Origin of the sequence: Pseudomonas putida (assembly GCF_002025705.1) — a bacterium.
GTDB classification, from domain to species: Bacteria; Pseudomonadota; Gammaproteobacteria; order Pseudomonadales; family Pseudomonadaceae; genus Aquipseudomonas; species Aquipseudomonas putida_J.
Map to the genome: position 1 here is coordinate 4740543 of NZ_CP018846.1, position 57439 is coordinate 4797981.

At 63.0% G+C, this 57439-nt stretch carries 54 protein-coding genes (2 of these 54 only partly in view); 34 read left to right on the top strand and 20 right to left on the bottom strand.

The annotated features are described in order from the left end of the window. The 10 genes from BUQ73_RS21530 to BUQ73_RS21575 form a co-directional block, all read left to right on the top strand. Positions 1–784: the 3' portion of a KpsF/GutQ family sugar-phosphate isomerase gene (locus BUQ73_RS21530; RefSeq protein ID WP_079229600.1), read on the top strand. Its footprint begins 191 nt before the window's first position; the window shows 784 of its 975 coding nt (coding positions 192–975); its start codon lies beyond the left edge, outside the window; it ends in the stop codon at positions 782–784. Positions 785–798: 14 nt separating this feature from the next. Next, on the top strand, positions 799–1323 hold the full coding sequence (locus BUQ73_RS21535; RefSeq protein WP_079229601.1) for a KdsC family phosphatase: 525 nt from the start codon (positions 799–801) through the stop codon (positions 1321–1323). An 8-nt stretch (positions 1324–1331) separates the two neighbouring features. Next, positions 1332–1904: an LPS export ABC transporter periplasmic protein LptC gene (gene lptC / locus BUQ73_RS21540; protein ID WP_079229602.1), complete on the top strand. Its 573-nt coding sequence runs from the start codon at positions 1332–1334 to the stop codon at positions 1902–1904. Next, on the top strand, positions 1891–2415 hold the full coding sequence (lptA, locus tag BUQ73_RS21545; RefSeq protein ID WP_079229603.1) for a lipopolysaccharide transport periplasmic protein LptA: 525 nt from the start codon (positions 1891–1893) through the stop codon (positions 2413–2415). Before lptC ends, lptA begins: the two co-directional genes overlap by 14 nt. Beyond that, positions 2416–3141: an LPS export ABC transporter ATP-binding protein gene (gene lptB, locus BUQ73_RS21550; RefSeq protein ID WP_027920214.1), complete on the top strand. Its 726-nt coding sequence runs from the start codon at positions 2416–2418 to the stop codon at positions 3139–3141. It abuts the gene before it with no gap. A 175-nt stretch (positions 3142–3316) separates the two neighbouring features. Beyond that, a complete protein-coding gene (locus BUQ73_RS21555; protein ID WP_079229604.1) occupies positions 3317–4810 on the top strand; it encodes an RNA polymerase factor sigma-54 in 1494 nt (497 codons plus the stop codon). A 78-nt stretch (positions 4811–4888) separates the two neighbouring features. After that, positions 4889–5197, top strand: coding sequence for a ribosome hibernation-promoting factor, HPF/YfiA family (gene hpf, locus BUQ73_RS21560; RefSeq protein ID WP_003255135.1), 309 nt, complete (start codon positions 4889–4891; stop codon positions 5195–5197). Positions 5198–5209: 12 nt separating this feature from the next. Next, the gene (gene ptsN / locus BUQ73_RS21565; protein WP_027920216.1) at positions 5210–5677 is read left to right on the top strand and encodes a PTS IIA-like nitrogen regulatory protein PtsN; all 468 of its coding nucleotides are present in this window, start codon (positions 5210–5212) and stop codon (positions 5675–5677) included. 2 nt (positions 5678–5679) lie between these two features. Further along, complete coding sequence (gene rapZ, locus BUQ73_RS21570; protein ID WP_079229605.1) at positions 5680–6534, top strand: RNase adapter RapZ; 855 nt, start codon at positions 5680–5682, stop codon at positions 6532–6534. A gap of 20 nt (positions 6535–6554) precedes the next feature. Beyond that, positions 6555–6827 carry an HPr family phosphocarrier protein gene (locus BUQ73_RS21575; protein WP_079229606.1) on the top strand — a complete coding sequence of 91 codons (273 nt, stop codon included), beginning with the start codon at positions 6555–6557 and terminating at the stop codon, positions 6825–6827. Positions 6828–7106: 279 nt separating this feature from the next. Here the strand turns inward: BUQ73_RS21575 and BUQ73_RS21580 are convergent, their stop codons facing one another. The 6 genes from BUQ73_RS21580 to pmbA form a co-directional block, all read right to left on the bottom strand. Then, positions 7107–8000, bottom strand: coding sequence for a ZIP family metal transporter (locus tag BUQ73_RS21580; RefSeq protein WP_079229607.1), 894 nt, complete (start codon positions 7998–8000; stop codon positions 7107–7109). An 11-nt stretch (positions 8001–8011) separates the two neighbouring features. Then, on the bottom strand, positions 8012–8623 hold the full coding sequence (locus BUQ73_RS21585) for a superoxide dismutase (protein WP_079229608.1): 612 nt from the start codon (positions 8621–8623) through the stop codon (positions 8012–8014). A gap of 1 nt (position 8624) precedes the next feature. Next, entirely contained in the window at positions 8625–9086 is a 462-nt protein-coding gene (locus BUQ73_RS21590) for a hypothetical protein (protein WP_079229609.1), read from the bottom strand. Between the two features lie 30 nt (positions 9087–9116). Beyond that, positions 9117–10493, bottom strand: coding sequence for a class II fumarate hydratase (locus BUQ73_RS21595; RefSeq protein WP_079229610.1), 1377 nt, complete (start codon positions 10491–10493; stop codon positions 9117–9119). Next, a complete protein-coding gene (locus BUQ73_RS21600) occupies positions 10486–10887 on the bottom strand; it encodes a hypothetical protein (RefSeq protein WP_060484655.1) in 402 nt (133 codons plus the stop codon). The genes BUQ73_RS21595 and BUQ73_RS21600 overlap by 8 nt, the downstream gene beginning before the upstream one ends. A gap of 127 nt (positions 10888–11014) precedes the next feature. After that, entirely contained in the window at positions 11015–12361 is a 1347-nt protein-coding gene (gene pmbA, locus BUQ73_RS21605; protein WP_079229611.1) for a metalloprotease PmbA, read from the bottom strand. A 108-nt stretch (positions 12362–12469) separates the two neighbouring features. Between pmbA and yjgA the strand changes: the two genes are divergently transcribed. Beyond that, the gene (yjgA, locus tag BUQ73_RS21610) at positions 12470–12991 is read left to right on the top strand and encodes a ribosome biogenesis factor YjgA (protein WP_027920225.1); all 522 of its coding nucleotides are present in this window, start codon (positions 12470–12472) and stop codon (positions 12989–12991) included. A gap of 149 nt (positions 12992–13140) precedes the next feature. Here the strand turns inward: yjgA and tldD are convergent, their stop codons facing one another. The 8 genes from tldD to mreB form a co-directional block, all read right to left on the bottom strand. Next, a complete protein-coding gene (gene tldD / locus BUQ73_RS21615) occupies positions 13141–14580 on the bottom strand; it encodes a metalloprotease TldD (RefSeq protein WP_079229612.1) in 1440 nt (479 codons plus the stop codon). 2 nt (positions 14581–14582) lie between these two features. Further along, a complete protein-coding gene (locus BUQ73_RS21620; RefSeq protein WP_079229613.1) occupies positions 14583–15434 on the bottom strand; it encodes a carbon-nitrogen hydrolase family protein in 852 nt (283 codons plus the stop codon). Between the two features lie 14 nt (positions 15435–15448). Beyond that, positions 15449–19264, bottom strand: a complete 3816-nt coding sequence (locus BUQ73_RS21625; RefSeq protein WP_079229614.1) for a YhdP family protein — start codon at positions 19262–19264, stop codon at positions 15449–15451. An 82-nt stretch (positions 19265–19346) separates the two neighbouring features. Continuing rightward, a complete protein-coding gene (gene rng / locus BUQ73_RS21630) occupies positions 19347–20804 on the bottom strand; it encodes a ribonuclease G (protein WP_079229615.1) in 1458 nt (485 codons plus the stop codon). Between the two features lie 54 nt (positions 20805–20858). Continuing rightward, positions 20859–21470, bottom strand: coding sequence for a Maf family protein (locus tag BUQ73_RS21635; RefSeq protein ID WP_079229616.1), 612 nt, complete (start codon positions 21468–21470; stop codon positions 20859–20861). Between the two features lie 33 nt (positions 21471–21503). Then, positions 21504–21992, bottom strand: a complete 489-nt coding sequence (gene mreD / locus BUQ73_RS21640) for a rod shape-determining protein MreD (protein ID WP_027920231.1) — start codon at positions 21990–21992, stop codon at positions 21504–21506. Further along, complete coding sequence (mreC, locus tag BUQ73_RS21645) at positions 21992–23005, bottom strand: rod shape-determining protein MreC (protein WP_237772797.1); 1014 nt, start codon at positions 23003–23005, stop codon at positions 21992–21994. The genes mreD and mreC overlap by 1 nt, the downstream gene beginning before the upstream one ends. A gap of 192 nt (positions 23006–23197) precedes the next feature. Next, the gene (gene mreB, locus BUQ73_RS21650; RefSeq protein WP_003255163.1) at positions 23198–24235 is read right to left on the bottom strand and encodes a rod shape-determining protein MreB; all 1038 of its coding nucleotides are present in this window, start codon (positions 24233–24235) and stop codon (positions 23198–23200) included. Positions 24236–24439: 204 nt separating this feature from the next. On the opposite strand from mreB, the gene gatC reads away from it, so the two are divergent. From gatC to BUQ73_RS21680, 6 genes are all read left to right on the top strand, one after another. Further along, positions 24440–24727, top strand: a complete 288-nt coding sequence (gatC, locus tag BUQ73_RS21655; RefSeq protein ID WP_027920233.1) for an Asp-tRNA(Asn)/Glu-tRNA(Gln) amidotransferase subunit GatC — start codon at positions 24440–24442, stop codon at positions 24725–24727. 15 nt (positions 24728–24742) lie between these two features. Then, positions 24743–26194, top strand: a complete 1452-nt coding sequence (gene gatA / locus BUQ73_RS21660) for an Asp-tRNA(Asn)/Glu-tRNA(Gln) amidotransferase subunit GatA (protein ID WP_079229618.1) — start codon at positions 24743–24745, stop codon at positions 26192–26194. An 11-nt stretch (positions 26195–26205) separates the two neighbouring features. Beyond that, positions 26206–27651 carry an Asp-tRNA(Asn)/Glu-tRNA(Gln) amidotransferase subunit GatB gene (gene gatB, locus BUQ73_RS21665; protein WP_079229619.1) on the top strand — a complete coding sequence of 482 codons (1446 nt, stop codon included), beginning with the start codon at positions 26206–26208 and terminating at the stop codon, positions 27649–27651. Between the two features lie 138 nt (positions 27652–27789). Continuing rightward, positions 27790–28164, top strand: coding sequence for a septal ring lytic transglycosylase RlpA family protein (locus BUQ73_RS21670; RefSeq protein WP_027920236.1), 375 nt, complete (start codon positions 27790–27792; stop codon positions 28162–28164). Between the two features lie 73 nt (positions 28165–28237). Next, positions 28238–29281 (top strand): calcium/sodium antiporter, encoded by a 1044-nt coding sequence (locus BUQ73_RS21675; RefSeq protein ID WP_079229620.1) that lies wholly within the window; start codon positions 28238–28240, stop codon positions 29279–29281. A 10-nt stretch (positions 29282–29291) separates the two neighbouring features. Continuing rightward, on the top strand, positions 29292–29666 hold the full coding sequence (locus BUQ73_RS21680) for a carboxymuconolactone decarboxylase family protein (RefSeq protein WP_079229621.1): 375 nt from the start codon (positions 29292–29294) through the stop codon (positions 29664–29666). 107 nt (positions 29667–29773) lie between these two features. On the opposite strand, the gene BUQ73_RS21685 is transcribed toward BUQ73_RS21680, so the two are convergent. The 4 genes from BUQ73_RS21685 to BUQ73_RS21700 form a co-directional block, all read right to left on the bottom strand. Further along, positions 29774–31132, bottom strand: coding sequence for an amino acid permease (locus BUQ73_RS21685; protein WP_079229622.1), 1359 nt, complete (start codon positions 31130–31132; stop codon positions 29774–29776). Between the two features lie 57 nt (positions 31133–31189). Further along, entirely contained in the window at positions 31190–32131 is a 942-nt protein-coding gene (locus BUQ73_RS21690) for an AEC family transporter (protein ID WP_027920239.1), read from the bottom strand. Between the two features lie 209 nt (positions 32132–32340). Continuing rightward, complete coding sequence (locus BUQ73_RS21695) at positions 32341–32901, bottom strand: response regulator transcription factor (protein WP_079229623.1); 561 nt, start codon at positions 32899–32901, stop codon at positions 32341–32343. After that, on the bottom strand, positions 32901–34157 hold the full coding sequence (locus BUQ73_RS21700) for an ATP-binding protein (RefSeq protein WP_027920241.1): 1257 nt from the start codon (positions 34155–34157) through the stop codon (positions 32901–32903). The genes BUQ73_RS21695 and BUQ73_RS21700 overlap by 1 nt, the downstream gene beginning before the upstream one ends. Positions 34158–34359: 202 nt before the next feature. Between BUQ73_RS21700 and BUQ73_RS21705 the strand changes: the two genes are divergently transcribed. The 13 genes from BUQ73_RS21705 (at position 34360) to BUQ73_RS21765 (ending at position 50209) form a co-directional block, all read left to right on the top strand. Further along, positions 34360–35076, top strand: coding sequence for an SIMPL domain-containing protein (locus BUQ73_RS21705; protein WP_079229624.1), 717 nt, complete (start codon positions 34360–34362; stop codon positions 35074–35076). Between the two features lie 385 nt (positions 35077–35461). Next, a complete protein-coding gene (locus tag BUQ73_RS21710) occupies positions 35462–37087 on the top strand; it encodes an ABC transporter substrate-binding protein (RefSeq protein WP_079229625.1) in 1626 nt (541 codons plus the stop codon). A gap of 153 nt (positions 37088–37240) precedes the next feature. Further along, positions 37241–38833, top strand: a complete 1593-nt coding sequence (locus BUQ73_RS21715) for an ABC transporter substrate-binding protein (protein ID WP_079229626.1) — start codon at positions 37241–37243, stop codon at positions 38831–38833. Between the two features lie 198 nt (positions 38834–39031). Continuing rightward, positions 39032–40411, top strand: a complete 1380-nt coding sequence (locus tag BUQ73_RS21720; RefSeq protein ID WP_079229627.1) for an OprD family porin — start codon at positions 39032–39034, stop codon at positions 40409–40411. A gap of 73 nt (positions 40412–40484) precedes the next feature. After that, complete coding sequence (locus BUQ73_RS21725; protein WP_079229628.1) at positions 40485–42080, top strand: ABC transporter substrate-binding protein; 1596 nt, start codon at positions 40485–40487, stop codon at positions 42078–42080. A 75-nt stretch (positions 42081–42155) separates the two neighbouring features. Then, positions 42156–43166, top strand: a complete 1011-nt coding sequence (locus BUQ73_RS21730) for an ABC transporter permease subunit (RefSeq protein ID WP_027920247.1) — start codon at positions 42156–42158, stop codon at positions 43164–43166. A gap of 10 nt (positions 43167–43176) precedes the next feature. Next, complete coding sequence (locus tag BUQ73_RS21735; protein WP_079229629.1) at positions 43177–44103, top strand: ABC transporter permease subunit; 927 nt, start codon at positions 43177–43179, stop codon at positions 44101–44103. A gap of 10 nt (positions 44104–44113) precedes the next feature. Continuing rightward, positions 44114–45082, top strand: coding sequence for an ABC transporter ATP-binding protein (locus BUQ73_RS21740; RefSeq protein ID WP_079229630.1), 969 nt, complete (start codon positions 44114–44116; stop codon positions 45080–45082). Beyond that, positions 45082–46050, top strand: coding sequence for a peptide ABC transporter ATP-binding protein (locus tag BUQ73_RS21745; RefSeq protein WP_027920250.1), 969 nt, complete (start codon positions 45082–45084; stop codon positions 46048–46050). The genes BUQ73_RS21740 and BUQ73_RS21745 overlap by 1 nt, the downstream gene beginning before the upstream one ends. Positions 46051–46422: 372 nt before the next feature. Next, positions 46423–47232, top strand: a complete 810-nt coding sequence (locus BUQ73_RS21750; protein ID WP_079229631.1) for an AraC family transcriptional regulator — start codon at positions 46423–46425, stop codon at positions 47230–47232. A gap of 64 nt (positions 47233–47296) precedes the next feature. Further along, on the top strand, positions 47297–48703 hold the full coding sequence (locus tag BUQ73_RS21755) for an NAD(P)/FAD-dependent oxidoreductase (RefSeq protein WP_079229632.1): 1407 nt from the start codon (positions 47297–47299) through the stop codon (positions 48701–48703). A 32-nt stretch (positions 48704–48735) separates the two neighbouring features. Further along, positions 48736–49077, top strand: coding sequence for a cupin domain-containing protein (locus tag BUQ73_RS21760; RefSeq protein ID WP_079229633.1), 342 nt, complete (start codon positions 48736–48738; stop codon positions 49075–49077). 52 nt (positions 49078–49129) lie between these two features. Beyond that, complete coding sequence (locus tag BUQ73_RS21765; protein WP_079229634.1) at positions 49130–50209, top strand: polyamine ABC transporter substrate-binding protein; 1080 nt, start codon at positions 49130–49132, stop codon at positions 50207–50209. A gap of 160 nt (positions 50210–50369) precedes the next feature. Here the strand turns inward: BUQ73_RS21765 and BUQ73_RS21770 are convergent, their stop codons facing one another. Beyond that, positions 50370–51953 carry a peptide chain release factor 3 gene (locus BUQ73_RS21770; protein ID WP_079229635.1) on the bottom strand — a complete coding sequence of 528 codons (1584 nt, stop codon included), beginning with the start codon at positions 51951–51953 and terminating at the stop codon, positions 50370–50372. A gap of 557 nt (positions 51954–52510) precedes the next feature. Here BUQ73_RS21770 and BUQ73_RS21775 point away from each other — a divergent pair. From BUQ73_RS21775 to BUQ73_RS21790, 4 genes are read left to right on the top strand one after another with little or no spacing between them, the layout of a single operon-like run. Then, positions 52511–53224: an ABC transporter permease gene (locus BUQ73_RS21775; RefSeq protein ID WP_060485333.1), complete on the top strand. Its 714-nt coding sequence runs from the start codon at positions 52511–52513 to the stop codon at positions 53222–53224. Positions 53225–53237: 13 nt separating this feature from the next. Next, entirely contained in the window at positions 53238–54152 is a 915-nt protein-coding gene (locus BUQ73_RS21780) for a glycine betaine ABC transporter substrate-binding protein (RefSeq protein ID WP_079229636.1), read from the top strand. Then, positions 54149–54802, top strand: a complete 654-nt coding sequence (locus BUQ73_RS21785; protein WP_027920258.1) for an ABC transporter permease — start codon at positions 54149–54151, stop codon at positions 54800–54802. Before BUQ73_RS21780 ends, BUQ73_RS21785 begins: the two co-directional genes overlap by 4 nt. After that, the gene (locus BUQ73_RS21790; RefSeq protein WP_079229637.1) at positions 54799–55956 is read left to right on the top strand and encodes a betaine/proline/choline family ABC transporter ATP-binding protein; all 1158 of its coding nucleotides are present in this window, start codon (positions 54799–54801) and stop codon (positions 55954–55956) included. Before BUQ73_RS21785 ends, BUQ73_RS21790 begins: the two co-directional genes overlap by 4 nt. Before the next feature lie 121 nt (positions 55957–56077). Here the strand turns inward: BUQ73_RS21790 and BUQ73_RS21795 are convergent, their stop codons facing one another. Then, positions 56078–57439: the 3' portion of a TonB-dependent siderophore receptor gene (locus tag BUQ73_RS21795; protein WP_079229638.1), read on the bottom strand. The gene runs 1068 nt beyond the window's last position; the window shows 1362 of its 2430 coding nt (coding positions 1069–2430); its start codon lies off the right edge, out of view — the gene reads right to left on this strand; it ends in the stop codon at positions 56078–56080.

Sequence of the window (57439 nt, forward strand, 5' to 3'; positions counted from 1 at the left end):
CACCCTGGCCAGCACCGGCACGCCGGCATTTTTCGTGCACCCGGCCGAGGCCAGCCACGGCGACATGGGCATGATCACCCGGGATGATGTGATCCTGGCGCTGTCCAACTCTGGCAGCACGGCCGAAATCGTTACCCTGCTGCCATTGATCAAGCGACTTGGCATCCAGCTGATCAGCCTGACCGGCAACCCGGACTCGCCACTGGCCCAGGCCGCCGAGGTCAACCTCGACGCGCGCGTCGCCCAGGAAGCCTGCCCGCTCAATCTGGCTCCGACCTCCTCCACGACTGCCGCGCTGGTGCTGGGCGACGCGCTGGCCATCGCACTGCTCGAGGCGCGCGGTTTCACTGCAGAAGACTTCGCCTTCTCGCACCCCGGCGGTGCACTGGGCCGCCGCCTGTTGCTCAAGGTCGAGAACGTCATGCATGCCGGCGACGAGCTACCACAGGTTCAGCGCGGTACACTGCTCAAGGATGCACTGCTGGAAATGTCGCGCAAGGGCCTGGGCATGACCGTGGTCCTGGAGCAGGACGGCACCCTCGCCGGTATCTTCACCGATGGTGACTTGCGCCGTAGCCTGGACCGCAACATCGATGTTCACACCACCCTGATCGACCAGGTGATGACCGTACACGGCAGGACCGCTCGCGCCGAGATGCTCGCCGCTGAAGCGCTGAAAATCATGGAAGACCACAAGATCAGCGCCCTGGTGGTTGTGGACAAGGACGACCGGCCGACCGGCGCCCTGAACATGCACGACCTGCTGCGCGCTGGCGTGATGTAAAGGAGAACAAACAGATGACTCTAGATCTCATGCAACGCGGCAAGGCGATCAAGCTCGCCGTTTTCGACGTAGACGGCGTATTGACCGATGGCCGCCTGTACTTCCTCGAAGATGGCAGCGAATTCAAGACCTTCAACACCCTCGATGGCCAGGGCATCAAAATGCTCATGGCCTCGGGCGTGACCACGGCAATCATCAGTGGGCGCAAGACCCCAGTGGTAGAGCGCCGGGCGAAAAACCTCGGCATTCCTCACCTTTACCAGGGCCGCGAGGACAAATTGACAGTGCTCGACGGCCTGCTCGCCGAACTGGGCCTAAGCTATGAACAGGTCGCCTATCTGGGCGACGACCTGCCTGACCTGCCGGTGATCCGCCGGGTAGGCCTGGGCATTGCCGTAGCCAACGCCGCACCGTTCGTTCGTCAGCACGCCCACGGAGTAACCCAGGCTCGCGGCGGCGAAGGCGCTGCACGCGAATTCTGCGAACTGATCATGCAGGCCCAGGGTACCCTGGACGCTGCCAACGCCAACTACCTTTAAGGCTGCCCATGTTCAGCAAGAAAGCCCGCAATTTTGCGCTGCTGGCGGTGATCGCCGCCCTGCTGGTAGCAGTCGGCTACTGGAATGTCAGCCCCGAGAGCTTCCTCGATAAACCGGCAGCCCAAGTTGACGAAAGCGCCATCGACTATTACGCGATCAACGCGCACAGCCTGCAGTTCATGCCTGACGGCAAACTGCAATACGAAATGACTGCCGATAAGGTCGAGCACCTCAGGGCCAGCGAAGTCACCCTGCTGACCACGCCCGACCTGCACATGTACCGGGGCACCGAGTACCCTTGGCACGTGCAGAGCGAACGCGCCGAAGTCAACCCGGATGGCACCGAGGTCGAACTGATCGACAACGTCCGCGTGCAACGCATCGACGAAAAGCAGCGTGAACTCATCGTTACCAGCTCACGCATGACCGTATTCCCGCAGAAGCAATATGCGCAGACCGAGCAAGCCGTTAGAATCGACGGCGCCGGTGGCACAACTACGGGCAAAGGAATGAAAGCGTATTTGAAAGAAGGCAAGATTGACTTGCTCTCTAACGTAAGAGGACAGTATGAGGCTCGTTAAAACTCTCCCCCTTTTGCTCAGCCTGAGCGCAGCACTGGGAAGCGCGAGCGCCTTCGCACTGCCGACCGACCGTGACCAGCCTATTCGCATCCAGGCCGACAACGCGCACCTGGACGACAAGCAAGGCGTGGCCACCTACACCGGCGATGTGATCATCACCCAGGGCTCGATGATGATCAAAGGCAACACCGTGACCATGACCCGTGCCGCCAACGGCGACATCGACGTGGTGACTTCGGTGGGCAACCTGGCCTACTTCGAGCAGCAGCAGAGCACAGCCAAGCCTGACAAGATGAAGGGCTGGGCGGTGACCATCCAGTACCAGGCGCAGAAAGACACGGTGATCCTCACCGATCGCGCCAAGGTCGAGAACGAAGGCAATACCACCGAAGGCGAGAAGATCATCTACAACACCAAGACCCAGGTTGCGACCGCCGGTCGTGGTGGCAACGTGACTCAACCACGTCAGCGCATCGACATGGTGATCCAGCCGAAGAAGAAGGCCGAGTAAATGGCAACCCTCAAAGCCCAGCACCTAGCCAAGAGCTACAAGGGGCGGCAAGTCGTGCGCGATGTCAGCCTGTCGATCGACAGCGGGCAGATCGTCGGCCTGCTCGGCCCCAATGGCGCCGGCAAGACCACCTGCTTCTACATGATCGTCGGCCTGGTCCAGGCCGACCAGGGGCGCGTGCTGATCGACAATCTCGATGTCAGCCACCAGCCCATGCACGGCCGTGCCCGCGCCGGTATCGGCTACCTGCCGCAGGAAGCCTCGATCTTCCGCAAGCTGTCGGTGGCCGACAACATCATGGCCATTCTCGAGACCCGCAAGGACATCGACCGCGAAGGTCGTCGCAAAGAGCTGGAAAGCCTGCTGCAGGAGTTCCATATCAGCCACATCCGCGACAACCTCGGCATGAGCCTTTCCGGTGGTGAACGCCGCCGGGTCGAAATTGCCCGCGCCCTGGCCACCGCACCGAAATTCATCCTGCTGGACGAACCGTTTGCCGGTGTAGACCCGATCTCCGTGGGCGACATCAAGCAGATCATCCACCACCTCAAGGCCAAGGGCATCGGTGTTCTGATCACCGACCACAACGTCCGTGAAACCCTGGACATCTGCGAAACCGCCTACATCGTGAATGATGGTCAACTGATCGCCGAAGGTGACGCCGAGACCATCCTGGCCAATGACCTGGTCAAGGAAGTCTACCTGGGCCACGAGTTCCGACTCTGACCCCGGGACCTGCCTGGAACGCTGGCAATAACGGCCTGTCGGGGCTTAAGTTGTTACAGCGCTCTAGGCAAACGCTACAATTTGAGGCATAAAACTTGCTTGAATTTGGCGCTCCGGCGCCCTCGTGTAGTGGATGGCGCATGCGCGCCGGCGAACAAGGTATTAAGCCCCAGCCATGAAACCATCGCTCGTCCTAAAAATGGGCCAGCAACTGACGATGACTCCTCAGTTGCAACAGGCCATCCGCCTACTTCAGCTCTCTACCCTGGACCTCCAGCAGGAAATCCAGGAAGCGCTGGAGTCCAATCCGATGCTCGAACGTCAGGAAGACGGCGACGACTTCGACAACAGCGACCCGATGGCGGACAACGCCGAGAACAAGCCGGCCGCCGAAGTCCAGGACAACAGCTTCCAGGAAAGCACCAGCAGTGCTGAAACCCTGGAAGACGGAGAGTGGAACGAGCGAATCCCCAACGAGCTGCCAGTCGATACCGCCTGGGAAGACATCTACCAGACCAGCGCCAGCAGCCTGCCGAGCAACGATGACGACGAGTGGGACTTCACCACCCGCACATCGGCCGGTGAAAGCCTGCAGAGCCACCTGCTGTGGCAACTGAACCTGGCACCGATGTCCGATACCGACCGCCTGATCGCCGTCACCCTGATCGACAGCATCAACGGCCAGGGCTACCTGGAAGACACCCTCGAAGAAATCTGTGCAGGCTTCGACCCGGAGCTGGACATCGAGCTCGACGAGGTCGAAGCGGTGCTGCACCGTATCCAGCAGTTCGAGCCAGCCGGCGTCGGCGCCCGCACCCTGGGCGAGTGCCTGCTGCTGCAATTGCGCCAGCTGCCCGCCAGCACGCCGTGGATGAGCGAAGCCCAGCGCCTGGTCACCGACTTCATCGACCTGCTCGGCAGCCGCGACTACAGCCAGCTGATGCGCCGCATGAAGCTCAAGGAAGACGAGCTGCGCCAGGTGATCGAGCTGGTGCAAAGCCTCAACCCGCGGCCAGGTTCGCAGATCGAGTCGAGCGAGCCGGAATACGTGGTACCTGATGTGATCGTGCGCAAGGACAGCGACCGCTGGCTTGTCGAGCTGAATCAGGAAGCGATCCCGCGCCTGCGGGTCAACCCGCAGTACGCCGGCTTCGTCCGCCGCGCCGATACCAGCGCCGACAACACCTTCATGCGCAATCAGTTGCAAGAGGCACGCTGGTTCATCAAGAGCCTGCAAAGCCGCAATGAAACACTGATGAAGGTCGCCACGCAGATCGTCGAGCACCAGCGCGGCTTCCTCGACCACGGCGACGAAGCGATGAAGCCGCTGGTCTTGCATGACATCGCCGAAGCGGTGGGCATGCATGAGTCGACCATTTCGCGTGTAACCACGCAGAAATACATGCACACCCCGCGTGGCATCTACGAACTGAAATACTTTTTCTCCAGCCACGTCAGCACCGCCGAAGGCGGAGAATGCTCGTCTACGGCGATCCGCGCGATCATCAAGAAACTGGTTGCGGCGGAAAATCAGAAAAAGCCATTGAGTGACAGCAAGATCGCTGGTTTACTGGAGGCACAAGGCATCCAGGTAGCCCGTCGCACCGTCGCCAAGTATCGCGAGTCCCTCGGCATCGCACCGTCGAGCGAGCGCAAGCGACTGATGTAGCCCCCGGATGTGCCACAGCGTTTGTGGGGCAGGTGCAAGACCTGCCTCTTTATGCACGGGCAACAAAGGAGAAGCTGTATGCAAGTCAATATCAGTGGACAGCATGTAGAAGTCACCCAGCCACTGCGCGATTATGTGCTTGAAAAGCTCGCTCGCGTGGAAAGTCACTTCGACAAGATCACCAACGTGCAGGTCATCATGAAAGTCGAGAAGCTGCAGCAGAAGGTCGAGGCGACCCTGCAGATTCCAGGCGGTGAAGTGGTTGCCAACGCGGAACACGAAGACATGTATGCAGCGATCGACGCCTTGGCCGACAAGCTCGACCGCCAACTGAAAAAACACAAGGAAAAACAGCAAAGCTTGCTGCAAGGTGCAGCCGCCCGCTGATCCCTCTCATCCATGATCCGACTTGAAACCATCCTGACCCCCGGCCGTTCCCTGGTGAACGTGCCGGGCGTCAGCAGTAAAAAACGCGCGCTGGAAACGATCGCCACTGCGGTCCACCGCGAAGTCCCCGAGCTTGATGAGCAAGATCTCTTCGAGAAGCTTATCGCCCGCGAAAAACTGGGCTCCACTGGATTTGGCAATGGCATTGCAATCCCGCATTGCCGCCTCAAGGGTTGCGAGAGTCCGGTCAGCGCCCTGCTCCACCTCGCCGCCCCAATTGATTTCGACGCCATTGACGGCGCGCCAGTGGACTTGCTGTTCGTCCTGCTGGTGCCAGAAGCCGCCACCGATGCGCACCTTGAACTGCTCCGCCAGATCGCCAGCATGCTCGATCGCAAGGAGGTCCGTGATCGCCTGCGTGCTGCCAGCAGCAGCGAAGCGTTGTATCAAGTCGTCCTGGACGTACAGAACGGGAGCTGAACATGCGCCTGATCATCGTTAGCGGCCGGTCCGGCTCCGGCAAGAGCACCGCCCTCGATGTACTGGAAGACAACGGCTATTACGTCATAGACAACCTGCCGGCCGGGCTGTTGCCGCAGCTGGCGGAAAACGCGTTGATCAATACCGAGCTTTTGCAACCCAAGGTGGCAGTGAGCATCGATGCGCGCAACCTGCCTAGCCATCTGTCACGCTTCCCAGAACTGCTCGAAGAAGCCCGTGCACGCCACATCCAGTGTGACGTGCTGTACCTCGACGCCGACGAGGACACGCTGCTCAAGCGCTTCTCGGAAACGCGCCGACGGCACCCGTTGACCAACGCCGACCGCTCACTGGCCGAGGCCATACGCGTGGAAAGCGAACTGCTGGGGCCGATTGCTGATCTCGCCGACCTGAAGATCGACACCACCAGCCTCAACCTGTATCAGTTGCGCGATACGATCAAGTTGCGCCTGCTCAACCAGCCCGAGCCTGGCACCGCATTCCTGGTCGAGTCGTTCGGCTTCAAGCGCGGCATGCCCATCGACGCCGACCTGGTGTTCGATGTTCGCTGCCTGCCGAATCCCTACTGGAAGCCTGAGCTGCGGGAGCATTCCGGCCTCGAGCAACCGGTCATCGATTACCTGGCTGCACAGCCGGACGTCGAAGAAATGTTTAACGACATTTCCAGCTACTTGCTCAAATGGCTGCCACGCTTTGCTGCCAGCAACCGCGCCTATGTCACCATTGCCATTGGCTGCACGGGTGGGCACCACCGCTCGGTCTACATCACCGAACGCTTGGGCCAACTGCTGCAGCAATCCCTGAAAAACGTCCAGGTTCGCCATCGCGACCTCTAGCCCACAGGATCCACCGCACGATGCCCGCCCGCGAAATCACCATCATCAACAAGCTGGGCCTGCATGCCCGGGCGGCAGCCAAGTTCGTCGGCGTGGCCGGCAAGTACCCTTGCCAGGTCCGCGTAGGTCGTGCGCCCGACAAGCTTGTGGACGGCAAGAGCATCATGGCCGTGATGATGTTGGCTGCGGGCAAAGGCACCCAGGTGCACTTGCTGACCGAAGGTGAGCAGGATAGCGACGCCCTGGAAGCCCTGGTAGCACTGATCAACAACTACTTCGACGAAGGCGAGTAAGCCACCTGGTGCTTACTGCGGTACTTTCAGTGCCTGTGAGATCGAGCGCCGCCCGCGCGGCGCATCGCGGATAAATCCGCTCCTACATTTGTTGCAACGTGGCCATGCCTGACAGGCCATGGTTGTCAGCCGGTTTGCGAGGCTCAAGTCATGCGCAAGGGCTGGCAACTATGGCGCAACAGGTTCGGCACGTTGCAACAAGTGTAGGAGCGGATTTATCCGCGATGCGCCGCGCGCGCGGCGCTCGATCTCACAGGCGCAAAAATATCCCGGTGAAACTCAAGACATTGCCGTATCCATCACCATCATCAGGCAGAAGCCGATGCACAGCCCCAGGCTGGCCAAGCGGTGATGCCCATTGCTGCGCGACTCGGGAATGATCTCCTGGGTCACCACCAGCAGCATCGCCCCGGCCGCACAGGCCAGGCCCACCGGCAACAGCAACTCCGCCATGTTCACCAGCCAGGCACAGATTACTGCAGCCAGCGGCTCGACCAGGCCAGAGGCGGCGCCAATCAGAAACGCCTTGAAGCGCGGCATCCCCGCCCCTGCCAGCACCAGTGCTATCACCAACCCCTCAGGTACATCCTGCAAGGCAATACCCATCGCCAGGCTGTCGGCATCGGCCATGCCGCCTCCGGCAGACACCCCGATGGCCATGCCCTCGGGTATGTTATGGGCGATGATGGCGATCACGAACAACCAGATACGCGCGGCGATCACTGGTTGATTCTCGGTGCCAACCAACGCCTCCGGCGAAGCACCGGAAACCTTGAGATCGACCAGAAACAGGCACAGAGCACCGAGCATCAGGCCGAAGCTGATCAGGCCTCCGGCGCCCCAAGGGCTAAAGCCAATGCCCTGGGCAGCCTCCAGACCGGGGATGATCAGCGAGAACGCCGTGGCTGCCAGCATCACCCCAGCTCCGAAGCCCAGCAAGGTATCGGCCAAAGCCACCGGCATGTTGCGAATCACCAGCACCGGTACAGCGCCCAATGCCGTACCCAGCGCGCACAGTGCGCCACCTTCCAGGGCACGCAGCATGCGCGGCTCCAGGTCCAGCCAGGCAATGCCACGGGCCAGCAGCAACGCGGTGCCGGCCAGTAACAGCAAGGTTCCCAGCGCCAGCCGAAACAGGCGCACACTGCTGACAGACATCACCTCGGAGCGCATACCGGGCCGACTCACTTCAAGGCTTCGTGATAGCGGCGATCCACTTCCGCCCAGTCAATCACATTGTAAAAAGCGCCAATGTACTCCGGGCGACGGTTCTGGTACTTCAGGTAATAGGCGTGCTCCCACACGTCCAGGCCGAGGATCGGCGTGTTGCCGTGCATCAGCGGGCTGTCCTGGTTGCCGCTGCTTTCCACCGCCAGTTGCTTTTGCGGGGTAACACTGAGCCAGGCCCAGCCGCTGCCGAAGCGAGTCAGTGCGGCCTTGGTGAAGGCGTCCTTGAACGCCTCGAAACCACCCAGCTCGGCGTCGATGGCCTTGGCCAGCTGGCCGCGTGGCAGGTCACCACCCTGGGGTGACATGACTGTCCAGAACAGGCTGTGGTTGGCATGGCCGCCACCGTGATTGGTGACCGCACCGCGCAGGTTCTCGGGCAGTTGCTTGACCGCCCCGACCAGCTTCTCGACTGGCCATTCGGCCCACTCGGTGCCCTCGATGGCCGCGTTCAGGCCATTGACGTAGGTCTGGTGGTGCTTGGTGTGGTGGATTTCCATGGTTTGCGCATCGATGTGCGGTTCCAGTGCATCGTAGGCGTAAGTCAGTGCAGGCAAGGTATGCGGCATATCAATGGATTCCGTAGGCATGTGTACTGGGCGCCACGTCCGGCTGGGCAGCGAGTTCGCTGGCCTCGGCGCCGTGGCGGTTGAGCAGGCGCTCGGTACGCGGGTACTGGCCGTACTCGGCGATGAAACTCAGCAGTTCGGTGTAGGTGCGCCCGCTGTGGCGTAGCGCTGCGTCACGCAGCGTCTGCGGCAAACGCGCGTCCTGGCTGGCCTGGAGCAAGCGCTGATGAGCGGCACACAGGTAGTCAGCACTCTCATGCGGCTGGTTCAGGCGCAGGTGCAGGTCAGCCAGGTTGTGATGGGCGATGACCAGCGCGGCCACCGCTTCGTCGACGTCATGCCAGCGCTCGAACAGCACCTGGGCCAAGGCCAGGGCTTGCAGATAGTGTTCCCGGGCATCGACCAGCTCGCCCTGCTCGAACAGGCGGTTGGCCGTCTCGGTTGTGCGTTTCCAGTGCTGCATGACGTTGCTTCCTCTGCGCGCTGCGGCTTGTCAGATGCCGCCAGCAGTGAGTTTTTCCGGATCCAGCAGCGCCTCGAGCTGATCACGTGACAGGTCGGTGTGCTCCAGCGCCACATCGATGATCGGGCGGCCCTGCTGGTAAGCGGTCTTGGCGATTTCAGCGGCCTTGAGGTAGCCGATGATTGGGTTCAGCGCGGTGACCAGGATCGGGTTGCGGGCCAAGGCTTCCTTGAGCTTGCCTTCGTTGACCTTGAAGCTGGCAATGGCCTTGTCGGCCAGCAGGCGGCTGACATTGGCCATCAGCTCGATGCTCTCCAGCAGGTTGCGGGCGATCACCGGCAGCATCACGTTCAGTTCGAAGTTGCCCGACTGGCCGGCCACCGCGATGGTGGCGTCGTTGCCGATCACCTGGGCGGCGACCATGGCGGTGGCTTCCGGAATCACCGGGTTGACCTTACCGGGCATGATCGACGAACCCGGTTGCAGGCCCTGCAGTTCGATTTCGCCCAGGCCGGCCAAGGGGCCCGAGTTCATCCAGCGCAGGTCGTTGGCAATCTTCATCAGCGCCACGGCGGTGGTCTTGAGCTGACCAGACAGTGCCACGGCGGTGTCCTGGGAGCCGATCAGGGCGAACAGGTTATGGCCGGGGGTAAACTCGACCTTGGTGAGGCCGCTCAACTGGCGCGCGAAAGCCGCAGCGAACTGAGGGTGGGCGTTGATCCCGGTACCTACGGCGGTTCCACCCTGGACCAGCGCCTGCAGGCTCGGCAGGGTTGCCTGGATATGCGCCTTGGCGCCGTTGATCTGCGCGGCCCAGCCATCGAGCACCTGGCTCATGCGTACCGGCATGGCATCCATCAGGTGGGTGCGGCCGGTTTTCACATGTTGATGCACCTGCGCCGACTTGGCCTCGATCACCTGCACCAGATGGCTCAGCGCCGGCAACAGTTGCTCATGCAGGGCCAGAGCGGCACTCACGTGAATGGTGGTCGGGATGATGTCGTTGCTGCTCTGGCCACAGTTGACGTGGTCGTTGGCATTGACCGGCTCGCCAAGGATGCGGCTGGCCAGGGTGGCGATCACTTCGTTGGCGTTCATGTTCGAACTGGTGCCAGAACCGGTCTGGAACACATCCACCGGGAAATGCTCGATGAAATCTTCGGCCAACAGTTGCTCGACTGCCTTGACGATGGCCTGGCCCTGCCCTGCCGACAGTTGCTCCAGTTCGATGTTGGACTTGGCAGCAGCGGCCTTGGCCAGCAACAGGGCGCGGATGAACTGGGCCGGCATGCGCTGACCGCTGATCGGGAAGTTGTCGACTGCGCGCTGGGTCTGGGCGCCGTACAGGGCCTTGGCCGGCACCTGCAGCTCGCCCATGCTGTCACGCTCGATACGGGTATCACTCATCTTCAAATCCTTGCATCAGTTCATCAGGAGAAATCGAAGGCAGCAGCCGGCAGTTGGCCAGCTGCAAGGCATAAGGCTGCCAGCGCTGGTTCTGCTCGCGACGATCGAGGTTGCGCAGGTCGAGCAGTGGGCGCCAGGCCTGATCCAGGCACAGGCAGCGCCAGTGCCACGGCAACATGCGGTCGCAGGCGGTATCCAGCAGCAGGCGGAATGAGGTCAGCGCCACAGTCCATGGCGAGGTTTCAGTGCAGCACACCAGGTAACGGCCTTCGGCCAGGTAGTGCTCGATCAGGCGCGGCTCGTCGGGCTCGAGGGCGCAGCGAATGCGCCGGCTGAGCCAGCGCCAGTTTTCCAGGTAGGGCAGTTCGCGGAGGACGGGTTTCATGAACATCATCGCCGGGTTACTGGATAATGATATTCATTATTAAGTGATAAACAGAATCACTTCAAGTGGTGAACGATGAAAGAAAAACCCGGCGCGATGGCCGGGTTTCATTATCACGGAGCAATTCTGGCGGCGATCAACTGCCAGCGACAGTCATCCGCTCGATCAGCACCGAGCCCGTATGGATATTGCTGCGGGTCTCAAGATCACTGCCAATCGCGACAATTTGCTGGAACATATCCTTCATGTTGCCAGCAATGGTCACTTCCTGCACTGCATGCTGGATCTCGCCATTCTCGACCCAGAAGCCCGCCGCACCGCGCGAGTAATCGCCAGTCACCATGTTCAGGCCATGGCCCATCAGCTCGGTTACCAGCAGACCACGGCCCATGCGCCGGATAAGCGCCGCCTGGTCCTCGACGCCATGGGTGACATACAAGTTGTGCACACCGCCAGCGTTGGCTGTGCTCGGCAGGCCCAGCTTGCGCCCGGAATAGGTACCCAGCAGGTATGACACCAGCTCGCCTTTGTCGACGAACGGCTTGGCGTAGGTCGCCAGGCCATCACCGTCGAATGCGGCGCTGCCCAGTGCTCGCGGAATGTGCGGGCGCTCGTCGAGGGTCAACCAGGACGGGAACAGACGCTGGCCGATGGCACCGTCGAGGAACGACGATTTGCGGTACAGGTTGCCCCCCGAGATAGCCGACAGGAAGCTGCCGAACAGGCCACCGGCCAGCTCGGCGGAGAACAGTACTGGCACTTCGCAGGTCGGAACCGGCCGCGCACCCAGACGGCTGGCCGCACGCTGGGCGGCGCGCACGCCAATGCTGCGCGGGTCGGCCAGCAGGTTGCCCTGGCGATTCACGTCATACCAGTAGTCACGCTGCATCTGGCCTTCGCCTTCGGCGATCATCACGCAGCTCAGGCTATGCCGGGTCGAGGCGTAGCCACCGATGAAGCCGTGGCTGTTACCGTACACGCGGCAACCTTGGTGAGTATTCAGGGTAGTGCCATCGGCATTGAGGATGCGCTTGTCGGCGTCGAATGCAGCCGCCTCACAGGCCAGCGCCATCTCGATGGCTTTCTCCGGCTCGATGTCCCAGTCGTGATAGAGGTCGAGGTCGGGGATCTCACGGGCCATCAGCGCGGCGTCAGCCAGGCCCGAGCATTCGTCCTCGGACGTGTGCTTGGCAATCGCCAAAGCGGCGGCCACGGTTTCGCGGATAGCCTCAGGGCCACTGGCCGAGGTACTGGCCGAACCCTTGCGCTGGCCGACATAGAGGGTGATGCCAAAGCCTTGGTCGCGGTTGAACTCGACCGTCTCGACCTCGCGCTGACGCACCGTGGTGGACAGGCCCTGCTCCAGCGATACCGCCACTTCGCAGGCACTGGCGCCTTGCTTGCGGGCTTCTGCAATGATCGCTTCAACCTGCTCCTGCAACGCTGGCAGGTCCTTGGGGCCTACGCTCTGGACTGCACTCATGGTTTTCTCCACTCAAATTCTGCGTACGGCGAGGGTCATTCTACGACCGGGCCGGACAAGCGGCCCCCGACTGGTTATCATGGCGGCGATTTCTAGCGGACTGCCACCATGGTTGATTCATACGACGACGCCTTCGACGGCGAAAAAAGCAAAACCCAGATCAAGCGCGAGCTGCATGCGCTGGTCGAACTCGGCGAGCGCCTGACCACGGTCAAGGCCGACACCCTGGCGCGCCTGCCGCTCACCGACGAGCTGCGCAAGGCCCTGGCCGACGCCAGCAAGCACACCGCCCATGGCGCACGCAAACGCCACATGTCGTTCGTCGGCAAGCTGATGCGCGACCAGGACCTGGACGCCATCCACGCCGTGCTCGAGCAGATCGACAGCTCCAGCCGCCAGTACAACGAGCGCTTCCACAACCTGGAGCGCTGGCGCGACCGCCTGATCGACGGTAACGACGAAGACCTCGAGCGTTTCGTCAACGAATACCCCGAGACCGATCGCCAGCAACTGCGCTCGCTGATCCGTCATGCCCAGCACGAAAAGGCGCGGAACAAACCGCCTGCCGCTGCGCGCAAGGTGTTCAAGTACATCCGCGACCTCGACGAGATGCAGCGCGGCCTGCGCTGAAGGCTGGCGCGGTGCTCTTGTAGGAGCGGCCTTGCGTCGCGATTGGGCTGCGTAGCAGCCCCAGCTATTTCTGCAGTATCGCTGAAACCCTGGGGCCGCTTTGCGGCCCTTTCGCGACAAGAAGCCGCTTCTACAGGCAGCGCGCATCATCAAGCGCCAGTACCGCCCACGGTAATCGCGTCCAGCTTCAAGGTCGGCTGCCCGACGCCTACCGGCACCGATTGCCCATCCTTGCCGCACGTTCCCACACCACTGTCCAGCGCCAGGTCGTTACCGACCATCGACACCCGGCTCATGGCCTCAGGCCCGTTGCCGATCAGGGTCGCGCCTTTGACGGGGGCCGTGATCTTGCCGTCTTCGATCAAGTAGGCTTCGCTGGTCGAGAACACGAACTTGCCACTGGTGATATCGACCTGGCCACCGCCGAGGTTGGCGCAATAGATGCCTTTCTTCACCGAGGCGATGATTTCTTGTGGGTCGCTTTCGCCGGCAAGCATGTAGGTGTTGGTCATGCGCGGCATCGGCAAGTGCGCATAAGACTCGCGACGACCATTGCCGGTAACCGCCATGCCCATCAGGCGCGCATTGAGCTTGTCCTGCATGTAGCCCTTGAGGATGCCGTTCTCGATCAGCGTGGTGCATTCGGTCGGCGTACCTTCGTCATCGACACTCAACGAGCCCCGTCGCCCTTCAAGGGTACCGTCATCGACGATGGTGCACAGGCTGGAGGCAACCTTCTGGCCGATCCGGCCACTGAACGCCGAGCTGCCCTTGCGGTTGAAGTCGCCTTCCAGGCCATGGCCCACCGCTTCGTGCAGCAGCACACCCGACCAGCCGGAACCCAGCACCACCGGCAAAGTGCCAGCCGGAGCGGGGATAGCTTCGAGGTTGACCAGCGCCTGGCGCAACGCTTCGCGGGCATAGCCCATGACGCGTTCTTCAGTGAAGAAGCGGTAATCAGTACGCCCGCCACCGCCCTGCCCGCCGCGCTCGCGACGGCCATTCTGTTCGACAATTACGCTGACGTTGAAACGCACCAGCGGGCGCACATCGGCGGCCAGGCTACCGTCGGCGGCGGCAATCAGGATGCGCTCCCAGACCCCGGCCATGCTCACGCTGACCTGCTGGATACGTGGGTCGAGGGCACGGGTGGCAGCATCGACACGCTTGAGTAGCTCTACCTTCTCGGCACGGCTGAGCACGTCCAGCGGGTTGTCCGGCGCGTAAAGCGCCGTCACGTCCTGGCTGCGGAAGGCCTGCACCGTGCCGTTCTGGCCGGCGCGGGAAATCGAGCGGGCCGCACGGGCCGCCGAGGTCAGCGCCTCGAGGTTGATCGCATTGCTGTAGGCGAAGCCCGTCTTCTCGCCGGACTGGGCACGCACACCCACGCCCTGGTCAAGGTTGAAGCTGCCCTCTTTGACGATGCCGTCCTCCAGCGCCCAGGTTTCCGAAATCTGGCCCTGGAAATACAGGTCGGCGGCGTCGATGCCAGGGCCGGCCAGTTCGCCCAGCACGCTCTGCAGGCTGTCGAGGGTGAGTCCGCCCGGGGCCAGGAGCTGCTCGCTGACGGTGGATAACATCTGGCTCATAGTCACTCCGAGGTGTGCGCAGGCCGCAAGGCGTCCTGCGAGAAAAAGCGCCGGTGCGTGGTGACCGGCATGCGCGCCCGGATGGACGCCTGTTCATCAATGTCGCGCTCGGCGAGCAATACTGCTTCGCCTTGCGCCTGTTCAGCGACGATCCGCCCCCAGGGGTCGATGATCGCCGTATGCCCGTGGGTTTCCCGCGGGCCTGGATGTGTTCCGCCCTGAGCCGCTGCCAGTACGTAGCACTGGGTCTCGATGGCCCGGGCACGGATCAGCACTTCCCAATGCGCTGCTCCTGTGACCGCAGTAAAGGCGGCCGGTGCCGTGACCAGTTCAGCGCCTGCGCTGCGCAAGGCGCTGTACAGCTCGGGGAAGCGCAGGTCGTAACACACGCTGAGCCCCAGGCGCCCCACGGGCGTATCGGCCACCACCACCTGGGCACCATGGGCATAGTCATCGGACTCGCGGTAGCGGCCACGGTTGTCGGCCACATCCACGTCGAACAGATGCAGCTTGTCGTAGCGCGCTACCACTTCGCCGTGTTCGTCGACGAGCAGCGAACAGGCATGCGCCTTGGCTTCAGGCTGGCCTTGCGGTGGCAACGGCAAGGTACCGGCAACAATCCATAATCTGAGGTCGCGTGCAGTACGTTTCAACCATGGCAGGATCGGGCCTTCGCCCAGGGCTTCGGCGCGGCCGATGGCGGCGGCATCCTTGCGCCCCATTGCCGCGAAGTTCTCCGGTAGCACCGCCAGCCGCGCACCGCCCAAGGCCGCCTGTTCGAGCAAGGCCCCGGCACGTTGCAAGTTGGCCAGCACATCGTCCTGGCTGACCATCTGGATGACCGCTGCCTTCATGGGCACTCCCGAAGTTATTTATCGAACGGTTTCACAAAGGTGATTTTAGGCTCTTTCACCGGGCCCTCGACGCGATAGTGCACGCTGGCGAAACGCGACACCCGGTCACCGATCAACCGGTCGACCAGGAACAGCGCACCACCGACCGCTGGCGCACCGACGATCAGCGCAGCCAGTGGCAGATTGTTGGTGACCGGCAGGGTCACCTGGAGGTTGGCAGCGACCCGATCGCGCACCAGGTCCAGGGTGCCGTCGAGTTCGAAGTTGCTCGACGGCCCGGTCACGGTGATCGGCTCGCGGGTCACGTATACGCCATTGCTGGCCACCAGCAGGCCCTTGACCCGGTCGTAGGCCAGGCCCTTGTCGAACAGGTCGGAGAAGTCCAGGCGCAGGCGCCGGCCAATCGAGTTGAAATTGAGCAGGCCGAACACTCGCAAGGCCTGGGCGCCACCTTCCACTTCGACGAACTGGCCGCTGCGCAAGGCAGCATCCATGCTGCCAGAGAAGCGCTTGAGACCGACCCAGGCCGGCGAACCAGGCCAACGGCCGTCGACATCCAAGCGGAAATCGCGACTGGTCACGGTCGGGGCGAAGCCCCAGGCCTTGAGCACATCGGCGAGGTTCTTGCCATCGAGCCGGCCTTTGTACCAGCTGCTGGTAGCCCCGGTTTCGCCTTCCCAACCGCCACTGCCATCGACATGCAGGCCTTTGAAATCGAGGTCGATGTCCTGTGCTGCCACACCCCGAGCAGTCGGGCGCAGTTTCAGCGCGGCACTGCCGAACAGGTCGTCGCCGCGGTACAGCTTGTCGATGCTCAGGTCCAGGGCCGGCACCTTGCGCGGGTCGAACGAGGCCAGCGGGTCGGGGCCCTCTCCCGACTGTGCTTCAGCCGGGTCGGCAGGTGGCAGGCGCAAGGTCTGCAGGCGCACCGTCATCGGCGCAGTCTTGGCATCTGGAACACGCGCGTTGCCGATGACTTCCTTGCTGTCCAGGCGCAGATCCCAGGCCGAGCCACCACGAACCAGGCGCACCACAGCCTGGTTCAGGGCCATGCCGAAGGCTTTCAGCTGGCCGATGCTCAGGTCGACACTCTGCAGGTTCTGCCGGGCATTGCCACCGGGGTCGTCACCGGCAAAACGTGCGGCCTGCTCCTGCCAAGGGGCCAGGTCCAGGCTTTCCAGCCGCCCTTTCACCCGCAGCCCCTGGCCCGCTGGCAATTGCGCCTGGCCAGGGCCGAGCAGCAATTCGCCGCGGCCCTGGCCCAGCTTGTCAGCCGGTGCGGCGTAGGCGAAGCGGGCCAAATCAGCGTAAGACGCATCAAAACGCCGCTCAGGCCCTTGCAGGTTCATGCTGAAACGGCTGTCACGGGTTTCCCCTGTCGCCTTGCCGAATGGCGCCGGCAGGTCGATAGACAGCCCCTTGAGCGTAGAGCTGACATTCAAGCTGTTGTCACGGCTGCCCAGATTGACCTGCAACTGGTACGGGATATCGCCGGCGGCGGGCAAGGTCTGCTTGAACTGCAGCCAGTCGGTAAGGGACTTCAGCGAAGCCTGGCCGCTGGCATTGATGCGCGTCTGCATCTGCCCCGGCTGGCCCTCGGCGCTGATCTGCGCAGTGGCCGGTTTGCCGAATACCTGCAGGCTGATGTTCTTGCCGCTCAGCCCCTTGTCGAGGTCGAAGCTGAAGTCGCCCTTCAGGCGCGTCAGGTCCAGGCTAGGCGGAGCTACCTTCAGGCGTGCATCGGCAGTGGCGAAGTCCACCAGCACCTTTGGCCGCTCGCCGTGGGCCAGGGGAACGTCGAGCTTGATCTTGCCCTTGAGGGGCCCCTCGCCGTCCCAGCCAGCGAAGATCTCGCCAGTGCCAATCGGTGCTTCCTTGAGGATCTTCAGACCATCGCCAAGGCTGCCGTCGAAATCACCGTCCAGGTACAGGTGACTGTGCTGGCCGTTGTCGACATGGGGAATGTTCACACTGACGTCGCTGACCTTGGTGTCGAGCAGCAGGCCCTTGCGGGCCTTGATGCGCACGCCGCTGTCCTCGATCAGTACATCGCCATCCACCTGCTGCACCTGCGGCCAGCCCGGCTGGAAGTCCAGCGCGGCATCGTGAACCTTGAAGAACAGGCTGATGCTGCGAGCTTCCGGCGTGGCGCCATGGTTCAACGAACCCTGGTACTGGAAATAGCCCTGGTCAACGTTGCCTTTGACGATAGCGCTGCGCAGCCATTCGTCGAGTGCCGGGCTCAGCACTTCGGGCAGGTACTTGGCGGTGTAGCGGCCATCGCCTTCGGTCAGGCCGACGCGAAGGTCCATGTAGCTTTCTGCGCCTTCGTCGAACAGCAGGCGAATCAGGAAATCGCCAGCAATCTTGCCTTCTTCGCCCAGCACCTTCAGGTAGGGTGCGATGAGGGTGAAGCCGTGTTGGTCGAGCGCCCAGGTCAGCCGCGCATTGGCCTTCTGGTAATGCCAGGGTTTGGCGAAGATCGGATACAGATGCAGCATGAACGCGTCGGTATCCAGGCGCAATTCGCCATGCCCAAGGTCGCCGCTGATACTGCCGCTGACATTACCGGCTGCCGGTGCGCCGTGATAGGCATCGAAACCGACTTTCTCCAGGTTGGCGGCGAACTGCAGTCGCTGGTCGCCCTCGGCTTTAGGCCGTGCTTCCACACGAACGTTGCGCAGTGCCCCGGTGACCTTCAGCGCATCGACCACGGTCATGAGCTTGTCCGGCAAGGGGGCCAATGCGTTGATCAATGGGGTCAAGGGGGTGAGGTCAAGGCGGTCGGCCTGCACTTGCCAGGTTTCGCCCGCCGGGTCATCACCCAGGCGCTGCTTCACTTGCAGGTGCGATTCCCAGCGAGTCTTGCCGATGCTCGCGGCGAGTGAATCCACCACCACATCGAAGCCCTCGTCACGGCGCTGGAACCAGGCAGCCAGGGCGAGATTGTCCAATGCCACAGCCTTGCGCTCAGCGTAGGCACCTCGCAATTGTGGGGCATTGAGGCGGACTACCGCCTGCTGCAACTGGCCCTTGCGCCAGTCGACCCAGAATTCACCACCGGCCTTCAGCGCTTCAGCGCGCCACTGGCCCAGAACACGAGGCGGCAACCACCGCGCCCAGTCGCTTTGTGGCAGGCTCAGATAGGCCTCGACTTCACCGTCGCGCCACTCCTTGGCGGTTGCCCGGCTGCGCAGGTTGACCGCCAGCGGCTGGCCGTCGGGCAAGGTCGCATGCAGGTCCAGGGCCTGACGCGATGCGCCCGCCTGCAAACCGACGCTGACATAGGTGAGGGTCAGCGGGTCACGCTGCCAAGGCTGCAGGGTAACCTGACTGTCGAGCACATCAATGCGGCCCAATTGGCGCAGACGCTGCAACACTTCGGCGGGGTCCAGCGGCGCGTCGTCCTTTTTCGGCAGCCCTTCGAGGGCCCAGCCACCCTGCTCGTCTTCCCGCAAAATCAGCTGCAGGCCGCCGAGTTCGATGCGCGCCAGGCGCACTTCACGGGCGGTCAGGCTGGCCCAGAGGTCGGGCACCACCTTGACCTCATCCAGGCGCAAGGCCGATGCACCTTCACCCAGTTGCAGGTCGCGTACGCGCAATACCGGCGCCAGGCCACTCCAACGTCCTTCCAGGGCCCCCACATGCACGGGCAGGCCCAATGCCTGTTCAGCTTTGCTTTCGACGTCGGCACGGTATTCGGCCACCAGCGGCACCAGCTCGCGGCCAAGGCTGACATACAACGCCACCAGCACAGCGAGCAAGGCGCAGATGCCCAGCCCCCAGCGGGTCAAGGCAACAAGAACGCGGTTCAGACGTCCCATGGCCATGGCCCTCCAGGTCGTTTATCCATGATGGCCCGACGTGCCGAATTTGCCAGCCAGTACCTTCCTGGGCGGGTATCAGAATGCCTCAGAGCAGCACCACATCATATTGTTCCTGCGAATACATCGACTCGACCTGGAAGCGAATGGTTCGTCCAATGAAGGTCTCCAGTTCGGCAACGTTGCCAGACTCCTCGTCCAGCAGGCGGTCGACCACTTTCTGGTTGGCCAGCACACGGTAACCTTCAGCCTGGTAGGCGCGGGCCTCGCGGAGGATTTCGCGGAAGATCTCGTAACAGATGGTTTCCGGGGTTTTCAGCTTGCCGCGGCCCTGGCAGGCGACGCAGGGCTCGCACAGCACCTGCTCAAGGCTTTCGCGGGTGCGTTTGCGAGTCATCTGCACCAGGCCCAGCTCGGTGATGCCGATGATGTTGGTCTTGGCGTGATCGCGTTCCAGCTGTTTTTCCAGGGTCCGCAGCACCTGGCGCTGGTGTTCTTCGTCTTCCATGTCGATGAAGTCGATGATGATGATCCCGCCGATATTGCGCAGGCGCAGCTGCCGGGCGATTGCCGTGGCGGCTTCGAGGTTGGTCTTGAAGATGGTTTCTTCGAGGTTGCGGTGGCCGACAAATGCCCCCGTGTTGACGTCGATGGTGGTCATCGCCTCGGCCGGGTCGACCACCAGGTAGCCACCGGACTTGAGCGGTACCTTGCGCTCCAGGGCGCGCTGGATCTCGTCCTCGACCCCATACAGATCGAAAATTGGCCTCTCCCCAGGGTAGTGCTCCAGGCGATCGGCGATTTCGGGCATCAGTTCGGCGACGAACTGCGTGGTTTTCTGGAAGGTTTCCCGCGAGTCGATGCGAATCTTCTCGATCTTCGGGTTGACCAGGTCGCGCAGCGTGCGCAGGGCCAGGCCGAGGTCTTCATAAATCACCGTCGGCGCGCCGCAGGTCTTGATCTGGCTGCCGATCTGTTCCCACAGGCGGCGCAGGTAGCGGATGTCCTGGAGGATTTCCTCGGCCCGCGCGCCCTCGGCAGCTGTGCGCAGGATGAAGCCGCCGGCGTCCTTGATGTTCTCGCTGTCCATGCAGTCGCTGACCACCTGCTTGAGGCGTTCGCGTTCGGCTTCGTCTTCGATCTTCAGCGAGATGCCGACATGGCTGCTGCGTGGCATGTACACCAGGTAACGGGAGGGTATCGACAGCTGCGTGGTCAGGCGTGCGCCCTTGGTACCGATCGGGTCCTTGGTCACCTGCACCACCAAGGCCTGGCCCTCATGCACCAGTGCGGTGATGTTCTCCACCGCCGAGCCTTCGCGCTGGGAGATTTCCGACGCATGGATGAACGCCGCGCGCTCCAGGCCGATGTCGACGAACGCCGCTTGCATGCCCGGCAGCACTCGCACCACCTTGCCCTTGTAGATATTGCCGACGATGCCGCGACGCTGGGTGCGCTCGACATGCACTTCCTGCAGCACCCCGTTTTCCACCACCGCCACACGCGATTCCATCGGCGTGATGTTGATCAGGATCTCTTCACTCATGGCAGGCTCTCGTCAAAGGTCTTCGGTAATGATGGATCGCGCGTGTCAGGCTGGCTACCGCTGGTTTGTTACCTCAGGCAAAAGTGCCGGTACCTGCCAGCAGGCGATACCGAACCGGGCGAGCAATTCGGCCGTTTCGCACAACGGCAGGCCGACCACCGCCGAATAACTGCCTTCGAGCCCGGTGACGAACACCGCACCCAGGCCCTGAATGGCGTAGCCGCCCGCCTTGTCCACCGGTTCGCCACTGGCCCAATAGCGCTCGGCTTCTGCGGCATCGACAGGACGAAAACACACAGTGCTGCTGACGCACAGGCTTTCGCAACGCTGGCCATCGCTCAAAGCCACGGCCGTCAGCACCTGGTGCGCGCGGCCGGCCAGGTCAGCCAGCATGGCCAGTGCATGTTCACGGTTTTCTGGCTTGCCGAGAATACGACCATCGAGCACCACCGCCGTATCGGCGCCAAGCGCCACGGCAGGGCCTTGAAGCGTGGCCAGGCCGGCTTCGGCCTTGGCCCGGGCCAGGCGCTCGACGTAGGCTTCGGCGCTTTCGCCCACTAGCGGGGTTTCATCGATGGGCGCACTGACAACCGTGAACGGCACGCCGATCTGGGCGAGCAGTTCACGCCGGCGTGGCGAGCCGGAGGCGAGGTAGAGGGGTTTCATTCAGACATCTCCCTGTCAGTGATGGCAGCGCCGTCAGTTGATATGCAAACGTCGGCGCAGGTCGCGCAGGGCGAAACTGATCCATGGCCAGAGCAAGGCACTGATCACGGCTGACCAGACCAGCGCCAGGGTTGGCAGGCGATTGCCGGTGAGCGCGCTGAGCCACAGCTGGATCAGCTGGGCGATACCGAAGATCACCAGGATCACCAGACTCTGCTGCCACAACGGGAACATGCGCAGGCGCTGCTGTAGCGACAGCACAAGGAACGTGATCAGGGTCAGGATGAATGCGTTCTGCCCCAGCAAGGTGCCGTACAGCACATCCTCGGCCAGCCCCAGGACGAAGGCGGTGGTCATGCCCACCTTGCTCGGCACGTTCAAGGTCCAGAACGACACCAGCATTGCCAGCCACATGGGCCGGAACACTTCGAGGAACTGCGGCATAGGCGAAACGCTGAGCAGCAGGCCGATGGCGAACGTCAGCCAGATGACCCAACCGTGATTACGGCGCGACTTGGCCATCATTGCCTCCGTGAATGGGCGGGTGCCGCAGGCGCGGCGGCCGGGCTGGCAGGCGTTGCAGCCGGGGCCGCAGGTGCCTGACCCGCAGCTGCCGGAGCAGCCGGCTGCGCCGGAGTCGGGGCAACTGCCGGGTGCTCGGCATTGGCGGCGGGTTGGCCAGTACCTTTGCGATCGGCTTCTTCCTGGGCAATCGCTGCGTCGGTGGCGCGCTGTTCCGGAGTACGGCGGTCACTGAACACCAGCAGCATGTAGCGGCTGCGGTTGAGCGCAGCAGTAGGAATGGCGCGGACGATAGCGAACGGCTGGCCAGAATCGTGGATCACTTCATTGACCGTGGCCACCGGGTAACCGGCAGGGAAGCGTTGGCCCATTCCGGAACTCACCAGCAGGTCGCCTTCCTTGATGTCGGCGGTGTCGGCGACGTGGCGCAGCTCAAGGCGCTCCGGGTTGCCGGTGCCGCTGGCGATGGCGCGCAGGCCATTGCGGTTGACCTGCACCGGAATGCTGTGGGTCGTGTCGGTCAGCAGCAGAACGCGCGAGGTATACGGCATCAGCTCGACCACCTGGCCCATCAGGCCGCGGGCATCGAGCACCGGCTGGCCGAGGAACACGCCATCACGCTCGCCCTTGTTGATCAGGATGCGATGGGTGAAAGGGTTGGGGTCAACACCGATCAGTTCCGCTACCTCGACCTTTTCGTTGACCAGCGCCGAGGAATTGAGCAGCTCGCGCAGACGCACGTTCTGCTCGGTCAGGGCCGCCAGCTTCTGCAGGCGCCCCTGCAACAGCAAGGCTTCGGTCTTGAGTTTTTCGTTTTCGGCGATCAGCTCGGTGCGGCTGCCGAACTGGCCGGCCACGCCTTGCCACATGCGCTGCGGCAGGTCGGTGATCCAGTACGATTCCATGAGCACCAGGCCCATCTGGCTGCGCACCGGCTTGAGCACGTCGAAACGCGCGTCGACAACCATCAACGCGACCGACAGCACCACCAATACCAGCAGGCGAACGCCCAGCGAAGGGCCCTTGGAGAAAAGCGGTTTAATGGGCCGTTCCTCGTGGACGACTCAGGAGGTCATTGGACATGAAACAACGCACCAGCCTGGTTGCGGGTTGACGGAAACGACGCCCGAATGGACGCCAGCCCAGCACATACAGGTAGCACTGCGCGTGCTACCTGTAAACCGGGCGCTCTATCGCTGCGGGGATCACTCGCTGGAGAGCAGGTCCATCGCGTGCTTGTCCATCATCTCCAGGGCGCGACCGCCGCCACGGGCGACGCAGGTCAGTGGGTCTTCGGCGACGATCACCGGCAGGCCGGTTTCCTGGGCCAGCAACTTGTCGAGGTCACGCAGCAATGCGCCACCACCGGTCAGCACGAGGCCGCGCTCGGCGATGTCGGAGGCCAGCTCCGGCGGCGACTGTTCCAGGGCGCTCTTGACCGCCTGGACGATGGTGGCCAGGGATTCCTGCAGGGCTTCCAGGACTTCGTTGGAGTTCAGGGTGAAGGCGCGTGGCACGCCCTCGGCCAGGTTACGGCCGCGCACGTCGACTTCACGTACTTCGCCACCCGGGTAGGCGGTGCCGATTTCCTGTTTGATACGCTCGGCGGTGGATTCGCCGATCAGGCTGCCGTAGTTGCGGCGCACGTAGGTGACGATGGCTTCGTCGAAGCGGTCGCCGCCAACACGGACGGACTCGGCATACACCACACCGTTCAGCGAGATCAGTGCGATTTCGGTGGTACCACCACCGATATCGACAACCATCGAGCCACGGGCTTCTTCGACCGGCAGGCCGGCGCCGATGGCAGCGGCCATTGGCTCTTCGATCAGGAACACTTCGCGTGCACCAGCGCCCAGGGCCGACTCGCGAATGGCGCGGCGCTCTACCTGGGTCGACTTGCACGGCACGCAGATCAGCACGCGAGGGCTGGGCTGCAGGAAGCTGTTTTCGTGAACCTTGTTGATGAAGTACTGCAACATTTTTTCACAAACGCTGAAGTCGGCGATGACGCCGTCCTTCATCGGACGAATGGCAGCAATGTTACCTGGCGTACGGCCCAGCATGCGCTTGGCTTCGGTACCGACGGCGACGACGCTTTTCTGGTTGCCGTGGGTACGGATGGCAACAACCGAGGGCTCATTCAGGACGATACCGCGCTCACGCACGTAAATAAGGGTGTTGGCAGTCCCCAGGTCGATGGAAAGATCGCTGGAAAACATGCCACGCAGTTTCTTGAACATGGGAAAGTGACCCTGGGGAAAGCGTGGGTAAAAAAGTGCGGCAAACTCTAACAATGGCAGGGATTTTGGGCAAGGAGCCAATATGTTAAATTGGCTGTTTTTCCGAGCACGCCAGCAGATGATCGCGGCCGTTAGACCGCCAAAATGCTGACATGTTCCTCACCGCGGACCCTATTCCGTTCTTTGTTTCCCCTGGAGATCACCATGGCGCTTGAACGCAGCGACGTGGAAAAGATCGCCCATCTGGCCCGCCTGGGCCTGAATGACGGCGAACTGCCACGCATTACTGACGCCCTGAACAGCATTCTCGGCCTGGTCGACCAGATGCAAGCGGTCGATACCAATGGCATCGAGCCCTTGGCCCACCCCCTGGAGGCCAGCCAGCGCCTGCGTCCCGACCAGGTCACCGAAAGCAACCAGCGCGAGGCCTACCAGGCCATCGCACCATCGACCGAAAGCGGTCTGTACCTGGTTCCGAAAGTCATCGAGTAAGGGATAGAGCCTGCCATGCATGAATTGACCCTGGCCGAGATCGCCCGCGGACTCGCCGACAAGTCGTTTTCCTCCGAAGAGCTGACCGGCGCCCTGCTGGCGCGCGTCAAGCAGATCGACCCACAGATCAACAGCTTCATCAGCGTCACCGAAGAGCTGGCCCTGGGCCAGGCGCGTGCCGCCGACGCCCGTCGCGCCGCTGGCGAGACCGGTGCACTGCTGGGTGCTCCGATCGCCCACAAGGACCTGTTCTGCACCCTCGGCGTACGCACCAGCTGCGGCTCGAAGATGCTCGACAACTTCAAGGCGCCATATGACGCCACCGTGGTCGCCAAGCTGGCCGAAGCCGGCATGGTCACCCTGGGCAAGACCAACATGGACGAATTCGCCATGGGTTCGGCCAACGAATCCAGCCACTACGGCGCGGTGAAGAACCCGTGGAACCTCGAGCACGTGCCAGGCGGCTCGTCTGGTGGTTCGGCTGCGGCTGTGGCCGCGCGCCTGCTGCCAGCCACCACCGGCACCGACACTGGCGGCTCGATCCGCCAGCCGGCGGCACTGACCAACCTCACCGGCCTCAAGCCGACGTACGGTCGTGTGTCGCGCTGGGGCATGATCGCCTACGCCTCCAGCCTCGACCAGGGTGGCCCGCTGGCGCGTACCGCCGAAGACTGTGCCCTGCTGCTGCAAGGCATGGCCGGCTTCGACGCCAAGGACTCCACCAGCATCGATGAGCCGGTTCCGGACTACAGCGCCGGCCTCAATGGCTCGCTGCAGGGCCTGCGCATCGGCCTGCCGAAGGAGTACTTCGGTGCCGGCCTCGACCCGCGCATCGCCGAACTGGTCCAGGCCAGCGTCAAGGAACTGGAAAAGCTCGGCGCGGTGATCAAGGAAATCAGCCTGCCGAACATGCAGCACGCCATTCCGGCGTACTACGTGATCGCCCCGGCCGAAGCCTCCTCCAACCTGTCGCGTTTCGACGGCGTGCGCTTCGGCTACCGCTGCGAAGAACCGAAAGACCTGACCGACCTGTACAAGCGCTCCCGTGGCGAAGGCTTCGGCGCAGAAGTGCAGCGCCGCATCATGGTCGGCACCTACGCCCTGTCGGCCGGCTACTATGACGCCTACTACGTCAAGGCGCAGCAGATCCGCCGCCTGATCAAGAACGACTTCATGGCCGCCTTCAACGATGTCGACCTGATTCTCGGCCCGACCACGCCGAACCCGGCCTGGAAGCTTGGCGCCAAGAGCAGCGACCCGGTCGCCGCCTACCTGGAAGACGTCTACACCATCACCGCCAACCTGGCGGGCCTGCCGGGCCTGTCGATGCCAGCCGGCTTCGTCGATGGCCTGCCGGTCGGCGTGCAGCTGCTGGCCCCGTACTTCCAGGAAGGCCGCCTGCTCAACGTCGCGCACCGCTACCAGCAAGTCACCGACTGGCACACCCGCGCCCCTAACGGCTTCTGAGGAATTCACACATGCAATGGGAAGTTGTGATCGGGCTGGAGATTCATACCCAGCTGGCCACCCAGTCGAAGATCTTCTCCGGCAGCGCCACCACCTTCGGCTCCGAGCCGAACACCCAGGCCAGCCTGGTTGACCTGGGGATGCCCGGCGTATTGCCGGTGCTGAACCAGGAAGCCGTGCGCATGGCCTGCATGTTCGGCCTGGCAATCGATGCCGAGATCGGCAAGCGCAACGTGTTCGCGCGCAAGAACTACTTCTACCCCGACCTGCCCAAGGGTTACCAGATCAGCCAGATGGACCTGCCGATCGTCGGCAAGGGCCACCTGGACATCGCCCTCGAAGACGGCACCATCAAGCGCATTGGCGTCACCCGCGCGCACCTGGAAGAAGATGCCGGTAAAAGCCTGCATGAAGACTTCAGCGGCTCCACCGGCATCGACCTGAACCGTGCCGGCACGCCACTGCTGGAAATCGTCTCCGAGCCTGACATGCGCAGCGCCAAGGAAGCCGTGGCTTACGTCAAGGCGATCCACGCACTGGTGCGCTACCTGGGCATCTGTGACGGCAACATGGCCGAAGGTTCGCTGCGCTGCGACTGCAACGTGTCGATCCGCCCGAAAGGCCAGGCCGAGTTCGGCACTCGCTGCGAGATCAAGAACGTCAACTCGTTCCGCTTCATCGAGCGCGCGATCAACAGCGAGATCCAGCGCCAGATCGACCTGATCGAAGACGGCGGCAAAGTGGTGCAGGAAACTCGCCTGTACGACCCGAACAAGGACGAAACCCGCTCCATGCGCAGCAAGGAGGAGGCCAACGACTACCGTTACTTCCCCGACCCGGACCTGCTGCCGGTGGTGATCGAGGACAGCTTCCTCGAAACCGTCCGCGCCGGCCTGCCGGAGCTGCCGCCGCAGAAAGTCGAGCGCTTCCAGAGCCAGTACGGCCTGTCGGCCTACGACGCCAACGTGCTGGCTTCCAGCCGTGAGCAGGCGGACTACTTCGAAGAAGTGGTGAAGATCGGTGGCGACGCCAAACTGGCGGCCAACTGGGTAATGGTCGAGCTGGGCAGCCTGCTCAACAAGCTGGGCATCGAGATCGACCAGGCGCCGGTCAGCGCCGCGCACCTGGGCGGCATGCTGCTGCGCATTCGCGACAACACCATCAGCGGCAAGATCGCCAAGACCGTGTTCGAGGCCATGGCCGCCGGTGAAGGCGATGCCGACAGCATCATCGAAAGCAAAGGCCTCAAGCAGGTCACCGACACCGGTGCGATCGACAAGATGCTCGACGAGATGCTCGCCGCCAATGCCGAGCAGGTCGAACAGTACCGCGCCGCCGACGAGGCCAAGCGAGGCAAGATGTTCGGCTTCTTCGTCGGCCAGGCGATGAAGGCCTCCAAAGGCAAGGCCAACCCGGGGCAGGTGAACCAATTGCTCAAGGCCAAGCTCGAAGGGTGAGCTGAAAAAAGCGGCGAGGGCTTTGCCCTCGATCGCGGATGGATCCGCCCCTACAAGGCATCGCGACACGCCTGTAGGAGCGGATTCATCCGCGATGGGCCGCACAGCGGCCCCAATAGCAGCACCGGAGCATCCGAATTGCTAAAACGATCCCTGACCACCCTCGCCCTCTTCTCTGCCCTGGCCGGCTGCGCCAGCCATGACATCGACCCCCGCGGTTACAACGAAACCGGAACCGCGTCCTACTACGGCTCACGCCACCACGGCAAACGCACCGCCAGCGGCGAACCGTTCAACCAGCACGGCCTTACCGCCGCCCACCGCAGCCTGCCTTTTGGCAGCCGGGTGCTGGTCACCAACCTGGCCAACGACCGCAGCGTGGTAGTCCGCATCAACGACCGAGGCCCGCATACACGCGGCCGACTGATCGACCTGTCACGTGCCGCAGCAGAAAAAATCGGCATGCTCCGTAGCGGAACGGCGCGCGTCCGGGTACAAGGTCTGAGCGACTGAGCTGACACCCGCCCTGACTGGAGCCCCTACCATTTTCGACCTGGCCACCCTTCCAACCTTCAGCCTGCTGCAAATGGGCGTCGCCCTGCTGCTGCTGATTGCCGGCGCCGAACTGCTGGTGCGCGCGGCACTGCGCCTGGCCGGGCGCCTGCGCGTGCGGCCATTGGTCATCGGCCTGAGCCTGGTGGCCTTCGGCAGTACTGCACCGCAGCTGACCGTGAGCCTGCAGGCCGCATACCAGGGTGCGCCCGACGTGGCCGTGGGCAGCGTATTCGGTAGCAACATCTTCAATGTGCTGGTCATTCTCGGCCTGGCGGCACTGATCATCCCGTTGCGGGTTTCACGCCAGCTGGTGCGCCTGGACATTCCGCTGATGATTGCCGCCAGCGGCCTGGTCTATGCGCTCTGTGCCAACGGCCATCTGGGCCGGGCCGAAGGGTTGCTGCTGCTGCTTGCCCTGGCGGGCTACCTGGCCATGTTGTGGCATCAGTCGCGCAACTATGCCCGCACCTATCCGGCGCCAGATGCCGGGGCGGCCAGTGCCGGGCGCTTCTGGTCAGGGACGCTGCTACAGGTGCTGTTCGGCCTCGGCCTGCTGAGCCTGGCTGGCCACCTGCTGCTGGAAGCAGCCATCGAAGTGGCGACCGACCTGGGCCTGTCCGAACGGGTCATTGGCCTGACCGTGGTCGCGGTGTGTACATCTCTGCCTGAGCTTGCCGCCGCGCTGATCGCCGCCATTCGAGGTGAGCGGGAGATTGCAGTCGGCACAGTGATCGGCAGCAACCTGTTCAACCTGCTGGCAGTACTCGGCCTGACCGCGCTGATTACCCCCGAGCCACTGACCATCTCACCCAATGCACTGGCCTTCGACCTGCCAGTGATGCTTGGCGTCGCCGCGCTGAGCTTGCCAGTGTTCTACTCCGGTTATCGCATCACCCGCGCCGAGGGGCTGATGTTCCTCTGCCTGTACTTGGTCTACGGCCTGCATGTGGCGGCCTTTACCATGGGCATGCCGCTGGCCGGCCGCCTGGAGCGGTTGATGCTGTTCTACGTTCTGCCGGTGCTCGTCGTGGTGCTGCTGGTTACCACCCTGCGTGCCTGGCGCCGCCAACAGTAAGGAAAACAACATGGCTGAGAGCAACAAGACCGGCGAACAGATTCGCCGCCAGGTGATGGGTGATGCCTTCGTCGACCGCGCCCTGGGCAATGCCACCGACTTTACCCAGCCGCTGCAGGACTTCGTCAACGAGCATGCCTGGGGCAGTGTCTGGGCGCGTGAAGGGCTGCCGCTGAAAACCCGCAGCCTTATTACCCTGGCCACGCTGACAGCACTCAAATGCCCACAGGAGCTGAAAGGGCATGTGCGTGGGGCATTGAACAATGGCTGTACGGTGGAGGAGATTCGCGAGGCGCTACTGCATTGCGCAGTCTATGCGGGAGTACCGGCGGCAATCGATGCTTTCAGGGCCGCACAGGAAGTGATCGACAGCTATCAGGCCTGATTCTGCCTTTACAGGCCCGGCCTCTTCGCGGGTAAACCCGCTCCCACAGGTACAGTGCAGAACCTGTGGGAGAGGGTTTACCCGCGAAGAGGCCGGGCCTGTCTTACTTATCGGGCCTGGCGAGCCTTCTTCAGCTTGAAGGCCACCCAAAGCACCGCAATCCACCCCGGAATCAGCATCACCGAGATGCGAATCGGCGGGGTCAGGTACATCACCACCAGAATCAGCACGATGAACGCCAGGCACAGGTAGTTGGTCAGCGGGTGCCCCCAGCTCTGGTAGAACGGGGTAATGCCCGCTGCCAGTTTGGCCTTGCGGAACTTCAGGTGGGTAATGCTGATGCTCGCCCAGTTGATCACCAGCGCCGACACCGCCAGCGCCATCAGCAGGCCGAACGCTTCACCGGGCATCAAGTAGTTGATCAGCACACACATACCGGTCGCAAATGCCGAAACCCCCAGCGCCGTCAGTGGCACGCCGCTGCGGCTGACCTTGAGCAGCTGACGCGGTGCATCACCTTGGCTGGCCAGGCCGAACAGCATGCGGCTGTTGGCATAAACGCAGCTGTTGTACACCGACAGCGCAGCGGTCAGCACCACGATATTGAGGATGGTCGCCACCAGGTCACTGTCCAGTTCGTGGAAGATCATCACGAACGGGCTACCGCCCTGCACTACTTTCTGCCAGGGGTACAGCGACAGCAGCACGGCCAGGGCGCCGATGTAGAAGATCAGGATGCGGTAGACCACCTGGTTGGTCGCCTTGGGGATGCTCTGGCGTGGGTTGTCGGCCTCGGCGGCGGTGATACCGACCAGCTCCAGGCCACCGAACGAGAACATGATCACCGCCAGCGCCATCACCAGCCCGGTCACGCCATTGGGGAAGAATCCGCCGTATTGCCACAGGTTGGCCACGCTGGCGTCCGGGCCACCGTGGCCGCTGGCCAGCAGCCAGGCACCGAAGCCGATCATGCTGACGATGGCCACCACCTTGACCAGGGCGAACCAGAACTCCATCTCGCCGTAGACCCTCACCTGGGTCAGGTTGATCAGGTTGATCGCCACGAAGAAGATCGCCGCGGTGGCCCAGGTCGGAAACTCTGGCCACCAGTACTGCACGTAGATACCCACGGCGGTGAGCTCGGCCATGCCGACCAGCACGTACACCACCCAGTAGTTCCAGCCGGAGACGAACCCGGCGAACTCGCTCCAGTATTGGTGGGCGAAGTGGCTGAAGCTGCCGGCGACCGGCTCCTCGACCACCATCTCACCCAATTGGCGCATGATGAAGAAGGCCATCAGGCCGGCGATGGCGTAGCCCAGCAAAACGGAGGGGCCGGCCAGCTGGATGGTCTGGGCGATGCCCAGAAACAGCCCGGTGCCAACAGCACCACCCAGCGCGATCAGCTGGATATGGCGATTCTTCAGCCCGCGCTTCAACTGCTCGGGCGTGCTCTGGTCTTGCATGAAGTGTCCTTTGGCTCAGTGAGGCAGTGTTGTTGCTGTTGTTTTGCAGTCAAGGATCTAGATCCATCCGCCCCACTGCAAGATGAAAATACCAATATTGGTGGTGATCGCAGCCATTAGCGTGGTGATCACGATGATCGACGCCGCCAATTCATGGTTGCCGTTGGCTGCACGAGCCATGACATAACTGGCTGCCGCCGTCGGGCTGCCGATGTACAGGAACAGGATGCCCAGTTCGGCACCACGGAAGCCGCACAGCCAGGCACCCAGCGTACCGATCAGCGGCAGCCAGACCATCTTCACCAGGCTGGCATCGACGGCCAGCTTGCCACTGTCGCGCAGCGCCGCCAGTGACAGGGTGCCACCAATGCAGATCAGCGCCAGCGGCAGGGTCATCTGCGCCAGGTAGTCGCCCGAGGTCAGCAGCCAGTTGGGCAGCGGTACCTGGCCGTAGGCCATCGGCGTGGCCACCAGCACACTGATGATCAGTGGGTTGCTGAAGATGCTCTTGCAGATGCTCCAAGGGTCGGACTTCAGGTCTGGGCTGTACACCGCCAGCACCACCGACGACAGCGAGTTGTACATGAGGATCACAAGGCCCGCGAGCACCGCCCCCAGGGAGATGCCGTAATCGCCATAGAGGCTGGCGGCCAGGGCCAGGCCAATCACGCCGTTGTTGCCGCGAAACGCACCCTGGGTGTAGATGCCGCGGTCGGCAAGCGGGCTGCGCCAGATGGCCATGCCCCAGGAGACCGCGAAACCGACCAGGGTGGCGGCGACGAAGTAGAGGATGACCTTGGGCTGCACCGCTGTGGCCAGGTCGGCATGGTAGATGCCGAGGAACAGCAACGCGGGCATGCAGACGTTGAACACCAGCTGCGAGGCGACGCGGTTGAAGTTGTCGTCGATCAGGTGGATGCGTTTGAGCAGCACGCCCATGAACAGCATGGCGAAGACGGGCGCCGTGATGTTCAGCGTCTGGATGAGAAGGGCGAGCATGCGCAAGCGGTCCTGATGGGAGTTGCCGTTAGGCGGCTAATGATACGCCAACGCGTCAGGAAATGCGGGGATCGAGCAGGACTTTAAACAAGTTTCTGCCTGCGCCGGCCCTTTCGCGGGCAAGCCCGCTCCCACAGGAATCTGCGATGGCCCGAGGGCAGTGCATAACCTGTGGGAGCGGGCTTGCCCGCGAAGAAGCAGCCGCCGGGTCAGCGGCGGACGGGACGCTTCTGCAATTTGCGTTGCAAGGTCCGGCGGTGCATGCCCAGCGCCCGCGCGGTGGCGGAGATGTTGCCCTCGTGCTCGTTCAGCACACGCTGGATGTGTTCCCACTGCAGGCGGTCCACCGACATCGGGTTTTCCGGCACCAGGGAATCCAGGTCGGCATGCTCCGAGAGCAGCGCCGCCAGCACGTCGTCGGCGTCAGCCGGCTTGCACAGGTAGTTGCAGGCGCCACGCTTGACCGCCTCGACGGCGGTCGCGATGCTCGAGTAACCGGTCAGGATCACCACGCGCATCTCTGGGTCCAGCTCCAGCAGCTTGGGCAGCAGCACCAGGCCCGAGTCACCTTCCATCTTCAGGTCCAGCGTGGCGTAGTCCGGCAGGTCCTGCTGGGCCAGGATCAGGCCTTCTTCGGCGGAGCCGGCAGTGCTCACGCGGAAACCACGGCGGCTCATGGCACGGGCCATGACCCGGGTAAAGGTGGCGTCATCGTCCACCAGCAGCAGGTGCGGCAGCTCTTCGCCTTCGACCTGGTTTTCTTCGCTCATCATTCATCTCCTCGCTTGCCATGGGGCAGGCGCAATTCGGTCAGGGTGCCACCCTGTTCATGACTATAGAGTTTCACCGAACCGCCCGCACGGGTCACGCTGGCTTTGCTCAAGAACAGGCCCAGGCCGAAGCCTTTGCCTTTGGTAGTAATGAAGGGTTTGCCGATCGCTTCGGCGATGGCCGGCGGCACCCCGGGGCCATGGTCGCGGATACTGATCAGAATATCCTGGGCGTCCCAGTCAAGGGTCACCTGCAGGTCATCGGGGCAGGCATCGGCTGCATTGTTCAGCAGGTTCAGCAGCGCCTGGGTCAGGTCCGGTGGCGGCGTCAGGCGCGGCACCTGGCCATCGCGCAGGCGCTGGAAGCGGTAGCTGGCCTCCGGGCGCATCAGGTGCCAGCGGTTCAGCGCCTCGTCGAGCCAGGCGGTGACGTCCTGTTCGACCACTGCCAGGCGGCGGTTGGCCTCGGCGGCGCGCACCAGCTGCTGCAGGGTTTCCTTGCACAGCTTGACCTGGTCCTGAAGGATCTGCAGGTCTTCCTGCAGCAGCGGGTCGGTGTGGTCCTGGCGCATTTCGTTGAGCAGCACGCTCATGGTCGCCAAGGGTGTGCCCAGTTCGTGAGCCGCGCCAGCGGCCTGGGTGGCCACGGCCAGCAGTTGCTCATCACGCAGGCTTTCTTCGCGGCGCTCGGAGCGCAGCTGCTCCTGGCGACGTAGCTCTTCGGCCATGCGTGCGGCGAAGAAGGTGATCACTGCGGCAGCCAGGGCGATACTCAGCCACATGCCGTAGACCTGCATCTTGTCCCGCGCCATCGGCAGCCCTTCGAGCGGGTAGAACTGCACCAGCAGCAAGCTGTAGGCGGTCAGGGCGATACCCGAGAGGATCAGCGAATACAACCACGGCAAGGTCACTGCGGCGATTGCCAGCGGCACCAGGTAATAGGAAACGAACGGGTTGGTCGAGCCACCTGAGTAGTACAGCAAGGCGCTGTGAATCAGCAGGTCGCAAGCCAGCTGCAAGGCATATTCGGTCTCGGTGACCGGCAGCGACAGGCGCAGGCGCAGGGCAGTGAACGCGCAAAGTAGCGACGATAAAGCCAGGGTCGCGGCCAGTGACAACCAAGGCAGCGGCAGCAGGTCAGTCCAGTAGGCGACGCCCACGGAGCCTGCCTGGGCGGCCAGGACCAGAACGCGAATGACGGTCAGGCGCCAGAGGTTCTGGCGTGTTGCGGACAACGGTTGTGCGGCGGCGAGCATGCGCTCTCCCGATGAGTGCTCCAGAAAAATCGGCTGGAGTATACCGAAGCCAGGCCCCCCGCTGCAGCGATGCGGCAAAGCGCCACACTTTGTCACAAGTTCATAGTGGCACTTTTGAACCCACTACACTGCTCCGGGTCTGATGGGCCATGCGTGGAATGGATGGCCAGACCCCACGCCCACTATTGCCAAGGAGTAACACATGCACATCCCACGTCGCGGCGCGGCCCTGATCCTGTCCTGCGGCCTGCTCGCCAGCCTGCCGGCGCTGGCAGCCGACGAGCCGCGCTACAACCAGGTATCGCTGCGCGCCGAAGTCAGCAAGGAAGTGGCACGCGACCTGATGGTCGTGACCCTCTACAGCGAAGCGCAGAATACCGACCCGGGCAAGCTCGCCAAGCAGATCACCGAAACCATGAACAAGGCCGTGCAGCAGGCACGCCAGGTCAAGGACGTGAAGATCAGCCAGGGCAGCCGCAACAGCTACCCGGTGTATGACAGCAAGGGCCAGAAGATCACCGGCTGGCGCGAGCGCGCCGAGCTGCGCCTGGAAGGTGCCGACTTCCCGGCCCTGTCCCAGCTCACCGCCGACCTGCTGCAGGACCTGAAAATGGGCGGCATGGACTTCTCCATTGCCCCGGCCACGCGCAAGGCCAGCGAGGATGAGCTGCTCAAGGATGCGGTAAATGCATTCAAGGCCCGTGCGCAGCTGGCCACCGAGGCGTTGGGGGGCAAGGGCTATAAAGTGGTCAGCCTGAACCTGAACAGCTCCGGGTACCCGCGCCCTTACCTGCGCAGCGCGCCAATGGCGATGAAAGCCATGGCGGCCGATGAGGCGGCACCGGCGCCGGATATCGAGGCGGGTACCAGTGAAGTCAGCATGAATGCTGATGGCCTGATCGAAGTGCAGATGCCCTAAAGATCGCTGGGGGCGCTTTTCGCCCCTTTCGCGACACAAGGCCGCTCCTACAGGAATACGCGGTCCCTTGTAGGAGCGGCCTTGTGTCGCGAAAGGGCTGCAAAGCAGCCCCTATTTACCAAAATCAGATATTTCCTACGCACTATAGAGGTGCATCCCACACACTCTCCTGCCCCGAAACATCCAGCAAAAAGCCATCATTTCGCCAACGCAAACGTTCAACTTCGCCGAAAGTTATACGAATGCGACATCCATGTACGCTCGTACTACTTTTCTGACGCCAACTATCCTTGTGCCTGTTGCATTGGGAATACCCCCTGCATAAGTATCCGCAGGTCGGCTCACGAGGCCACCTCAAACCAAAAATGACAACAATGAGGCCACCATGCTCAAACACGCAGTCATTCCGTTCCTGCTAGGTGCAGGTTTGCTCGCTGGCGCTCCGCTGGCCCACGCCGCGTCCAATCTGGTGTTCTGCTCCGAGGGCAGCCCGGCTGGCTTCGACCCGGGGCAATACACCACCGGAACCGACTTCGACGCCTCGGCCGAGACCGTGTTCAACCGCCTGACCCAGTTCGAACGCGGCGGTACCGCGGTCATCCCGGGCCTTGCGACCAAATGGGAAGTGACCGACGACGGCAAGACCTACACCTTCCACCTGCGCGAAGGGGTCAAGTTCCACACCACCGACTACTTCAAGCCGACCCGCGAATTCAACGCCGACGACGTGCTGTTCACCTTCGACCGCATGCTCGACAAGGACCACCCCTTCCGCAAGGCCTACCCCACCGAGTTCCCGTACTTCACCGACATGGGCATGGACAAGAACATTGCCAAGGTGGAGAAGCTTGACGAGCACACGGTGAAATTCACCCTGAATGAAGTGGACGCCGCCTTCATCCAGAACCTGGCCATGAGCTTCGCCTCTATCCAGTCCGCCGAATATGCCGACCAGTTGCTCAAGGACGGCAAGGCCGCCGATATCAACCAGAAGCCGATCGGTACCGGCCCGTTCGTGTTCAGCAAGTACCAGAAAGACGCGCAGATCCGCTTCAAGGGCAACAAGGACTACTGGAAGCCCGAGGACGTGAAGATCGACAACCTGATCTTCGCCATCACCACCGATGCCTCGGTGCGCATGCAGAAGCTGAAGAAGAACGAGTGCCAGGTCACCCTGTTCCCGCGCCCGGCCGACATCGAGCCGCTGAAGGCCGACAAGAACCTGCAGATGCCGCAGCAGGCCGGCTTCAACCTCGGCTACATCGCCTATAACGTGATGGACAAGATCAAGGGCAGCAACGAGCCCAACCCGATGGCCAAGCTTGAAGTGCGCCAGGCACTGGACATGGCCGTCGACAAGAAGAAGATCATCGAATCGGTCTACCAGGGCGCAGGGCAACTCGCCGTCAACGGCATGCCGCCGACCCAGTGGTCCTACGACACCAGCATCAAGGACGCGCCGTACGACCCGGAAAAAGCCAAGCAGCTGCTCAAGCAAGCCGGCATCAAGGAAGGCACCGAGATCACCCTGTGGGCCATGCCCGTGCAGCGCCCGTACAACCCCAACGCCAAGCTGATGGCCGAGATGCTGCAATCGGACTGGGCGAAGATCGGCATCAAGGCCAAGATCGTCAGTTACGAATGGGGCGAGTACATCAAGCGCTCCAAGGGCGGCGAACAAGGCGCCATGCTGATCGGCTGGAGCGGCGACAACGGTGACCCGGACAACTGGCTGGGCACCCTCTACGGCTGCGATGCCGTCGACGGCAACAACTTCTCCAAGTGGTGCTACAAGCCTTACGACGACCTGATCAAGCAGGCCAAGGCCACCTCCGACCAGGCCAAACGCACCGAGCTGTACCAGAAGGCCCAGCACATCCTCAAGGAGCAGGTGCCGATCACCCCGATCGCCCACTCCACGGTGTACCAGCCGATGAGTGCCAAAGTGAAGGACTTCAAGATCAGCCCGTTTGCGTTGAACGCGTTCTACGGCGTCAGCGTGGACAAATAGGCCAGGTCCCGGCACCCGCCAATCGGCGGCGGGTGCCACCTCACCACCTCCAAGCATCTCGAGCCCACTCCGACGCTACCCGCGACGGAGTCGGCAAACTGTTGACGCCATTCGTACCCCGAGGCGGCGTAAACAGCCGAAAAAGGAACCACCATGCGCCACGTCACCGCCCTTTCGACCCTGCTCGCCCTCGGCCTGCTGAGCCAGGCCCCTGCCCTTCAGGCCAAGAACCTGGTGTTCTGTTCCGAAGGCAGCCCGGCCGGTTTCGACACCGCCCAGTACACCAGCGCCACCGACAACGACGCCGCCGAGCCGATCTACAACCGCCTGGTGGAGTTCGAACGTGGCGGCACGGCAGTACACCCGGCGCTGGCGACAAAATGGGAAGTCTCCGACGATGGCCTGCGTTACACCTTCCACCTGCGCGAAGGCGTGAAGTTCCACGCCAACAAGGCCTTCACACCCAGCCGTGATTTCAACGCCGACGACGTGCTGTTCACCTTCAACCGCATGCTCGACAAGGACCAGCCCTTCCGTAAGGCCTATCCCACCGAATTCCCCTATTTCGTCAGCATGGGGCTGGACAAGAACATCGCCCAGGTCGAAAAGACCGGGCCGCTGACCGTGGTCTTCACCCTGAACAAGGTGGATGCCGCCTTCATCCAGAACCTGGCAATGAGCTTCGCCGCGATCCTGTCAGCCGAGTACGCCGAGCAGCTGCTGGCCAACGGGCGCCCCAGCGACATCAACCAGCAGCCGATCGGCACCGGGCCGTTCGTGTTCCAGCGCTACCAGAAGGATTCGCAGATCCGCTTCAAGGGCAACAAGGCGTACTGGGCACCGGAAGAAGTGAAGATCGACAATCTGGTGTTCTCGATCAACACCGACCCGTCGGTGCGCATCCAGAAGCTGCGCCGCAACGAATGCCAGGTCACCTTGCACCCGCGCCCGGCCGACCTGCCGGCGCTCAAGGCCGACGGCAAACTGCAGGTCATGCAACAGCCGGGCTTCAACCTTGGCTATATCGCCTACAACACCCAGCACCCACCGTTTGATCGCCTGGAAGTGCGCCAGGCCATGGACATGGCCGTGAACAAGCAGGCAATCCTCCAGGCGGTGTTCCAGGACTCCGGCCAGCTGGCGGTCAACGCCATGCCGCCGACCCAGTGGTCTTATGACAACAGCCTCAAGGACGCGCCCTTCGACCCGGAAAAGGCCAGGCAACTGCTGCAGCAGGCCGGGGTCAAGCCAGGCACCGAGATCACCCTGTGGGCCATGCCCGTGCAGCGCCCGTACAACCCCAATGCCAAGCTGATGGCCGAGATGCTGCAGGCCGACTGGAACAAGCTCGGCTTCAAGGTGCGCATCGTCAGCTACGAATGGGGCGAGTACCTCAAACGCATGAAGAGCGGCGAGCACGACATTGCCCTGATCGGCTGGACTGGCGACAACGGCGACCCGGACAACTGGCTCGGCACCCTCTACAGCTGCGACGCCATCGGCAGCAACAACTACTCGCTGTGGTGCGACCCGCAGTACGACAGCCTGGTCAAGCAGGCCAAGCAGGTCACTGATCGCGAGCAGCGCACGGCCTTGTACCAGCAAGCCCAGCAGCGCCTGAAACAGCAGGTGCCGATCACCCCGGTGGCGCACTCCACCGTCAACCAGCCGCTGAGCATCAAGGTGGCCGATTTCAAGGTAAGCCCGTTCGGGCGCAATGACTTTTCCGGTGTGAGTGTTGATTAGGCGATAGCCCATTCCCACAGGACCACAACAGGTTCACGCAACCTGTGGGAGCCGGCTTGCCGGCGAAAAGGCCAGCACCGCCAACACGACTCCCCCAATTTTGCCCGGCAACCCCGGGCAACCCTGGCAACACCGCAGCAAGCAACCCGGCTCACAAGGCCAGGCAATAACTAAAAGAACAGAAAGGGAGCTTTAACCTTGAGACTATTCACCTTGACCGCTTTGGCCTTATCCATCGGCACCTTTTGCGCCGAGGCCCAGGCCGATACCCAGAGCCAGGACTACGTCCCGTTCAGCCTGAAATCCACCAGTGAACAGGACGAAGCCAAGGGCTTCATCGACGGCCAGAGCCTGTCCGGCAGCACCCGCAACTGGTACGCACACGAACGCGCCACCCGCGCACCACTGTGGAAGTACTACAAGAGCGACGGCAGCCGCCACGACACCCACAGCCGCGACAACTGGGTGCAGGGCAGCATCCTCAACTACAGCTCAGGCTTTACCCAGGGCACTGTCGGCTTTGCTGTCGAGGCCGCCGGCTACAACGCCATCGCCCTGGAACAGGGCCGTGCCGCGATCGCCGGGCCGAACAACCGGACGCTCACCCATAGCGACGGCGACCCGGTCGGCCAGTGGAGCAAGATGGGGCTGGGCAACGTCAAGGCGCGCATGTCCAACACCACCCTCACCGTCGGCCGCCAGTCGGTGGACACCCCGATGATCGCCTACATCGGCAACCGTGCGTTGCCATCGAGCTTCCAGGGCGCATTCCTGCACAGTGCCGAGTTCGACAACCTGTCGATCGACCTGGGCACCTTCGACCGCGTTTCGCCACGTACCGAACAGAGCCTGAGCAAGTTCCGCAGCGAATACAGCGCCACTGGCGTCGAGACCGACCGCGCCAGCACCGCCGGGGTCAACTACCAGCCGTTCAAGAGCCTGAGCACCAGCCTGTACGCCACCAAGGTCGACGACTTCTGGAACCAGTACTACTTCGGCGCCAACCACGTGCTCGGCGACAACGCCGTGCTCGCCCTGAACACCGGCCTGAACTACTACAAGACCGTGGACACCGGCAGCAAGAAGATGGGCGAGATCGACAACGACACCTACAGCCTGTCGCTCGGCCTGACTCATCAGGCGCACACCCTCACCGCGTCGTGGCAGCAGGTCAACGGCAACGAATACTTCGACTACCTGCACGAAACCAACGGCATCTACCTGGCCAACTCGCTGCTCTCGGACTTCAACGGCCCCAACGAGAAATCCCTGCAGATTTCCTACGTGCTGAACATGGCGCCGTACGGCGTGCCGGGCCTGAAGTTCAACCTCTACAACGCCCGCGGCTGGGGCATCGACGGTACCCACTACCGTGGCACCGCCTACGACGTCAAAGGCCTGGACGGCGAGACCCACTACGAGTGGGGCATCGGCACCAGCTATGCCGTGCAGAGCGGGCCGCTGAAAGACACCAGCATCCGCGCCACCTACACCGCGCACCGCGCCAGCAAGGCCCAGGCCGATGGCAGCCTGGACGAGTTCCGCGTGGTCACCACCATTCCATTCAACATTCTCTGACCGCTGGCGCCACGGCCCGCTTCAACCCGGGCCGTGGCGGCTACGCTGGAATCAATGCAAGCAGGGAGTTTCCATGACATCGCTACCGCTCCGCGCTGCCTTGGCAGCGGTCATCCTCGGCGCCGCCGGCAACCTTGCGGCCAAGCCGCTGGTTGTGTGCACCGAAGCCAGCCCGGAAGGCTTCGACATCGTCCAGTACACCACTGCCGTCACCGCCGACGCCTCGGCCGAGACGGTGTTCAACCGCCTGGTCGACTTCAAGCCCGGCACCACCGACATCCAGCCGGCCCTGGCCGAGCGCTGGGACATTTCGCCCGATGGCCTGGCCTACACCTTTCACTTGCGCCAAGGGGTGAAGTTCCACACCACCGACTATTTCAAGCCGACCCGCGACTTCAACGCCGACGATGTGCTGTGGAGCCTGAATCGCCAGCTCGACCCAAACCACCCGTGGCACGACAAGACCAGCGTGGGTTACCCGTACTTCGAAAGCATGGCTTTCAAGGACCTGCTCAAATCGGTGACCAAGACCGATGACCACACCGTGGTGATCACTCTCACCCGCCCCGAAGCGCCGTTCCTTCGCGACATGGCCATGGCGTTCACCTCGATCTACTCTGCCGAATACGGCGACCAGTTGCTCAAGGCCGGCAAGACCGGCGACCTCAACAGCAAACCGATCGGTACCGGCGCATTCATCTTCCAGCGCTACAACAAGGATGCCCAGGTCCGCTTCAAGGCCAACCCTGACTACTTCCGCGGCAAGCCACCCGCCGACACGCTGGTGTTCGCCATCGCCACCGACAGCAACGTGCGACTGCAAAAGCTGCGCGCCAACGAATGCCAGGTCGCGCTGTACCCCAAGCCGGATGACGTGCCCTCGATCAAGACCGACCCCAGGTTGAAAGTCGCCGAGATCGAAGCCTTGGTCACCGGTTACATAGCAATGAACACCGAGCACAAGTACCTGAGCGACGTTCGCGTGCGCAAAGCCATCAACATGGCCTTCGACCGCCAGACCCATGTCGACCAGCTGTTCGGCAAAGGCAACGCGCTGGTCGGCGTGAACCCCTACCCGCCGACCATGATCGGCTACAACACCGAGAACAGAAACCCACCCCGCGACCTGGTCAAGGCCCGCGAACTGCTCAAGGAAGCCGGCGTACCGGAAGGTACGGTGATCACCCTGTTCACCCGCAACGGCGGCGGCGCGACCAACCCCAATCCACGCCTGTCCGCCGAAATGCTCCAGTCCGACCTCAAGCAGATCGGCCTGAAGCTGGATATCCGCGTGATGGAGTGGGCCGAAATGCTGCGCCGCGCCAAGAACGGCGAGGCCGACCTGGTGTCCACCGGCTGGGCCGGCGACAACGGCGACCCAGACAATTTCCTCAGCCCGCTGCTCAGTTGCGATGCCGCAAAAACCGGCGAGAACTATGCACGCTGGTGCAACCCTAACTTCCAGGAGCTGATCACCCGCGCCCGCGAAGTGATCGACAACGACGAACGCGCCAGGCTCTATGCCGAGGCTTTGAAGGTGTACGATGACGATCAACCCTGGATCAGCATGGCCCATCCGAAGATGTTCACTGCCATGCGTGACAACGTGGAGGGCTACGTGATCAACCCTCTGACCAACAACAACTTCGCCACCACCAAGGTGAAGTAGAACAACAACGATCGCCGGGACCCCACACGGGCACCGGCGGCACTGCCCTGACCGGCTGATGAGGTAACCCCGACAATGTTGAGTTTTATTGCCCGGCGCCTGGGCCTGCTGATACCGACCTTCTTCGGTATCACCTTGCTGACCTTCGCGCTCATACGCCTGATCCCCGGCGACCCGGTGGAAGTGATGATGGGCGAGCGCAGGGTCGACCCCGAAATGCACGCCCAGGCCATGGAGCGCCTGGGCCTGAACAAGCCACTGCCAGTCCAGTACCTGGACTACGTCGGCAAGCTGGCCCACGGTGACCTCGGTGAATCGCTGCGCACCCGCGAGAGCGTGTGGACCGAGTTCCTCACCCTGTTCCCCGCCACCCTGGAGCTGGCCCTCGCCGCCTTGCTGTTCGCTGGCGTCGTCGGCCTGCTGGCCGGGGTGATCGCCGCGCTCAAGCGCGGTTCGCTGTTCGACCACGGGGTGATGGGCATATCCCTGGCCGGCTACTCCATGCCGATCTTCTGGTGGGGCCTGATCCTGATCATGTTCTTCTCGGTCAGCCTGGGCTGGACCCCAGTGTCCGGCCGCATCGACCTGCTGTATGACATCGAGCCGAAAACCGGTTTCATGCTCATCGACACCCTGCTCAGCGACGAGGAAGGCGCGTTCAAGGACGCGGTGATGCACCTGATCCTGCCGGCCATCGTGCTCGGCACCATCCCGCTGGCGGTGATCGCCCGCATGACCCGTTCGTCGATGCTCGAAGTGCTGCGCGAGGACTACATCCGTACCGCCCGCGCCAAGGGCTTGTCGCCGGCCCGCGTGGTATTCGTGCATGGCCTGCGCAACGCGCTGATCCCGGTGCTGACGGTGTTCGGCCTGCAGGTCGGCACACTGCTGGCCGGCGCCGTGCTGACCGAAACCATCTTCTCCTGGCCGGGCATCGGCAAATGGCTGATCGAAGCCATCGGCGCCCGTGACTACCCCGTGGTCCAGAACGGCATCCTGTTGATCGCCTGCCTGGTGATCCTGGTCAACTTCGTCGTGGATATCCTCTACGGCCTGGCCAACCCACGCATCCGTCATCAGCGCTGAGGCCTTCGCCATGACTAGCCCGATTCCGAAATCCGTCGCACCGGCCAACCCGGTGGACCAGAGCCTGCTCTACCCGTCACCGTACAAAGAATTCTGGCACGCCTTCTCGCGCAACAAGGGCGCGGTAATGGGCCTGGCCTTCATGTGCCTGGTGGTGTTCTGCGCGTTGTTCGCGCCCTGGGTCGCCCCGCATGACCCGAGCGAGCAATACCGCGACTTTCTGCTGACCCCGCCGGTGTGGCTCGAAGGTGGCAACTGGCAGTTCATTCTCGGCACCGACGAGCTCGGCCGCGACCTGCTGTCGCGCTTGATCCAGGGCGCGCGGTTGTCGCTGCTGATCGGCCTGTCGTCGGTGGTGATGTCGCTGATCCCGGGGGTCCTGCTGGGCCTGCTGGCCGGCTTCTTCCCACAACTGCTCGGCCCCTCGATCATGCGCCTGATGGACGTGATGCTGGCCCTGCCGTCACTGCTGCTGGCCGTGGCCATCGTCGCCATTCTCGGCCCTGGCCTGATCAACACCGTGATCGCCATCGCCATCGTCTCCTTGCCGTCCTACGTGCGCCTGACCCGCGCCGCGGTGATGGGCGAGCTGAACCGCGACTACGTCACCGCCGCACGCCTGGCCGGTGCCGGGCTGCCACGGCTGATGTTCGTCACCGTGCTGCCCAACTGCATGGCGCCGCTGATCGTGCAGGCAACCTTGAGCTTCTCCTCGGCGATTCTCGACGCCGCCGCCCTGGGCTTTCTCGGCCTTGGCGTGCAACCACCAACCCCCGAGTGGGGCACCATGCTGGCCTCGGCCCGTGACTACATCGAGCGCGCCTGGTGGGTGGTGAGCCTGCCCGGCCTGACCATTCTGCTCAGTGTGCTGGCAATCAACCTGATGGGCGACGGCCTGCGCGATGCGCTGGACCCGAAACTCAAGAACGCCGCCTGAGGAGAACGCCATGTCACTGTTGCAGATCAACAACCTGAACGTGCGCTTCGGCGACGCCAACGCAGTCCCCGTGGTCGACGGCCTGGACCTGGCGGTAGATGCCGGCGAGATCCTGGCCATCGTGGGCGAATCCGGTTCGGGCAAATCCGTCACCATGATGGCCCTGATGGGCCTGATCGACGCCCCCGGGCGCATCACCGCCGACTCGCTCACCTTCGACGGCACCGACATGCTCAAGCTCAGCGGCCGCCAACGGCGCAAGGTGGTGGGCAAGGACATCGCCATGGTCTTCCAGGACCCGATGACCGCGCTCAACCCCAGCTACACCGTGGGCTACCAGATCGAGGAAGTGCTGCGCCAGCATCTGGGCCTGAAGGGCAAGGCCGCACGCCAGCGTGCCCTGGAGCTGCTGAAAAAAGTCGAAATCCCGGCTGCGGAAAGCCGCCTGGACGCCTACCCGCACCAGCTGTCCGGCGGCATGAGCCAGCGCGTGGCGATCGCCATGGCCATCGCTGGCGAACCCAAGCTGCTGATCGCCGACGAACCGACCACCGCCCTGGACGTGACCATCCAGGCGCAGATCATGGAGCTGCTGGTCAACCTGCAGAAGGAGCGCAACATGGCGCTCATCCTGATCACCCATGACCTGGCCGTGGTCGCCGAAACCGCCAGGCGCGTGTGCGTGATGTATGCCGGCCAGGCCGTGGAAGTCGGCCAGGTACCGGAGCTGTTCGACGTGCCGGCGCACCCTTACAGCGAGGCGCTGCTGGCGGCGATCCCCGAGCACAGCATCGGTGCCGAACGCCTGGCTACCCTGCCCGGTATCGTCCCCGGCCGCTACGACCGCCCCGACGGCTGCCTGCTGTCGCCGCGCTGCCCATACGTGCAGGACAACTGCCGGCACCAGCGCCCGCCCCTCGACCCGCAGGCACACAGCCTGGTGCGTTGCTTCTATCCGCTGAACCAGGAGGTGGCGTGATGGCCGTCGTTCTCACTGCCCGGGAGCTGACCCGGCATTACGAAGTCTCCCGCGGGCTGTTCAAGGGCCACGCCCTGGTGCGCGCGCTCAATGGCGTGTCGTTCGAGCTGGAGGCTGGCAAGACCCTGGCGGTGGTCGGTGAGTCCGGCTGTGGCAAGTCGACCCTGGCCCGCGCCCTGACGCTGATCGAAGAACCCTCCTCCGGCTCGCTGCAGATCGATGGCACCGAGGTGAAGGGCGCCAGCAAGTCCGAGCGCAAGCAACTGCGTCGCGATGTACAGATGGTGTTCCAGAGCCCCTACGCCTCGCTGAACCCACGGCAGAAGATTGGTGATCAGCTGGCCGAACCACTGCTGATCAACACCTCGCTGAGCAAGGCCGAACGGCGCGAGAAAGTGCAGAAGATGATGGAGCAGGTCGGCTTGCGCCCCGAGCATTACCAGCGCTACCCGCACATGTTCTCTGGCGGTCAGCGCCAGCGGATTGCCCTGGCTCGGGCGATGATGCTGCAACCGAAGGTACTGGTGGCGGATGAGCCGACTTCGGCGCTGGACGTGTCGATCCAGGCCCAGGTGCTGAACCTGTTCATGGACTTGCAGAAAGAGTTCAACACCGCCTACGTATTCATCTCGCACAACCTGGCGGTGGTGCGGCATGTGGCCGATCAGGTGCTGGTGATGTACCTGGGGCGGCCGGCGGAAATGGGGCCCAAGGAGGATATCTACGAGAAGCCGTTGCACCCGTACACCCAGGCGCTGCTGTCGGCGACACCGGCGATTCACCCAGACCCGCTGAAGCCGAAGATCCGCATTGCCGGGGAGCTGCCCAACCCGCTGAACCCACCCGATGGCTGCGCGTTCCACAAGCGCTGCCCGTATGCGACCGAGCGCTGTGCCAAGGAAGTGCCGGCGCTGCGGCAGGTGAGTACTCGGCAGGTGGCTTGCCACTATGCCGAGCAGTTTCTTTAGGCTTTAGATTGCCGGGGCTGCTTCGCAGCCCTTTCGCGACACAAGGCCGCTCCTACAGGAGACCGCGATTATCTGTAGGAGCGGCCTTGCGTCGCGAAAGGGCCGCACAGCGGCCCCAGGTTCTCAATGCATAAAGAACCAGATCAGGATGATCACAGGAATCGGTACCCCAATCATCCACAGCAGTATCGAGCGCATGGCCTTTCTCCTTGTTCGGTTGTAACAAGAGAAGTGCAGTCCCCATGCCAGTCGTATCAAAAAATTACATTCATATGAATCAACGGCTTACCACTCAAGCCGCTTGCCCGAACCGTGCAATATGCAGGATCCGCACCCTTGCGCCTGGGTGTTCTGCAATGCACTATCAGGCCCATGACCGCCATCACCCTTCCTGACGGCCCCGAGCAGACCCCGCTCACCGCCGACACCGTGCTGCGCTACCACCTGTGCTGGAAGCACCGCGACCTCGACGGCGTGATCGCGCTCTACCACCCCGACATCCAGTATCACGACTTCTTCCAGAACCGCGTGCTCGGCTACCTCGAGTTGCGCGATTACGTGCGCGCCTGCCTGCCCCATGAAGCCGGCGAAGACATCGTCCATAGCGACCGCATCCGCGTCGACGGTTGCACTGCCTTCATCCAGTACCAGGTCACGGTGCAAGGTGGCGACGGCCTGGTGGCGTTCCAGTCCAGCGAAGCGATCACCGTCAAGGACGGCCTGATCTGGCGGGTCAACGAATACGCCACTCTGGTGCGCCAGCACGGCAACGGCCTGGCCAGCAGCGGCCCACGCCCGGCCACTAGCCGCCTGGGCCTGTCGCCAAGGCAGCTGTCGACCATGGCCCAGGACCTGGAACACTACTTCCAGCGCCAACGCCCCTACCTCGACCCGGAGCTGGACCTGCAGCAGGTGGCCGACGCCAGCGGCTACAGCCGCAACCAGATCTCCTACCTGCTCAACCAGGTGCTTGGGCAAAGCTTCTATCGCTACGTCAACCAGGCGCGCCTGCAGCACCTGATGGCCAGCCTCGACGACGACAGCGTCGAGGCGCCGATCGACGATCTGGCGTTCAGCGCCGGTTTCAACTCGCTCTCGGCGTTCTACAAGTGCTTCCGCGAGCACACCGGCCTCACCCCCAAGGCCTATCTGAAGCAAATTTCCCTGCGTGCACGCACGTAAGACAGGCACTGGCCGACACCACTAGCATCGCCCACAGACCTTGACGGATGTGGAGCAAAACCCGATGCAACCCCTGCGCACGCTCAGCCTTTGGATGGACCAGCTCGACGAGCCGCTGTGCGCGCGCCCGGCCTTGCGCCAGGACCTCGAAGTCGATGTGTGCATCATCGGCGCCGGCTACACCGGCCTGTGGACCGCCTACTACCTCAAGCGCCAGGCGCCGCACCTGAACATCGCGGTGATCGAGGCCAACATCGCCGGTTTCGGCGCCTCGGGGCGCAATGGCGGCTGGCTGATGGGCAACCTGCTCGGCGAAGACCGCCTGCTCGCCACCTTGTCACCGCAGCAGCGCCGCGCCAGCATCGACCTGCTGCACGGCATCCCCGATGAAGTGCACAGCGTGCTGCAAAGCGAAGGTATCGACTGCGACTACCGCAAAGGCGGCGTGCTGTATTGCGCCGCACGATACCCGGAGCAGGAACGCAGCCTGCGTGCCTACCTCGATGACCTGTACCGCCAGGGCATGACCGAAGACGACTACCGCTGGCTGCGCCCTGAACAGCTGGACGCGCAACTGCGGGTCAGCAATGCCTACGGCGCCATCTACAGCCCGCACACCGCGACCATCCACCCGGCCAAGCTGGCTCGCGGCCTGGCCCGGGCGGTGGAAGCGCTGGGGGTGACGATCTACGAGAACACCCCGGCCATCGACTGGCAACCCGGTGAAGTCCGTTCGCCCTTGGCGCGCATCCGCTGCCAGTGGACGGTACCTGCTGTTGAAGGGTACGCCGCCAGCCTGCCGCCGCTGGGCAAGCACCAGCTGCCGGTGCAGAGCCTGCTGGTGGCTACCGAGCCATTACCCGAATCCACCTGGGAGCAGATCGGCCTCGCCCAGGGCCAGGCCTTCAGCGAAAGCAGCCGCCAGGTCACCTACGGCCAGCGCACCGCCGACAACCGCCTGGTGTTCGGCGCCCGGGGTGGCTACCGCTTCGGCGGGCGCCTGCGCGAAAACTTCAACCTCGACGAACACGAAATCGAGCTGCGTCGCTACCTGTTCAGCGAACTGTTCCCGCAGCTCAAGCACGTGCGCATCACGCACTCCTGGGGCGGCAACCTGGGTATGGCGCGGCGCTTCCGCCCGCACATGCTGTGCGACCGGCAGCGCGGCATCGCCCTGGCCGGCGGCTATGGCGGCGAAGGCGTTGGCGCGACCAACCTCGGTGGCCGGACCCTTGCAGCACTGATCCTCAACCAGCACAACGAACTGACCGCGCAACCTTGGGTACTCGACAACCGCCCGGTTTCGAGCCTGGCCAGTTGGCCGCCCGAGCCGTGCCGCTGGCTCGGCTACAACGCGATCATCCAGAGCTTCGTCCACGAGGACCGGACCCTCGCCAACCCCGCCAGCGCGCCTTGGAGGCGGCGCCTGGCCAGCTCACTTGCGGACTTCATGGAAGGCTTCATGCACTGACTTCCCTTTTACCGACACAGGATCCACCGGTCATGAGCATCACCCAGTTCAAACACACAGGCACCGCCGTGCTCGACAGCTGCAACCCGGTCGCGGTGCCAATTGGCGAACCCGTGGCAGTCACTTCGGTCACCTGCGTGGAGCGCAGCGATGGCGTCGAAACCGGCATCTGGGAGTGCACCCCCGGGCGCTGGCGGCGGCAGATCGTGCAACAGGAGTTCTGCCATTTCATCAAGGGCCGCTGCACCTTCACCCCCGACGGTGGCGAGACCCTGGTCATAGAAGCCGGAGACGCACTGATGCTACCGGCCAACAGCACCGGCACCTGGGACATCCAGGAGACCGTGCGCAAGACCTACGTTCTGATCTTCTGATCCGCTGATCGCCTGCCTTCGATAACAACAGACAAAGCAAGGTAAACCCGACATGCGCACGCTCCTTCTCGCTCCCCTGATGCTGGCCGCCAGTGTGGCCAGCGCCGCCGAAACGGTGAAGATCTACAACTGGTCCAGCTACGTCGCGCCCGACACGCTGAAGAACTTCCAGCAGGCCAGCGGCATCGTGCCGACCTATGACGTGTACGACAGCAACGAGACCCTCGACGGCAAGTTGATGACCGGCAACTCCGGCTACGACGTGGTGTTCCCGTCCAACCACTTCATGGCCCGGCAGATCCAGGGCAAAGCCCTGAAGCCGCTGGACAAGTCACAGCTACCCAACTGGCACAACCTCAACCCGGTACTGATGAAAGCGCTGGAGGTCAACGACCCGGGCAACCAGTACGGATTCCCGTACCTGTGGGGCAGCACTGGCATCGGCTACAACATCGACAAGGTCAAGGCGGTGCTCGGCGACAATGCGCCGGTGGACTCCTGGGACCTGATCTTCAAGCCCGAGTACATGAGCAAGCTCAAGAGCTGCGGCGTGGCGGTGCTGGACAACGGCCCCGAACTGCTGCCGATTGCCCTGCACTACCTGGGCCTGCCGCACCACAGCCAGGACCCGAAGGACTACGAGAAGGCCAAGGACTTGTTGATGAAGGTGCGGCCATATATCAGCTACTTCCATTCGTCCAAGTACACAGGTGACCTGGCCAATGGCGATATCTGCGTGGTGGTCGGCTTCTCGGGTGACGTCTTGCAGGCGAAGAACCGTGCAGATGAAGCGAAGAACGGGGTGAAGGTGGGGTATTCGATCCCCAAGGAAGGCGCGCCAATGTGGTTCGACATGGTAGCCATGCCAGCCGATGCGCCGGATGAAAAGGCCGGGTATGCCTATATGAACTACCTGTTGCAGCCGGAGGTGATGGCCAACATCAGCAACCATGTGCAGTACGCCAACGGCAACCTCAAGGCTGACGCACTGGTGGACCCAGCGATGAAGGGCAATACGATGATCTACCCCAGTGACGAGGTGATGGGCAAGCTGTATGCGCTGGAGGCGATGCCGGCCAAGATCGACCGCATTCGTACGCGGATCTGGACCAGTATCAAGGCAGGCAACTGAAAGGGGGCCGCTTTGCGGCCCTTCGCGGGCAAGTCGGATCGCCGCACCGCCGCTCCCACAGGAAATCACTGCACCTGAAGGTTGTGAAATACTTGTGGGAGCGGCGGTGCGGCGATCCGACTTGCCCGCGAAGGGCTGCAAAGCAGCCCCAACTCCGCAATCAGTGGTGTTCGCGGGTAGCGCGGAACTTGATGTCTGGCCAGCGCTCTTCCATCAGCGCCAGGTTGACCCGGGTCGGCGCCAGGTAGGTCAGGTGACCGCCACCGTCGATGGCCAGGTTTTCCATGGCCTTGTTCTGGAATTCCTCAAGCTTCTTCTTGTCGTCGCAAGCGATCCAGCGGGCCGACCACACGGTGATCGGCTCGTAGGCGCACTCCACCTTGTACTCTTCCTTCAGGCGGCTGGCGACCACGTCGAACTGCAGCACACCGACCGCACCGAGGATGATGTCGTTGCTGCGCTCCGGGAAGAACACCTGGGTCGCGCCTTCTTCGGCCAGCTGCTGCAGGCCCTGACGCAGCTGCTTGGATTTCAGCGGGTCCTTCAGGCGCACGCGGCGGAACAGCTCCGGGGCGAAGTGCGGGATACCGGTGAAGCCCAGCGCTTCGCCTTCGGTGAAGGTGTCGCCGATCTGGATGGTGCCGTGGTTGTGCAGGCCGATGATGTCGCCGGCATAGGCCTCTTCCAGTTGCTCACGCTCGGAAGAGAAGAAGGTCAGCGCATCGCCGATGCGCAGGTCCTTGTTCAGGCGTACGTGGCGCATCTTCATGCCCTTCTCGTACTTGCCCGAGCAGATACGCATGAAGGCGATACGGTCGCGGTGTTTCGGGTCCATGTTCGCCTGGATCTTGAACACGAAACCGCTGAACTTCTCTTCCACAGGCTCGACGGTCCGCTCGTGGGCCGCGCGGCTCAGCGGGCGCGGTGCCCAGTCGACGACGGCATCGAGCACGTGGTCGACACCAAAGTTGCCCAGCGCGGTACCGAAGAACACCGGGGTGAGCTGGCCGTTGATGAACTCGTCCTGGTCGAACTCGTGGCAGGCGCCCTGCACCAGCTCCAGCTGCTCGACGAACGAGTCGTACTGGTCACCCAGGTGCGCGCGGGCCTCGTCGGAGTCCAGCTTCTGGATGATCTTGGCTTCGGTGCGCTCGTGGCCGTGGCCCGGGGTGTAGACGATGATGTAGTCGCCGGTCAGGTGATACACGCCCTTGAAGTCGCGGTAGCAACCGATCGGCCAGGTGATTGGCGCGGCCTTGATCTTCAGCACCGCTTCGATCTCGTCGAGCAGTTCGATCGGGTCGCGGATGTCACGGTCGAGTTTGTTGATGAAGCTGACGATCGGCGTGTCGCGCAGGCGGCACACGTCCATCAGGGCGATGGTCCGTGGCTCTACACCTTTACCGCCGTCGAGCACCATCAGCGCCGAGTCCACTGCGGTCAGGGTGCGGTAGGTGTCTTCCGAGAAGTCTTCGTGGCCGGGGGTGTCGAGCAGGTTGATCATGTGCTCGCGGTACGGGAACTGCATCACCGAGGTGGTGATGGAGATGCCGCGCTGCTTCTCCATTTCCATCCAGTCGGAGGTGGCGTGGCGGTCGGACTTGCGCGACTTCACGGTACCGGCGACGGCAATGGCCTTGCCCATCAGCAGGAGCTTCTCGGTGATGGTGGTCTTACCGGCGTCGGGGTGGGAAATGATTGCGAAAGTGCGGCGCTTCGCGACTTCGGCGGCCTGGTTGGTCATGGGAAATCGCCTGACTGGGGGATTCAAAAAGGGGCGATATCATACCTGAAGTTGGGCCTGGACCAAAATCTGCTGCAATGAGTGGTTGCAGGCCTGGCCTCTTCACTAGCAAGGCCGCGCCCGCAGGGATCGCACCGCATTGAAACCTGTGCAGCACCTGTGGGAGCGGGCTTGCCCGCGAAGAGGCCGGCGCAGGCAAAACAAATTTCGCAGGTAATCGCTTTATCTCGACAAATGGCCACAGGGTAGTTACTTCAACGCCTGCAGCGTATTAAACCACTGTTTTTTCTTGCCAATATCATTAACAGCCAGTGATTAACGCTGGCCAAATGCCGCCTCAGATGGGAACCTTTACGCCCACGGAGACGTCCACTCCCCTGCAACCCGCTTCGGTTGGGGACTGGTTTCATCAGCATTTTCGGGCCCGACGGGGTTCGGCTCATGGCCTGAACGCAGCCTTCAGCTGCCTCACGCTGCTACTCGCGAACACACCACCCGCCGCCAGGATTGGCCGGCTACCAAGAAGTGTGCTCGCCGACAACACAAGGAGTCCGCCTGTGGCTACACGCTACGGAAAAGGGCTGTTGGGATGCGCCACCGTGCTCGTCATCCTGGCCCTGCTGATCCACTGGATCGGCATCGACACGATCGCGCGTTATCGCGACGATCTTGGGTTCTACCTGCAAGCGCACCTGGTCCTGGTGCTGGCTTCGATGGCGGCGGCGCTGGCCGTGGGCATCCCCGCCGGCATAGCCTTGAGTCGACCGCACCGGGTCGACAAAGCCGAGCGCTTCATGCAGTTCTTCAACGTTGGCAACACCATTCCCCCCCTGGCCGTTCTGGCCATCGCCCTGAGTATCCTGGGCATCGGCGCCGGGCCTGCGATCTTCGCGCTGTTCCTCGCCTCCCTCCTGCCCATCGTGCGCAACACCTACGAGGGCCTGAAAAACGTCCCCGCCTCGCTCAAGGAAGCCGCCACCGGCATCGGCATGACCCCGCGCCAGCAACTCTGGCAGGTGGAGTTGCCCAACGCCGTGCCGATCATCGTCGGCGGTGTGCGTGTGGCCCTTGCGCTGAACGTCGGCACCGCACCGCTGGCCTTCCTGATCGGCGCCAACAGCCTGGGCAGCCTGATCTTCCCCGGCATCGCCCTGAACAACCAGCCACAGCTGCTGCTCGGCGCCGCCTGCACCGCCCTGCTGGCGCTGGTACTCGACGCGGCGGTGAGTTTCTCCAGCAAGCGCTGGCTGGAACGTGGCCTGGCTGGATAACGAGAGGGAACGTATGAACAAGAGAATCGCCTTGCTGCTGGGCGCGGCCCTGCTGTTCGCAGGATTTGCCCAGGCAGCGGAAAAACCGCTGATCCGCATCGGCGCGCGGGTGTTCACCGAACAGACCGTGCTCGCCGAAATCACCGCGCAATACCTGCGTGCCAATGGCTTCGACGTGCGCGTCACCAGCGGCCTTGGCAGCAGCATCGCGCGCCAGGCCCAGGAAACCGGGCAGCTCGACCTGATGTGGGAGTACACCGGCGTGTCGCTGGTGTCGTACAACCATATCGACGAGCGTATGCCCAGTGCCGAAGCCACCTACGCCAAGGTCAAGGAGCTGGACGCGAAGAAGGACCTGATCTGGCTCACCCCGTCGAAATTCAGCAACACCTACGCGCTTGGCCTGCCCAAGCAGGTCGCCGAAGCTTATCCACAGATCAATACGATCAGCGACCTCAACCAGGTGCTGCGTGACGAAAACCAGCGCAACCACCTGGTGGCTCTGGACACCGAGTTCGCCAACCGCCCGGATGGCCTGATCGGCCTGAAGCAGATGTACGACCTGCAAGTGGGCCGCGCCAACATCCGCCAGATGGATGCCGGCCTGGTCTACACCGCCATGCACAACAACCAGGTGTTCGCAGGCCTTGTGTATACCACCGACGGCCGCCTGAGCGCGTTCAACCTCAAGCTGCTGGAAGACGACAAGCACTACTTCCCCGACTACACCGCTGCCCCGGTGGTGCGCAAGCAGGTGCTCGACGCCCACCCGAAACTGGTCGGCCTGCTCAAGCCACTGGCCGAGCAGCTCGATGACGAAACCATGCGCCAGCTCAATGCCAAGGTCGACGTCGAACACCAGAACCCGACCACGGTGGCCGCCACCTTCCTGCGTGAGCACCCTATGCCTAGCGAGGTACAGCCATGAGCCTGCTCGACACATTCGCCCACCTCGACTGGGCCCAGGTGCTGCAGCTGACCTGGCAGCACATCATGCTGGTTGGCGTGGCGGTGAGCCTGGCGATCATCGTCGGCGTGCCACTGGGCATCCTGATGACCCGCTTCCCGGCCGTCGCAGGCCCACTGCAGGCCAGCGCCACGGTGTTGCTGACCATCCCTTCCATCGCCCTGTTCGGCCTGCTGCTACCGTTCTACTCCAAGTTCGGCCAGGGCCTCGGCCCGCTGCCGGCGATCACTGCGGTGTTCCTTTATTCACTGCTGCCGATCCTGCGCAACACCTACCTGGCCCTGACCAACGTCGAGCCCGGCATCCGTGAAGCGGCGCGCGGTATCGGCATGACCTTCGGCCAGCGCCTGCGCATGGTCGAGCTGCCCATCGCGGTGCCGGTGATCCTCGCCGGCGTGCGTACCGCCGTGGTGATGAACATCGGCGTCATGACCATTGCCGCCACCATCGGCGCTGGCGGCCTGGGCGTGCTCATCCTCACCTCCATCAGCCGCAGCGACATGTCGATGCTGCTGGTCGGCGCCGTACTGGTCAGCCTGCTGGCGATCATCGCCGACCTGCTCCTGCAAACCCTGCAACGTGCCCTGACTCCAGAAGGACTGCGCTCATGATCGAATTGAAGAACCTCAGCAAAACCTTCAACGTCAACGGCAAGGACGTCAAAGCCGTCGACTCGGTAAGCCTCACCGTCAACGAAGGTGAAATCTGCGTGTTCCTCGGCCCATCGGGCTGTGGCAAGAGCACCACGCTGAAGATGATCAACCGCCTGATCACGCCCACCTCCGGCCAGGTGTTCATCAATGGCGAGGACACCAGCGCGCTGGACGAAGTGACCCTGCGCCGGCACATCGGCTACGTGATCCAGCAGATCGGCCTGTTCCCCAACATGACCATCGAGGAGAACATCACCGTGGTCCCGCGCCTGCTCGGCTGGGACAAGCAGAAGTGCCACGAGCGCGCCCGTGAGCTGATGCACATGATCAAGCTCGAGCCCAAGCAGTACCTGCAGCGCTACCCGCGCGAGCTGTCCGGTGGCCAGCAGCAACGCATCGGGGTGATCCGCGCGCTGGCGGCGGAAGCACCGGTGCTGCTGATGGACGAGCCGTTCGGCGCGGTCGACCCGATCAACCGCGAAATGATCCAGAACGAGTTCTTCGAGATGCAGCGGGCGCTGAACAAGACCGTGATCATGGTCAGCCACGACATCGACGAGGCGATCAAGCTGGGCGACAAGATCGCCATCTTCCGCGCTGGCAAGTTGCTGCAGCTGGACCACCCGGATACCTTGCTGGCGCACCCGGTGGATGACTTCGTGAGCAACTTCGTCGGCCAGGACAGTACGCTGAAACGCCTGCTGCTGGTGCGCGCCGAGGATGCGGCGGACAACGCGCCGTCGGTGAGCCCCGAGACGCCGGTGAGCGATGCGCTGGAGCTGCTCGATGAGCACGACCGCCGTTACGTGGTGGTGACCGACGGGCAGAACAAGGCGCTGGGCTATGTGCGCCGGCGCGACATGCACCGCCAGCAAGGCACCTGCGGCGACTTCCTGCGGCCGTTCAATGCCACGGCGTCGCATGATGAGCATCTGCGCATCCTGCTGTCGCGGATGTACGAGTTCAACCGGGCGTGGTTGCCGGTGCTGGATGCCGAGCAGGTGTTCCTGGGCGAGGTCACTCAGGAGTCGATTGCGGCTTACCTGAGCTCGGGGCGTTCGCGCGGGGCCAAGTCCAGCATTGTTTCGCCGGCCGAGGCGGTGGCTTCTTGATTGCTGGGGGCGCTTTGCGCCCCTTTCGCGACACAAGGCCGCTCCTACAGGGAAACGCGATCCCCTGTAGGAGCGGCCTTGTGTCGCGAAAGGGCCGCAAAGCGGCCCCAACAATCTCCAGTCAGAACCCTACGCTGGCCTGTACATAGAAGGTCCGCGGCTCACCCACATAGATGCCGGCATTGTTGTCGCTGGAGCGGGTGAAATACTGCTTGTCGAACAGGTTCTTCACCCCCGCCGCCAGCTTCAGGTTGGACATGTCCGCTCCAAACTCATACCCACCACGGGCATGCCAGGTCACGTAGCCCGGAATGTCGCCATACTGCCCATCAGCACTCGGCTCGGTAATGTAATCGCCATTGAAACTGCCATCGGCATTGATCCCGGTCCCTGGCGCACGCTGCTTGGACTGGGCATAGGCATCCAGATTCCAGGTCCAGCGATTGATCGCATAACGCACCCCGGCAGTGGCCACCTGCCTCGAATAGAACGGCAGGTCACGGCCCTTGAAGCCCGGGATATCCCCTTCATACGTCGCGCGGGTATAGGTGTAGCCACCGCTCACCGACAGCCCTTCCAGGCGCGGGTCCAGCCCGGCCAGGTCGTAACGCACGGAGGCCTCGATACCTTGGTGCTTGGTCGCACCGAGGTTGGTCCAGCCCACATCGTTGCTGATGTACTGCAACTCGTCATCGAAGTCGATGTAGAACGCTGTCAGCTCACCGGCGAAACCGCCGTTGTCATAGCGCGTACCAAGCTCGTAGGTCTTGGCCTTCTCCGGCTCCAGGCCATTGGCCGTGCTGTTGCCGGTGCCGCCCTGGCCCAGCTGGAAGTACTGCAGGCTGCCGAACGAGGTCTCGTAGTTGGCGAACACCTTCCAGGCATCGGAGATGTGGTACATCACGCTCAGCGCCGGCAGCGGCTCGTTGCTGGTGATGCTGCGGTTCTTTTCCGGTACCGGCTTGCCATTGGTGCCGAGCACCGGGCGGTCGCGCCAGTCGGTATTGATGTGCTCGAAGCGGATGCCCGGGGTGATGGTCCAGTTGCCGACATCGATCTTGTCGTCGATGTAGTAGGCGCTGGCTTCGGTGCCGCCGCTACGGTCTTGGAACACGTGGCCATCGGAAGTCGGCGTGGGCGTCGGTACGTTGTCGATCAGCGCCAGACGGGTCGACTGCTCGCGCATGGCTTCTTTCAGGTAGCGATAACCGACGCTGACTTCCTGGGTGGTGGGGCCGGCGAAGAAGATCCGCGACACCCGTGGCTCGATGGCGAAGGTATGGTAGTTGCGCGGGTAAGACGACAGGGTCTTCATGTCACGCGCGGCGATGGCGCTGCCACGGAAGCTGTCGGTGTAATAGGTCAGCACTTCGAACTGGGTGGCATCGTCGAGCTGGCGCTGCCACTTGAACGACACGTCCTTGCGCCGGCCGGCGAAGTAGTCGTAGTCGCGCAGCGACTGGTACGGGTTGCTGTCGTACTG

Coding starts and splice junctions, on each gene's coding strand:
- BUQ73_RS21535 (WP_079229601.1), top strand. CDS start 799: ATGACTCTAGATCTCATGCAACGCGGCAAGGCGATCAAGCTCGCCGTT.
- lptC (WP_079229602.1), top strand. CDS start 1,332: ATGTTCAGCAAGAAAGCCCGCAATTTTGCGCTGCTGGCGGTGATCGCC.
- lptA (WP_079229603.1), top strand. CDS start 1,891: ATGAGGCTCGTTAAAACTCTCCCCCTTTTGCTCAGCCTGAGCGCAGCA.
- lptB (WP_027920214.1), top strand. CDS start 2,416: ATGGCAACCCTCAAAGCCCAGCACCTAGCCAAGAGCTACAAGGGGCGG.
- BUQ73_RS21555 (WP_079229604.1), top strand. CDS start 3,317: ATGAAACCATCGCTCGTCCTAAAAATGGGCCAGCAACTGACGATGACT.
- hpf (WP_003255135.1), top strand. CDS start 4,889: ATGCAAGTCAATATCAGTGGACAGCATGTAGAAGTCACCCAGCCACTG.
- ptsN (WP_027920216.1), top strand. CDS start 5,210: ATGATCCGACTTGAAACCATCCTGACCCCCGGCCGTTCCCTGGTGAAC.
- rapZ (WP_079229605.1), top strand. CDS start 5,680: ATGCGCCTGATCATCGTTAGCGGCCGGTCCGGCTCCGGCAAGAGCACC.
- BUQ73_RS21575 (WP_079229606.1), top strand. CDS start 6,555: ATGCCCGCCCGCGAAATCACCATCATCAACAAGCTGGGCCTGCATGCC.
- BUQ73_RS21580 (WP_079229607.1), bottom strand. CDS start 8,000: ATGCGCTCCGAGGTGATGTCTGTCAGCAGTGTGCGCCTGTTTCGGCTG.
- BUQ73_RS21585 (WP_079229608.1), bottom strand. CDS start 8,623: ATGCCGCATACCTTGCCTGCACTGACTTACGCCTACGATGCACTGGAA.
- BUQ73_RS21590 (WP_079229609.1), bottom strand. CDS start 9,086: ATGCAGCACTGGAAACGCACAACCGAGACGGCCAACCGCCTGTTCGAG.
- BUQ73_RS21595 (WP_079229610.1), bottom strand. CDS start 10,493: ATGAGTGATACCCGTATCGAGCGTGACAGCATGGGCGAGCTGCAGGTG.
- BUQ73_RS21600 (WP_060484655.1), bottom strand. CDS start 10,887: ATGATGTTCATGAAACCCGTCCTCCGCGAACTGCCCTACCTGGAAAAC.
- pmbA (WP_079229611.1), bottom strand. CDS start 12,361: ATGAGTGCAGTCCAGAGCGTAGGCCCCAAGGACCTGCCAGCGTTGCAG.
- yjgA (WP_027920225.1), top strand. CDS start 12,470: ATGGTTGATTCATACGACGACGCCTTCGACGGCGAAAAAAGCAAAACC.
- tldD (WP_079229612.1), bottom strand. CDS start 14,580: ATGAGCCAGATGTTATCCACCGTCAGCGAGCAGCTCCTGGCCCCGGGC.
- BUQ73_RS21620 (WP_079229613.1), bottom strand. CDS start 15,434: ATGAAGGCAGCGGTCATCCAGATGGTCAGCCAGGACGATGTGCTGGCC.
- BUQ73_RS21625 (WP_079229614.1), bottom strand. CDS start 19,264: ATGGCCATGGGACGTCTGAACCGCGTTCTTGTTGCCTTGACCCGCTGG.
- rng (WP_079229615.1), bottom strand. CDS start 20,804: ATGAGTGAAGAGATCCTGATCAACATCACGCCGATGGAATCGCGTGTG.
- BUQ73_RS21635 (WP_079229616.1), bottom strand. CDS start 21,470: ATGAAACCCCTCTACCTCGCCTCCGGCTCGCCACGCCGGCGTGAACTG.
- mreD (WP_027920231.1), bottom strand. CDS start 21,992: ATGGCCAAGTCGCGCCGTAATCACGGTTGGGTCATCTGGCTGACGTTC.
- mreB (WP_003255163.1), bottom strand. CDS start 24,235: ATGTTCAAGAAACTGCGTGGCATGTTTTCCAGCGATCTTTCCATCGAC.
- gatC (WP_027920233.1), top strand. CDS start 24,440: ATGGCGCTTGAACGCAGCGACGTGGAAAAGATCGCCCATCTGGCCCGC.
- gatA (WP_079229618.1), top strand. CDS start 24,743: ATGCATGAATTGACCCTGGCCGAGATCGCCCGCGGACTCGCCGACAAG.
- gatB (WP_079229619.1), top strand. CDS start 26,206: ATGCAATGGGAAGTTGTGATCGGGCTGGAGATTCATACCCAGCTGGCC.
- BUQ73_RS21675 (WP_079229620.1), top strand. CDS start 28,238: ATGGGCGTCGCCCTGCTGCTGCTGATTGCCGGCGCCGAACTGCTGGTG.
- BUQ73_RS21680 (WP_079229621.1), top strand. CDS start 29,292: ATGGCTGAGAGCAACAAGACCGGCGAACAGATTCGCCGCCAGGTGATG.
- BUQ73_RS21685 (WP_079229622.1), bottom strand. CDS start 31,132: ATGCAAGACCAGAGCACGCCCGAGCAGTTGAAGCGCGGGCTGAAGAAT.
- BUQ73_RS21690 (WP_027920239.1), bottom strand. CDS start 32,131: ATGCTCGCCCTTCTCATCCAGACGCTGAACATCACGGCGCCCGTCTTC.
- BUQ73_RS21695 (WP_079229623.1), bottom strand. CDS start 32,901: ATGAGCGAAGAAAACCAGGTCGAAGGCGAAGAGCTGCCGCACCTGCTG.
- BUQ73_RS21700 (WP_027920241.1), bottom strand. CDS start 34,157: ATGCTCGCCGCCGCACAACCGTTGTCCGCAACACGCCAGAACCTCTGG.
- BUQ73_RS21705 (WP_079229624.1), top strand. CDS start 34,360: ATGCACATCCCACGTCGCGGCGCGGCCCTGATCCTGTCCTGCGGCCTG.
- BUQ73_RS21710 (WP_079229625.1), top strand. CDS start 35,462: ATGCTCAAACACGCAGTCATTCCGTTCCTGCTAGGTGCAGGTTTGCTC.
- BUQ73_RS21715 (WP_079229626.1), top strand. CDS start 37,241: ATGCGCCACGTCACCGCCCTTTCGACCCTGCTCGCCCTCGGCCTGCTG.
- BUQ73_RS21725 (WP_079229628.1), top strand. CDS start 40,485: ATGACATCGCTACCGCTCCGCGCTGCCTTGGCAGCGGTCATCCTCGGC.
- BUQ73_RS21730 (WP_027920247.1), top strand. CDS start 42,156: ATGTTGAGTTTTATTGCCCGGCGCCTGGGCCTGCTGATACCGACCTTC.
- BUQ73_RS21735 (WP_079229629.1), top strand. CDS start 43,177: ATGACTAGCCCGATTCCGAAATCCGTCGCACCGGCCAACCCGGTGGAC.
- BUQ73_RS21740 (WP_079229630.1), top strand. CDS start 44,114: ATGTCACTGTTGCAGATCAACAACCTGAACGTGCGCTTCGGCGACGCC.
- BUQ73_RS21745 (WP_027920250.1), top strand. CDS start 45,082: ATGGCCGTCGTTCTCACTGCCCGGGAGCTGACCCGGCATTACGAAGTC.
- BUQ73_RS21750 (WP_079229631.1), top strand. CDS start 46,423: ATGACCGCCATCACCCTTCCTGACGGCCCCGAGCAGACCCCGCTCACC.
- BUQ73_RS21755 (WP_079229632.1), top strand. CDS start 47,297: ATGCAACCCCTGCGCACGCTCAGCCTTTGGATGGACCAGCTCGACGAG.
- BUQ73_RS21760 (WP_079229633.1), top strand. CDS start 48,736: ATGAGCATCACCCAGTTCAAACACACAGGCACCGCCGTGCTCGACAGC.
- BUQ73_RS21765 (WP_079229634.1), top strand. CDS start 49,130: ATGCGCACGCTCCTTCTCGCTCCCCTGATGCTGGCCGCCAGTGTGGCC.
- BUQ73_RS21770 (WP_079229635.1), bottom strand. CDS start 51,953: ATGACCAACCAGGCCGCCGAAGTCGCGAAGCGCCGCACTTTCGCAATC.
- BUQ73_RS21780 (WP_079229636.1), top strand. CDS start 53,238: ATGAACAAGAGAATCGCCTTGCTGCTGGGCGCGGCCCTGCTGTTCGCA.
- BUQ73_RS21785 (WP_027920258.1), top strand. CDS start 54,149: ATGAGCCTGCTCGACACATTCGCCCACCTCGACTGGGCCCAGGTGCTG.
- BUQ73_RS21790 (WP_079229637.1), top strand. CDS start 54,799: ATGATCGAATTGAAGAACCTCAGCAAAACCTTCAACGTCAACGGCAAG.